At 63.1% G+C, this 55067-nt stretch carries 53 protein-coding genes (1 of these 53 running past the window's edge); 30 read left to right on the top strand and 23 right to left on the bottom strand.

What is annotated here, in order from left to right; genetic code table 11:
• The 5 genes from edd to AC3WS7_RS17575 form a co-directional block, all read left to right on the top strand.
• Nucleotides 1–124, top strand: the final stretch of a protein-coding gene (edd, locus tag AC3WS7_RS17595) for a phosphogluconate dehydratase (protein ID WP_296471406.1). Its footprint begins 1745 nt before the window's first position; the window shows 124 of its 1869 coding nt (coding positions 1746–1869); its start codon lies off the left edge, out of view; its stop codon occupies nucleotides 122–124.
• A gap of 33 nt (nucleotides 125–157) precedes the next feature.
• Entirely contained in the window at nucleotides 158–799 is a 642-nt protein-coding gene (gene eda, locus AC3WS7_RS17590; RefSeq protein ID WP_296471408.1) for a bifunctional 4-hydroxy-2-oxoglutarate aldolase/2-dehydro-3-deoxy-phosphogluconate aldolase, read from the top strand.
• 197 nt (nucleotides 800–996) lie between these two features.
• Entirely contained in the window at nucleotides 997–1800 is an 804-nt protein-coding gene (locus tag AC3WS7_RS17585; protein WP_492657261.1) for a hypothetical protein, read from the top strand.
• 78 nt (nucleotides 1801–1878) lie between these two features.
• Nucleotides 1879–2526 carry a dihydrofolate reductase family protein gene (locus tag AC3WS7_RS17580; RefSeq protein ID WP_492657260.1) on the top strand — a complete coding sequence of 216 codons (648 nt, stop codon included), beginning with the start codon at nucleotides 1879–1881 and terminating at the stop codon, nucleotides 2524–2526.
• 31 nt (nucleotides 2527–2557) lie between these two features.
• Nucleotides 2558–3037 (top strand): VOC family protein, encoded by a 480-nt coding sequence (locus tag AC3WS7_RS17575; RefSeq protein WP_492657259.1) that lies wholly within the window; start codon nucleotides 2558–2560, stop codon nucleotides 3035–3037.
• A 3-nt stretch (nucleotides 3038–3040) separates the two neighbouring features.
• Here the strand turns inward: AC3WS7_RS17575 and AC3WS7_RS17570 are convergent, their stop codons facing one another.
• The gene (locus AC3WS7_RS17570) at nucleotides 3041–3667 is read right to left on the bottom strand and encodes a LysE family translocator (RefSeq protein WP_492657258.1); all 627 of its coding nucleotides are present in this window, start codon (nucleotides 3665–3667) and stop codon (nucleotides 3041–3043) included.
• A 92-nt stretch (nucleotides 3668–3759) separates the two neighbouring features.
• Here AC3WS7_RS17570 and AC3WS7_RS17565 point away from each other — a divergent pair, with 92 nt between their 5' ends.
• The 3 genes from AC3WS7_RS17565 to AC3WS7_RS17555 all read left to right on the top strand — a co-directional run bounded on the left by AC3WS7_RS17565 (nucleotide 3760) and on the right by AC3WS7_RS17555 (nucleotide 8011).
• The gene (locus AC3WS7_RS17565) at nucleotides 3760–4731 is read left to right on the top strand and encodes a helix-turn-helix transcriptional regulator (RefSeq protein WP_492657257.1); all 972 of its coding nucleotides are present in this window, start codon (nucleotides 3760–3762) and stop codon (nucleotides 4729–4731) included.
• 90 nt (nucleotides 4732–4821) lie between these two features.
• The gene (locus tag AC3WS7_RS17560) at nucleotides 4822–5505 is read left to right on the top strand and encodes a hypothetical protein (RefSeq protein ID WP_296471418.1); all 684 of its coding nucleotides are present in this window, start codon (nucleotides 4822–4824) and stop codon (nucleotides 5503–5505) included.
• 16 nt (nucleotides 5506–5521) lie between these two features.
• Entirely contained in the window at nucleotides 5522–8011 is a 2490-nt protein-coding gene (locus tag AC3WS7_RS17555; protein WP_492657256.1) for a hypothetical protein, read from the top strand.
• A 45-nt stretch (nucleotides 8012–8056) separates the two neighbouring features.
• Here AC3WS7_RS17555 and gloA read toward each other — a convergent pair whose 3' ends face one another.
• The 3 genes from gloA to AC3WS7_RS17540 form a co-directional block, all read right to left on the bottom strand.
• On the bottom strand, nucleotides 8057–8470 hold the full coding sequence (gloA, locus tag AC3WS7_RS17550) for a lactoylglutathione lyase (RefSeq protein ID WP_492657255.1): 414 nt from the start codon (nucleotides 8468–8470) through the stop codon (nucleotides 8057–8059).
• A 70-nt stretch (nucleotides 8471–8540) separates the two neighbouring features.
• The gene (fabF, locus tag AC3WS7_RS17545; RefSeq protein WP_492657254.1) at nucleotides 8541–9785 is read right to left on the bottom strand and encodes a beta-ketoacyl-ACP synthase II; all 1245 of its coding nucleotides are present in this window, start codon (nucleotides 9783–9785) and stop codon (nucleotides 8541–8543) included.
• Entirely contained in the window at nucleotides 9782–10351 is a 570-nt protein-coding gene (locus AC3WS7_RS17540) for a PaaI family thioesterase (protein WP_492657253.1), read from the bottom strand. The genes fabF and AC3WS7_RS17540 overlap by 4 nt, the downstream gene beginning before the upstream one ends.
• A gap of 80 nt (nucleotides 10352–10431) precedes the next feature.
• Between AC3WS7_RS17540 and AC3WS7_RS17535 the strand changes: the two genes are divergently transcribed.
• From AC3WS7_RS17535 to AC3WS7_RS17525, 3 genes are read left to right on the top strand one after another with little or no spacing between them, the layout of a single operon-like run.
• Nucleotides 10432–10914, top strand: coding sequence for a MarR family winged helix-turn-helix transcriptional regulator (locus tag AC3WS7_RS17535; RefSeq protein ID WP_492657252.1), 483 nt, complete (start codon nucleotides 10432–10434; stop codon nucleotides 10912–10914).
• Entirely contained in the window at nucleotides 10907–12133 is a 1227-nt protein-coding gene (locus tag AC3WS7_RS17530) for an MFS transporter (RefSeq protein WP_492657251.1), read from the top strand. Before AC3WS7_RS17535 ends, AC3WS7_RS17530 begins: the two co-directional genes overlap by 8 nt.
• Before the next feature lie 55 nt (nucleotides 12134–12188).
• Nucleotides 12189–12569: a cupin domain-containing protein gene (locus AC3WS7_RS17525; protein ID WP_296471429.1), complete on the top strand. Its 381-nt coding sequence runs from the start codon at nucleotides 12189–12191 to the stop codon at nucleotides 12567–12569.
• On the opposite strand, the gene AC3WS7_RS17520 is transcribed toward AC3WS7_RS17525, so the two are convergent.
• Nucleotides 12566–13195 carry a Rossmann-fold NAD(P)-binding domain-containing protein gene (locus AC3WS7_RS17520; RefSeq protein ID WP_492657250.1) on the bottom strand — a complete coding sequence of 210 codons (630 nt, stop codon included), beginning with the start codon at nucleotides 13193–13195 and terminating at the stop codon, nucleotides 12566–12568. The genes AC3WS7_RS17525 and AC3WS7_RS17520 overlap by 4 nt on opposite strands.
• Nucleotides 13158–14915: a DEAD/DEAH box helicase gene (locus AC3WS7_RS17515; RefSeq protein WP_492657249.1), complete on the bottom strand. Its 1758-nt coding sequence runs from the start codon at nucleotides 14913–14915 to the stop codon at nucleotides 13158–13160. The genes AC3WS7_RS17520 and AC3WS7_RS17515 overlap by 38 nt, the downstream gene beginning before the upstream one ends.
• A gap of 292 nt (nucleotides 14916–15207) precedes the next feature.
• Between AC3WS7_RS17515 and AC3WS7_RS17510 the strand changes: the two genes are divergently transcribed.
• The 3 genes from AC3WS7_RS17510 to AC3WS7_RS17500 all read left to right on the top strand — a co-directional run bounded on the left by AC3WS7_RS17510 (nucleotide 15208) and on the right by AC3WS7_RS17500 (nucleotide 21546).
• Nucleotides 15208–17430, top strand: a complete 2223-nt coding sequence (locus AC3WS7_RS17510) for a DUF1631 family protein (RefSeq protein WP_492657248.1) — start codon at nucleotides 15208–15210, stop codon at nucleotides 17428–17430.
• Nucleotides 17431–17505: 75 nt separating this feature from the next.
• Nucleotides 17506–19167: an energy-dependent translational throttle protein EttA gene (gene ettA, locus AC3WS7_RS17505; protein ID WP_296471436.1), complete on the top strand. Its 1662-nt coding sequence runs from the start codon at nucleotides 17506–17508 to the stop codon at nucleotides 19165–19167.
• 36 nt (nucleotides 19168–19203) lie between these two features.
• A complete protein-coding gene (locus AC3WS7_RS17500; RefSeq protein WP_492657247.1) occupies nucleotides 19204–21546 on the top strand; it encodes a DUF1631 family protein in 2343 nt (780 codons plus the stop codon).
• Here AC3WS7_RS17500 and AC3WS7_RS17495 read toward each other — a convergent pair.
• Nucleotides 21536–22885, bottom strand: coding sequence for a TAXI family TRAP transporter solute-binding subunit (locus tag AC3WS7_RS17495; protein ID WP_492657246.1), 1350 nt, complete (start codon nucleotides 22883–22885; stop codon nucleotides 21536–21538). The two genes, AC3WS7_RS17500 and AC3WS7_RS17495, sit on opposite strands and share 11 nt — an antisense overlap.
• A 9-nt stretch (nucleotides 22886–22894) precedes the next feature.
• Nucleotides 22895–23338 carry a flavin reductase family protein gene (locus AC3WS7_RS17490; protein WP_492657245.1) on the bottom strand — a complete coding sequence of 148 codons (444 nt, stop codon included), beginning with the start codon at nucleotides 23336–23338 and terminating at the stop codon, nucleotides 22895–22897.
• 159 nt (nucleotides 23339–23497) lie between these two features.
• On the opposite strand from AC3WS7_RS17490, the gene AC3WS7_RS17485 reads away from it, so the two are divergent.
• A complete protein-coding gene (locus AC3WS7_RS17485; RefSeq protein ID WP_492657244.1) occupies nucleotides 23498–24340 on the top strand; it encodes a M14 family murein peptide amidase A in 843 nt (280 codons plus the stop codon).
• Nucleotides 24341–24397: 57 nt separating this feature from the next.
• On the opposite strand, the gene AC3WS7_RS17480 is transcribed toward AC3WS7_RS17485, so the two are convergent.
• From AC3WS7_RS17480 to AC3WS7_RS17460, 5 genes are all read right to left on the bottom strand, one after another.
• Nucleotides 24398–24685: a hypothetical protein gene (locus AC3WS7_RS17480; protein WP_492657243.1), complete on the bottom strand. Its 288-nt coding sequence runs from the start codon at nucleotides 24683–24685 to the stop codon at nucleotides 24398–24400.
• A 6-nt stretch (nucleotides 24686–24691) separates the two neighbouring features.
• On the bottom strand, nucleotides 24692–25435 hold the full coding sequence (locus tag AC3WS7_RS17475) for an amino acid ABC transporter ATP-binding protein (RefSeq protein ID WP_105262548.1): 744 nt from the start codon (nucleotides 25433–25435) through the stop codon (nucleotides 24692–24694).
• 9 nt (nucleotides 25436–25444) lie between these two features.
• On the bottom strand, nucleotides 25445–26548 hold the full coding sequence (locus AC3WS7_RS17470) for an amino acid ABC transporter permease (RefSeq protein ID WP_296471450.1): 1104 nt from the start codon (nucleotides 26546–26548) through the stop codon (nucleotides 25445–25447).
• 10 nt (nucleotides 26549–26558) lie between these two features.
• Nucleotides 26559–27734 (bottom strand): amino acid ABC transporter permease, encoded by a 1176-nt coding sequence (locus AC3WS7_RS17465; RefSeq protein WP_296471451.1) that lies wholly within the window; start codon nucleotides 27732–27734, stop codon nucleotides 26559–26561.
• A gap of 115 nt (nucleotides 27735–27849) precedes the next feature.
• The gene (locus AC3WS7_RS17460; RefSeq protein ID WP_492657242.1) at nucleotides 27850–28884 is read right to left on the bottom strand and encodes an amino acid ABC transporter substrate-binding protein; all 1035 of its coding nucleotides are present in this window, start codon (nucleotides 28882–28884) and stop codon (nucleotides 27850–27852) included.
• 297 nt (nucleotides 28885–29181) lie between these two features.
• Here AC3WS7_RS17460 and AC3WS7_RS17455 point away from each other — a divergent pair, with 297 nt between their 5' ends.
• Genes AC3WS7_RS17455 through AC3WS7_RS17445 form a run of 3 tightly spaced genes read left to right on the top strand, consistent with a single transcriptional unit; the run spans nucleotide 29182 to nucleotide 32312 of the window.
• Complete coding sequence (locus tag AC3WS7_RS17455) at nucleotides 29182–30042, top strand: ion transporter (protein WP_492657241.1); 861 nt, start codon at nucleotides 29182–29184, stop codon at nucleotides 30040–30042.
• A gap of 27 nt (nucleotides 30043–30069) precedes the next feature.
• Nucleotides 30070–31113 (top strand): methionine synthase, encoded by a 1044-nt coding sequence (locus tag AC3WS7_RS17450; RefSeq protein WP_492657240.1) that lies wholly within the window; start codon nucleotides 30070–30072, stop codon nucleotides 31111–31113.
• Nucleotides 31110–32312 (top strand): serine hydrolase domain-containing protein, encoded by a 1203-nt coding sequence (locus AC3WS7_RS17445; protein WP_492657239.1) that lies wholly within the window; start codon nucleotides 31110–31112, stop codon nucleotides 32310–32312. Before AC3WS7_RS17450 ends, AC3WS7_RS17445 begins: the two co-directional genes overlap by 4 nt.
• 23 nt (nucleotides 32313–32335) lie before the next feature.
• Here the strand turns inward: AC3WS7_RS17445 and AC3WS7_RS17440 are convergent, their stop codons facing one another.
• The 5 genes from AC3WS7_RS17440 to AC3WS7_RS17420 all read right to left on the bottom strand — a co-directional run bounded on the left by AC3WS7_RS17440 (nucleotide 32336) and on the right by AC3WS7_RS17420 (nucleotide 35894).
• Nucleotides 32336–32854 carry a type II secretion system protein gene (locus AC3WS7_RS17440; protein WP_492657238.1) on the bottom strand — a complete coding sequence of 173 codons (519 nt, stop codon included), beginning with the start codon at nucleotides 32852–32854 and terminating at the stop codon, nucleotides 32336–32338.
• A gap of 130 nt (nucleotides 32855–32984) precedes the next feature.
• The gene (locus AC3WS7_RS17435; protein WP_492657237.1) at nucleotides 32985–34025 is read right to left on the bottom strand and encodes an NADP-dependent oxidoreductase; all 1041 of its coding nucleotides are present in this window, start codon (nucleotides 34023–34025) and stop codon (nucleotides 32985–32987) included.
• A 143-nt stretch (nucleotides 34026–34168) separates the two neighbouring features.
• Nucleotides 34169–34708 (bottom strand): DUF1003 domain-containing protein, encoded by a 540-nt coding sequence (locus tag AC3WS7_RS17430; RefSeq protein ID WP_492657236.1) that lies wholly within the window; start codon nucleotides 34706–34708, stop codon nucleotides 34169–34171.
• 54 nt (nucleotides 34709–34762) lie between these two features.
• Nucleotides 34763–35377 carry a YitT family protein gene (locus AC3WS7_RS17425; RefSeq protein WP_492657235.1) on the bottom strand — a complete coding sequence of 205 codons (615 nt, stop codon included), beginning with the start codon at nucleotides 35375–35377 and terminating at the stop codon, nucleotides 34763–34765.
• Between the two features lie 13 nt (nucleotides 35378–35390).
• Nucleotides 35391–35894, bottom strand: a complete 504-nt coding sequence (locus AC3WS7_RS17420) for a hemerythrin domain-containing protein (RefSeq protein WP_296471466.1) — start codon at nucleotides 35892–35894, stop codon at nucleotides 35391–35393.
• 164 nt (nucleotides 35895–36058) lie between these two features.
• On the opposite strand from AC3WS7_RS17420, the gene AC3WS7_RS17415 reads away from it, so the two are divergent.
• On the top strand, nucleotides 36059–36805 hold the full coding sequence (locus tag AC3WS7_RS17415; protein WP_492657234.1) for a 2OG-Fe dioxygenase family protein: 747 nt from the start codon (nucleotides 36059–36061) through the stop codon (nucleotides 36803–36805).
• A gap of 16 nt (nucleotides 36806–36821) precedes the next feature.
• The gene (locus tag AC3WS7_RS17410) at nucleotides 36822–38468 is read left to right on the top strand and encodes a GGDEF domain-containing response regulator (RefSeq protein ID WP_492657233.1); all 1647 of its coding nucleotides are present in this window, start codon (nucleotides 36822–36824) and stop codon (nucleotides 38466–38468) included.
• Between the two features lie 63 nt (nucleotides 38469–38531).
• On the opposite strand, the gene AC3WS7_RS17405 is transcribed toward AC3WS7_RS17410, so the two are convergent.
• Nucleotides 38532–39767 (bottom strand): NAD(P)H-dependent flavin oxidoreductase, encoded by a 1236-nt coding sequence (locus AC3WS7_RS17405; protein ID WP_492657232.1) that lies wholly within the window; start codon nucleotides 39765–39767, stop codon nucleotides 38532–38534.
• A gap of 137 nt (nucleotides 39768–39904) precedes the next feature.
• Here AC3WS7_RS17405 and AC3WS7_RS17400 point away from each other — a divergent pair, with 137 nt between their 5' ends.
• Nucleotides 39905–40942 carry a GGDEF domain-containing protein gene (locus AC3WS7_RS17400; RefSeq protein WP_492657231.1) on the top strand — a complete coding sequence of 346 codons (1038 nt, stop codon included), beginning with the start codon at nucleotides 39905–39907 and terminating at the stop codon, nucleotides 40940–40942.
• 20 nt (nucleotides 40943–40962) lie between these two features.
• Here the strand turns inward: AC3WS7_RS17400 and bktB are convergent, their stop codons facing one another.
• Nucleotides 40963–42150: a beta-ketothiolase BktB gene (gene bktB / locus AC3WS7_RS17395; protein ID WP_492657230.1), complete on the bottom strand. Its 1188-nt coding sequence runs from the start codon at nucleotides 42148–42150 to the stop codon at nucleotides 40963–40965.
• A gap of 177 nt (nucleotides 42151–42327) precedes the next feature.
• Here bktB and ppk2 point away from each other — a divergent pair, with 177 nt between their 5' ends.
• Entirely contained in the window at nucleotides 42328–43194 is an 867-nt protein-coding gene (ppk2, locus tag AC3WS7_RS17390; RefSeq protein ID WP_492657273.1) for a polyphosphate kinase 2, read from the top strand.
• Nucleotides 43195–43641: 447 nt separating this feature from the next.
• Here the strand turns inward: ppk2 and AC3WS7_RS17385 are convergent, their stop codons facing one another.
• Nucleotides 43642–44394, bottom strand: coding sequence for an SDR family NAD(P)-dependent oxidoreductase (locus tag AC3WS7_RS17385; RefSeq protein ID WP_492657229.1), 753 nt, complete (start codon nucleotides 44392–44394; stop codon nucleotides 43642–43644).
• Between the two features lie 79 nt (nucleotides 44395–44473).
• Between AC3WS7_RS17385 and AC3WS7_RS17380 the strand changes: the two genes are divergently transcribed.
• Nucleotides 44474–45250, top strand: a complete 777-nt coding sequence (locus AC3WS7_RS17380) for a substrate-binding periplasmic protein (protein WP_492657228.1) — start codon at nucleotides 44474–44476, stop codon at nucleotides 45248–45250.
• 56 nt (nucleotides 45251–45306) lie between these two features.
• On the opposite strand, the gene recJ is transcribed toward AC3WS7_RS17380, so the two are convergent.
• Together recJ and AC3WS7_RS17370 are read right to left on the bottom strand one after the other, a co-directional pair.
• The gene (gene recJ, locus AC3WS7_RS17375) at nucleotides 45307–47016 is read right to left on the bottom strand and encodes a single-stranded-DNA-specific exonuclease RecJ (RefSeq protein WP_492657227.1); all 1710 of its coding nucleotides are present in this window, start codon (nucleotides 47014–47016) and stop codon (nucleotides 45307–45309) included.
• The gene (locus AC3WS7_RS17370) at nucleotides 47013–47960 is read right to left on the bottom strand and encodes a hypothetical protein (RefSeq protein ID WP_492657226.1); all 948 of its coding nucleotides are present in this window, start codon (nucleotides 47958–47960) and stop codon (nucleotides 47013–47015) included. Before AC3WS7_RS17370 ends, recJ begins: the two co-directional genes overlap by 4 nt.
• A 59-nt stretch (nucleotides 47961–48019) precedes the next feature.
• Here AC3WS7_RS17370 and AC3WS7_RS17365 point away from each other — a divergent pair, with 59 nt between their 5' ends.
• The 7 genes from AC3WS7_RS17365 to AC3WS7_RS17335 form a co-directional block, all read left to right on the top strand.
• Nucleotides 48020–49276 (top strand): lipoprotein-releasing ABC transporter permease subunit, encoded by a 1257-nt coding sequence (locus AC3WS7_RS17365; protein WP_492657225.1) that lies wholly within the window; start codon nucleotides 48020–48022, stop codon nucleotides 49274–49276.
• A gap of 94 nt (nucleotides 49277–49370) precedes the next feature.
• Entirely contained in the window at nucleotides 49371–50039 is a 669-nt protein-coding gene (gene lolD / locus AC3WS7_RS17360; RefSeq protein WP_492657272.1) for a lipoprotein-releasing ABC transporter ATP-binding protein LolD, read from the top strand.
• Between the two features lie 150 nt (nucleotides 50040–50189).
• Nucleotides 50190–51389: an ABC transporter substrate-binding protein gene (locus AC3WS7_RS17355; RefSeq protein WP_492657224.1), complete on the top strand. Its 1200-nt coding sequence runs from the start codon at nucleotides 50190–50192 to the stop codon at nucleotides 51387–51389.
• Nucleotides 51390–51402: 13 nt separating this feature from the next.
• On the top strand, nucleotides 51403–52248 hold the full coding sequence (locus AC3WS7_RS17350) for a TatD family hydrolase (RefSeq protein WP_492657223.1): 846 nt from the start codon (nucleotides 51403–51405) through the stop codon (nucleotides 52246–52248).
• 6 nt (nucleotides 52249–52254) lie between these two features.
• Entirely contained in the window at nucleotides 52255–53013 is a 759-nt protein-coding gene (locus AC3WS7_RS17345; protein ID WP_296471489.1) for a class I SAM-dependent methyltransferase, read from the top strand.
• A complete protein-coding gene (gene tfpB, locus AC3WS7_RS17340; protein ID WP_296471491.1) occupies nucleotides 53010–54800 on the top strand; it encodes a type IV pilus assembly ATPase TfpB in 1791 nt (596 codons plus the stop codon). The genes AC3WS7_RS17345 and tfpB overlap by 4 nt, the downstream gene beginning before the upstream one ends.
• Nucleotides 54801–54870: 70 nt before the next feature.
• A partial coding sequence (locus AC3WS7_RS17335; RefSeq protein ID WP_492657222.1) for a tripartite tricarboxylate transporter TctB family protein occupies nucleotides 54871–55067 on the top strand: 197 nt, incomplete at its 3' end.

Here is a 55067-nt window from a genome sequence, read left to right as displayed (position 1 = left end):
CCCGCTGGACACCATGCCCGAAGAGCTGCGCGCTGCCAACGGCATCGGCATGGGCCGCGAACTGTTTGCCAACTTCCGCCGCAACGCACTGGCCGCTGAAGAAGGCGCCTGCACCTGGTTCTGAACCAACAACCTACAACGTCGATCTGGAATTACTATGTCTCAAGCCCCCGCCTTTACCGCCCTGCAAGTGATGCAGGACGCCCCCGTCATCCCCGTCATCGTGTTGAACGACGTGGCCCATGCCGTGCCCATGGCCCGCGCCCTGGTGGCTGGTGGTGTGCGCATGCTGGAGGTGACGCTGCGCACCCCCCAGGCCCTGGCCTGCATGGAAGCCATTGCCCGTGACGTGCCCGAAGCCGTGGTCGGCGCCGGCACCGTGCGCAGCAAGGCCGATGCACAAGCCGCCGCCAACGCGGGTGCACGTTTTGCCGTGAGCCCTGGCTACACCAGCGCCGTAGGCCAAGCCTGCCGCGACCTGGGCTTGTCCTTGTTGCCCGGTGTGGCCACCGGCAGCGAAATCATGATGGCGCAGGAAGACGGTTTCACCCAGCTCAAGTTCTTCCCCGCCATGCAGGCTGGCGGCCCCGCCATGCTCAAGGCCTGGAGCGGCCCGTTTTTTGACGTGAAGTTCTGCCCGACCGGCGGCGTGACGCTGCAAAACGCGCCTGAGTTTTTGGCCCTGCCCAACGTGGTGTGCGTGGGCGGTTCGTGGATCGTGCCGGCCGATGCGATGCTGAAGGGCGAGTGGGACAAGATCACCCAGCTGGCCAAGGATACGCAGGCGCTGCGGAAGTAAGCTGTGTTGGTGGATGCAAGTAGAAGAGGGCTGAGGCCCTCTTTTTTATTGCGCGAGTAGCTATGAACTTGGTAGCAAGTATGGCGTTTTTTGGCCTCAAGAGTTGTGGTGTCGCACGCCGCAACACTGCTTTCCATGTATTCTGAGCCCAGAAGGCATTGAGCAGTCAGGTCAAAACTGAACTATTGGCGAAGGCTATGGCGAAACCACTTGCAAGTTGTTGGGCAAAACTGGATAGGGCGGAAGAGACACTTCAGTCACTGACCGCTGAGATTGAAGCATTCAACGTAATCGCCGCCCAGCAGATCGAGTTGAAGCATGACTTGACGCCAGACGGTATGGAATATGTGATCTCTGCGCATGGCAGTGTTGCTATTCCTGCACGCTTTGCTGTGATTGTTGGAGAAATAGTGCATCACATGCGATCTGCACTCGATCACTTAATCTGTGACTTGGTGGCGGCTAATGGTGGTCAAGTGACCAACCGACATCAATACCCAGTCTGCTCAACACCAGATCTGTACAAAGAAGCCGTTAAAAAAGGGAATGTGCGTGGATTAAAAAAATCTACCTGCGCGATCATTGAGGCTCAGCAGCCATACACACAGAATAATCCAGCAGATACAGTTCTTGCCGTTGTGCAAGATTTCAGCAATCAAGACAAGCATCGACTGCTTTTGGTCACTAGCTCAGTTGCTGCCTTGCATGAAGAAATCACGATTGGTGGTGCATCAAACAATACAACGGATGGTTCACAGAAAGTTCCAAATATCGTCGGATTTAAAGACTTTGAACCAGTTGCTTTGAATGCCAGTGGGGTACGTATCTTCTCGATTCAGTTTGCAGAACGCGTGGCTAGCTTTCATGTTCAGGCGCAACCAAAGTTCCATGTGGCATTGAAGCAGTGTGGTGCGGTTAGGAATGCAGTATTGCCTTTCACAATGAAGCACATTCTGGCGGGAGTGCGTGGCACTATCAAATTATTTGAGAATGAGTTTTGAGCGAATCAGATATGAATTCTTGACGCGCACTGCATTGCAATCTAATGTTCTCAATCCGCTCCAACTCAACGAATTCTCATGTCCAAACTTCGCGTAGAAAGTTTCACCATCTCGCTGGACGGCTTCGGTGCCGGGCCTGACCAAGACCTGAGCAATCCGCTGGGCGTGGGCGGGACCTCGTTGCATGGTTGGGCGATGTCCACGCGCACGTTTCAGAAGCATGTGTTTGGCAACGACAGCGGCGCAACGGGCATCGACGATGACTTTGCCCAGCGCGGCTTTCAGAACATGGGGGCCTGGATTTTGGGGCGCAACATGTTTGGCCCCGTGCGCGGGCCTTGGCCCGATGAGAGCTGGCGCGGCTGGTGGGGCGACAACCCGGTGTACCACGTGCCGGTGTTTGTGCTGACCCACCATGCGCGCCCGCCGTTGGTCATGGAGGGCGGCACCACCTTCCACTTTGTCACCGAGGGGCCGGTGGTTGCGCTGGAGCGCGCCCGCGCAGCGGCTGGGGGCAAGGACGTGCGGGTGGGCGGTGGCGTGGTCACCATCCAGCAGTACCTGCGCCTGCGCCTGATTGACGAAATGCACATCGCCATCTCGCCGGTGTTGCTGGGCGCGGGGGAGCGGCTGTTTGACGGCATCAACCTGCCGGCCTTGGGCTACGCCTGCACCCGGCACGAAAACTCGCCATTGGCCACCCACGTGGTTTTGACGCGGCAGTGAGCACGGCAACGCTTACCCAAGGAGAACACCCATGACCCCCAAGAACACGATTTGCATCTGGTACGACGGCGGCGCGCTGGAGGCGGCAGAGTTCTACGCCAAGACCTTCCCCGACAGCACGGTGGGTGCGGCGCATTACGCCCCCGGCGATTACCCCATGGGCAAGGAAGGCAATGTGCTGACGGTGGAGTTCACCGTGATGGGCATCCCCTGCCTGGGCTTGAATGGCGGGCCGATGTTCAAACACACCGAAGCCTTCTCCTTCCAGGTGGCGACCGACGACCAGGCGGAGACGGACCGCCTGTGGAACGCCATCGTGGGCAATGGTGGCCAGGCCAGCCAGTGCGGCTGGTGCAAAGACAAGTGGGGCCTGTCGTGGCAGATCACGCCGCGCGCGCTGACGAATGCCATGGCGGACCCGGACCGCGCCGCCGCCAAGCGCGTGTTCGAGGCGATGATGGAGATGGGAAAAATCGACATCGCCAAGATTGAAGCCGCCCGGCGCGGCTAGTGTTCAGACGGCCCGCCAGCCCATCCACAAGGTCCACACGGCGGTCAGCACCAGCAAGCCGCCCAGCCAATGGCTGAAGGTGGTTTGGCTTTTCGAACTTCCACGTAACCACACGCGCAGCTGCGCGGCCACCAGCACCACCGCGCCATACACCGCTATCTGCGCCGCAGCGGTGATGGCACCCAGCGCAATGGACTGCGCGGCAATGTTGCCCAGCTGCGGGCGGATGAACTGCGGGAACACGGCCAGCATGAAGATGTAGGCCTTGGGGTTCATCAGGCAGGTGAGGGTGGCGCGCACAAAGGTGCTGTGCAGCGCGCGCGAGGGCTGGTCCTGCACATCCGACAGCGCCTGCGTGTTGCGCAGCAGGCCATAGCCCATCCACGCCACATACAGGCTGCCGGCCAGCAGCAGCGCGTTGAACGCCACAGGAACGTGCTGCAACAGCAGGCCCACACCCAGCGCACCCATGGCCACATGCACCATGCCGCCCAGCACGATGCCTGCCACCGCAGCCGCGCCGGAGCGCCGGCCGTCCACCAGCGTGCTGGCCAGCACAAAGGCCATATCCATGCCCGGCAGCACCACGATGCCCGCCACCAAAACTGCGTAGAACCAGAGGTGTTCCATGGCGAATCCTTTTCTCAATTAGTGAAGATGGGAGCGAGTATGTGCGGCAATAGCTGCCACCGAATGTCAGCTTTTACCGATACCATGCAAACATGCGTGCCAGCCGCCTTTTGACCATCCAGATGCTCTTGCAAACCCGCGGGCGCATGAGCGCGCAGGCGCTGGCCCAGCTGCTGGAGGTGTCCGTGCGCACGCTGTACCGCGATGTGGACCAGCTCACCGCGGCGGGTGTGCCCATTTATGCGGAGAAGGGGCGCAACGGTGGCTTTCAGCTGGTGGAGGGCTGGAAGACGACGTTGACCGGCTTCACGGCGTCGGAGTCGCAGGCGGTGTTCATGAGCGGCTTGGCCGGCCCTGCGGCCGAACTGGGCCTGGGCCAGCAGGTGGTGGACGCGCAGCTCAAGCTCATGACTGCGCTGCCCGCTCACCAGCGCGACGACGCGCAGCGTGTGCAGGCCCGCTTTCACCTGGACCCGGCCGATTGGTACCGCGAGGCCGACCCGGTGCCGCACCTGGCCACGGTGGCCGCGGCCGTGTGGCAAGACCGCCAGCTCAGCCTGCACTACGACAGCTGGAAGGCCGAGGTGCAGCGCACGGTGCACCCGCTGGGCTTGGTGCTGAAAGCGGGTGTGTGGTACCTGGTGGCCAGCAGCGACGCCAAGCCGCGCACTTACCGCATCTCCAACATCCTGGGTGCCGAACTGCTGGACAAGGCCAGCACGCGCCCCAAGCGTTTTGACCTGCCGGCCTATTGGACCGACTCCATCCAGCGCTTTGAGTCCGAGCTGGTCCAGGGGCAGGCGGTGGTGCAGGCCACAGCCCAAGGGGTGAAGCAGTTGCGCCAGCTCAGCAGTGCGGTGGCCAAGGCCGTGGCGGCGCAGGCACCGTCAGTGCCTGCGGGCGAGATGGTGCGCCTCAAGATTCCGATAGAGACGCTGGACAACGCCAGCTACCAGCTGCTGCGTATGGCGCCCGATGTGGTGGTGGTGTCGCCCGCCACTTTGCGCACGGCCATTGCGCGCAGACTGCAGGCCATTCAGGTTAGCTATGGGGCGAAAATATGAACGGAATTTGCATGTAGCCCCGGTGGGTGCTGCGCGAGCAGCTATTATTTTTATAGTTATTTTTTTTGTGTGCTGCAGAGAGGCTGAGGTATGAGTATTTCCCAATTGAATGCGGCAGAGGGGCCGCCAGATTCAGCGGTACAAAACCGCTTGACGGCGGCGGGCTTGGTGCTGGCAACCTTGTTCTTTTCGGGCTCGTTTGCCTTGCAGCTGCACGCCCAGTCCAAGACGTCTCGCACCTTTGCCGAGACCTTTGGCTACCTGGAAGTGACCTTGGTGGTGGGCGCCCTGATGGCCATCGTGTCGATCACCGGCCTGTTGGCCTGCCAGCAGTGCCTGGCCACGGATCGCGCCTGGTACAAGTCCAAGCGGGTCTGGTTCATCGTGGCGACGGTGGCACAGTATTTGTCGATCTCCCAGGCCATGAGCGCGGGACTGACGGAACTGGTGTTTGGCGTGAAGCACACCTTCGAGGCAGGGTTTCTCGCGCAGATGCTGGCAGTGGCGGCCTCGCTCCTGTGGGTGCTTTTGCTGTGGGTGGCGCCGCTGCATGCCCTGCGCAGCTGGTGGCCCCATCTTTGGCGCGGGGAGCGTGTGGCGGTCACCGTCACCTACCTGGTGTTGCTGGTCTTTGTGCTGCTGAGCAACGCCATGATCTATGTGATTCAGGACGGTGCGCAGAGCACGTTCTGGTCGGTGTTGCGTGCGGTGTTTCGGCAGTTGCTGCAGCCCATGCTGTGGCTGAACCCGTGGACGCAGCCTGCCTTGACCTGATGATGAAGCGATTGATATGCAAAAAGTAAAACGCATATTGCAGTGGGCCGCTTGGTCGGGGTTGGCACTGGTGCTGGTGGCGTGTGGCAACGGGGGCAAAGGCATTCCGCCGGAAGAGAAAAACGTGGTCATTGGCACCCCAGCCCATATCACGGCCAAACGGGAAAGCACCCACCGCTTGAAGAAAGCATTGCCCATCGGCGTGACCCACCAACGGTTCAAAGACGGCAAGCTGTTGGCAGACGATGCACCGCACCCCTACACCCTATCCAGTGGCACGGTGTTGGTGAACAGCCGGGACAATGCCTTGGTTCGGGTGGCCTACCACGAGGACACCGCGGGAACCCTTTCTGCCGTAGTACCCAGCAGTTTTATTGTCAGTGACCCGTCCGTCGTGTCCGCGGCTGTTGTTGACCGGCAGCTCCCCAATGCTGCCTTGCTGACACTCACGGGGAAAAAAGGTAACAGCTACATCACGGGGCTGGATGCGCGTGGCGATGCGATTTCCAAGTTCATGGTCTTGTCGGCCCAGCCCGAGGAAGACGTGCTGGTTGTTAGTGATCCGGACATACACCCTATGTTGTGTACGGGACTGTCCGTTGCGTTCGAGCCCCTGGCCTGTTACACCGCGACGGCCACCAGCTTTGATCGTGGCCATGTGGGCGATCAATTCTTCATGGACAACTATTTAAAGAGCGGCACTCCCGCCAAGAAATTCATCCTTTTCGATGATGCTTCGCTCGCGAAGCTAAAGGCTTTGAATGCCAATGGATCCAATGACTTCAACAAAAGAGCCATCTATTTCGAAAAAATAGACACGCTGTTTGTCATGAATGACGGTGTTTCAAAAATAAGCAGCATGCGGGTGAACGGCAATAGTTCGGAGGGGGTGCTGCCCAATCTCAATGCACTTGAAATTCATCACGTCGCCACGCAGGAAGAATTTAATACCTACATTGATTTCGGCGGGAAGTTATCTTCCAGCCCGATTCGAGATTTCGAGCAGGTGGACAAGCTGGTGCACGAAATCACCCCTGGATCCAATCCCACGTTAGAACTGGTGGGTGTTCAGTACAGCGATGGCAGTGAACAAGCGGTGTCTATGGATACGGTGGCTTACCTGACAAATGCGGTACGGCAACCTGTGACGAAGCATATCTTTGCATTTACGTCCTTGGAGGGCGATCGCCAGGGCTTGGATTCGGGCGTTCAGTGCTATGTGGCCGCCGAGTTCGGCTTGAGTCCAAAAATTTCACTCAATTCATTCAAATCCACGGCTATTGTGTCTATTGGAGGCGACTTCAAATGGAATGACGGCAAGGCCGAATTCGGTGTTCATCTGAAGCCCGCAGTGGAGGTCGGTGGGCAAATTGGAGTTCAAATGACAAAAGGCGTTGCATTTGAATGCTCATTTGAGATCAAGGAGTTTCTCGTCTCTGAAATTGGTATCCCGATCTTCGGCAATGCAAAGATCATTATTCCTATCGAAGCAAAAACAAGAATTGCGGTGGGGTCGACCGCCAAAGGCGACGTGGTATTGGTGACACCCAAATTCACTCTCGGCAGGGCGGGTGACTATTTGGAACCTGGTGAAACGGGCTTTACGTATTCACCCAATGCAGGTATCAATTCCCAGTATTCGATGGAAGCTACGCTTGCCAAAAGGCACCTGGGCTTGGCGCAAGGTACAAATCTGCAGTCCATGCAGTCGAATGGTAAAAACTCTATCAACATGGTCCACTTGGCAGGTGTGAGCGCTGGACTGGCGATGCGCGCTGAGGTGAAGGCCTGGATTTTCAGCGGTGAGGTGGAGGCTGATTTGGCGGAGGCCATGATCGGCTTTAAAACCGACGCAGGGTATGACATTGATGCCGACACCGAGACCTATAGCAGTGCTGTCTTGGAGGCCAAATCAGGGATCGGGTTGTTTCTGGAGTCCAACCCCTCCATCACAGTGAAAACCAAGTTCTTCAGCTTCAGCTTCAACCTGATCACATTTGGCGGTCAGGATATTTTCTTCTGGCCCATGAAGTATGCAGAGCCTACCGAGGAAGCATTTGAACCTGCAGACTCCAAATCAAACATCACGTTTTTGCAATGCGTCTCGGAGAGGTATGGGAAGTCTGTGTCGACAAACTGCGATGCACCCAGCCCTCACAGCGATACGCGCGAGTATGTGTACAGCAGCCAGCAAATTTCGTTCGATCGTTTGCCTGCCTTGCCCGGTCAGACATCGTTTACGGGGTCCGACTACCTGTACCAATATGTGTACCTGGATAAAGGCACCGGCAAGCCTGTGACGGTTTCCATCCCTTCCATCACTGAAGGAGCAGGCAAGGATGCTGAGATCAAAATCAACAAATACGGAGTGACGAATATCGTGGCTGAGTCCATCCGCAGCATTCCGACCCAGATGGGGCCGGATGGGCGCGCCCAAAGTCCCACGTGTTGGATTTGGTTCAAGGGTGAGGAGCAGTACCGAGACCTGCTCCGGTCGTGCATTTAAGCCCCGACTTGGTGTCTGGGCTCCGCATGGCGGCGTCGTCGGGGTTCAGCGCAATCCGCTGCCAGCTGCACCGTGTTGGCGTTGGATCAGCTCAATCTTGTACCCATCCGGATCCGTCACAAACGCAATCACCGTGCTGCCGCCCTTCACAGGCCCGGCCTCGCGCGTCACGTTGCCGCCGGCGGCCTTGATCTTCTCGCAGGCCGCATACGCATCGGGCACGCCCAGCGCAATGTGACCATAGGCGGTTCCGATGTCGTAGCTCTCCACGCCCCAGTTGTAGGTCAGCTCGATCTCGGCCTGGCCGGGGTTGCCGCCGTCGAAACCGAGGAAGGCGAGGCTGTATTTGTACTCGGGGTTGTCGGACTGGCGCAGCAGCTGCATGCCCAGCACCTGGGTGTAGAAATCGATGGAGCGTTGAAGGTTGCCAACGCGCAGCATGGTGTGGAGGAATTGCACGGGAGTTTCTTTCGGGAAAGGAAGCGGCGAGCATAGCGCGCCCGCCTTTTCCGTGGCCGCATCTCAGGTATCAGTGGCGGCGGAACACCAGCGTGCCGTTGGTACCGCCAAAGCCGAAGTTGTTTTTCACGGCGATGTCGATCCGCAGGTCACGCGCCGTGTGGGCACAGTAGTCCAGATCGCACTCGGCATCCGGGTTGTCCAGGTTGAGCGTAGGCGGCACGGTCTGGTGGTGCAGCGCCAGCACAGTGAACACCGACTCCACGCCGCCTGCGCCGCCCAGCAGGTGGCCGGTCATGGACTTGGTGGAGCTGACCACGAACCGGTGCGCGTGTTCGCCAAACACCTGCTTGATGGCCCGTGTCTCGTTGAGGTCGCCCGGTGGCGTGGAGGTGCCGTGGGCGTTGAGGTACTGCACATCGGCGGGGTTGATCTGTGCATTGCGCAGCGCGGCGCGCATGGAGCGGCTGGGGCCGGCCACATTGGGCATCGTAATGTGGTGCGCGTCGCTGGACATGCCAAAGCCCGCCAGTTCGGCGTAGATCCTGGCGCCGCGCCGTTTGGCATGTTCATATTCCTCCAGCACCAGCACACCGGCACCTTCGCCCAGCACAAAACCATCGCGGTCCCGGTCCCAGGGGCGGGAGGCTGCGCTGGGGTCATCATTGCGGGTAGACAGGGCCCGTGCCGAGGCAAAACCGCCCACCCCCAACGGCGTGATCTGGCTCTCCGAACTCCCGGCCACCATCACATCCACATCGCCGTACTCGATGAGGCGGCCGGCATCGCCGATGCAATGCAGGCCCGTCGTGCAGGCGGTGGCGATGGCGAGGTTGGGTCCGGTGAAGCCGAAGCGGATCGACACATGGCCCGAGACCATGTTGATGATGGACGCGGGCACGAAGAAGGGCGAGATGCGGCGTGCGCCGCGTTCCAGGTACTCCTGGTGTGTGGCCTCGATGACGGGTAGGCCGCCGATGCCGGAGCCGATCAGCGTGCCGATGCGCTCTGCTTGCTCTTCACTCAGCGCATCGCCCGTGTCCAGCCCCGCATCCTGCACCGCCTGGATGGCGGCGGCCATGCCGTAATGGATGAAGCGGTCCATGTGGCGCGCTTCCTTGGCCGAGACGTAAGGCTCGATGTTGAAGTTCTTCACTTCCCCGGCAAAGCGTGTTGTCAGGGCCGAGGCATCAAAGTGCGTGATGGGCGCAATGCCCGATCGGCCTGCCGTCAGATTGGCCCAGGCCTCCGGCACGGTGTTGCCCACCGGGCTGACCAGGCCCAGGCCGGTGACGACGACGCGGCGCCGACTCATTGGCCGCCTTTCGCATCCGCTGCAGGCAGCTTGAGGTCGAACACCATGCAGGTGGTGGTGGCATGGGCGTAGAGCGTGCCGTCGGGCCCGATGATGCGCGCTTCGGCGGTGGCGAGCTGGCGGCCGCAGTGAATGACCTTGCCTTCGGCGCGCACGCGTGGTGTCTTGGCGGGGTTGATGGCCTTGACCAGATTCACGCCCAGCTCTGCCGTGGTGTAGCCGCGCCCGGCGGGCATCAGCGTGTGCACGGCACAACCCAGGGCCGAGTCCAGCATCGTGGCGTACCAGCCACCGTGAATGCTACCCATGGGGTTGAGGTGGGCGGGCCCGGGGCTGCCCTGAAACACGGCACGCCCCTCGGACACTTCAATGATGGTGAAGTCCAGTGTTTTGGCAATGGCGGCGTAGGGCAGCTCGCCGCGCAGCATGGCCTGCAGCAGCTCCATTCCGGTCAGGTGGGCCACCTGGTCCGGGCGGGCCACGCCAGGGCCGGGGCCTGCGTTCAGGCGGGCGAGAACGGCGGTCTCGTCAGACAGCCAGGTGTCCAGGGTAGAGGGTGTGGTCATGGGGGGCATCCAAATCGTGTGAGTAGGGCTATTGATGACGTATTGTTGCATATACAACTGATGCAACTACAATCATCGGCATGAAAACCCTAGTCAAGCCCGCCGCCACTGCGGACATTCTCAAACCGCAGGGCTGCACCAACCTCAAGCTGCGCCAGCTCACGCGCCGCGTGACCCAACATTACGACGCGGAGTTGGCCAAGATGGGTTTGAAGACCACGCAGTATTCGCTGCTGTCCCACGTGGTGAAGCTGGGGCCGTTGCGCGCGGTGGACCTGGCGGCCGCCATGCGCATGAGTACCTCCACGCTGTCACGCAACCTGCAGCCCCTTATTGCCAGCGACTGGGTTGCGGTGAATGCGGGTGACGACGCACGCAGCCGCCTGATCAGCGCCACCGAGGCCGGCCACACCAAGCGCACCGAGGCTCAGCGCAAGTGGCGTGTGGCGCAAGAAAGCATCAACGCCACCTTGGGCCTTGGGCGTGTGCTGGCCCTGCATGCGCTGATTGACGAATCCCTGGAGCTGTTGTCCCCCCTGGAATCTGGAGAAGACGATGTCTGAGTCCCCCACCGTGACGAGTACCCCGCGCACCTTTGCGGTATGGGTAATCTTGGCCGCCGCAGCAGGCGCCTTTGCCCTGACCATGGGGGTACGCCAGACCATGGGTCTGTTTCTCAGTTCCTTGAACACGGCCACCGGCCTGGGTGTGGGCAGCATCAGCCTGGCGTTTGCATTTGGGCAGCTGTGGTGGGGGCTCACGCAGCCTTTTGCCGGTGCCTTTGCTGACCGTGTGGGTGCTGGGCGCGTGCTGCTGCTGGGTGTGGCGCTGGTGGCGCTGGGTACCTTCATCACGCCGTTCATGACGACGACTGCAGGCTTGATCTTTGCGATTGGCGTGCTGGCTGCCGGCGGCGCCGGCATGGCGGGGCCTGCGGTGCTGATGGCGGCTACCACGCGCCTGCTGCCCGCCAACAAGCGTGGCATGGCCACCGGCATTGTGAATGCGGGCGGCTCCTTCGGCCAGTTCATCATGGCGCCTATTGCTGGCGCGCTGATGGTCAGCGTGGGCTGGGGCAATGCCATGCAGGTGATGGCCGGCCTGGTGCTGTTGGCGCTGCCTGCGGCCTACTTTTTGCAGGGCAACAACGTGCTGGCAGTGGCACCCGGCGTCAAGACCATGGGTACCGGTGAGGCCGTGCGTCTGGCGCTGCGTACCCCCAGCTTCCTGCTGTTGGCGGCGGGCTTCTTTGTGTGCGGATTTCATGTGGCGTTTCTGGCCACGCACTTGCCGGGTGTGGTTGCTGCGTGCGGTTTGCCGACGCAATGGGGCGCCTGGGCGCTCGGTATCTTGGGCCTGTTCAACATCGTTGGCAGCGTCGCCATGGGCTGGGCCGTGGGCCGCTGGCGCATGAAGTCGTTGCTGTCGCTGGTTTACGCCGTGCGTGCCGTGGCTGTGCTGGTATTTCTCTTGGCCCCCAAAACGGGTCCGGTGGTGCTGGTGTTTGCCGCAGTCATGGGCGTGAGTTTTTTGTCCACCGTGCCGCCCACAGCGGGCCTGGTGGCCAAGTTTTTTGGCACGGCGCACATGGCCACACTGTTTGGCCTGGTGATGCTGACGCACCAGGTGGGCGGCTTTCTGGGTGCATTTTTGGGCGGCAAGATCTTCGATGCGACCGGCAGCTACAACTGGGTCTGGTACATCGACATCGTGCTGGCCGTGGGGGCAGCGCTGATCCACCTCCCGATCAAAGAGGCCAAGCTGGTGCGCCAGCCCGCGTGAGCAGGGGACAGCCTTGGGGAATAATGGTCGGCATTGTTTCCCTACTCTGCACACCATGGCCAGCTTCACCCAAGTCATCCTGTTCACCGACACCGACGGTTTTGCCAAGTTTCGCGAGGAGGCGATTCCCTTGAACGAGGGCAACCCGCAGTCCATGCTCTCCGAGGTGTTTGCCTCGGGTGGCTACCAGCTGCGCACCAGCCCGGTGGGTTTTCGCAGCCAGTTCCATTGCTCGGGGCACACGCAGTGGTGCTTTATCTTGCAGGGGCAGATGGAGATCGGGGTACACGGCAGCTCGCGCGTGTTCGGGCCGGGCCAGCACTTTTACTCGGCCGACCTGTTGCCAGACGGCGCCACGTTCGACCCGGCCATTCACGGCCACTGGAGCCGTCAGGTGGGTGAGCAGCCCCTGGTGACTTTGTTTGTGCGGGGCTAGGTCCCGGCCAGACGCTGTGCGGCGCCTTGCAGCGCGCCCGACAGCACACGCTGCACGCCAGGCTGCCCGGCCTTGACCGCTCGCACCAGGCCCGCTGCCACATCGGCTGCCTGCACGGGCAGGTAGTTGGCGGGTACCAGGGGTTTGAGTCGCTGGCTGATCCACAGACCGATGCGTTCGCCCGGTCGCTCGGGTTGGGCCAGCGCTGTCCGGTCCCCCACCAGCAGCGAGGGGCGAACGATGCTGACGCTGGCGTAGCCCAGGGTGGCAATGGCGTCTTCCGCCTCGCCTTTGACCCGGTTGTAGAAAACGCGGGATCTGGCGTCCGCGCCCATGGCGCTGATAACTCCTAATTTAGTAGCGCCTCGCGCAATACCCATGCGGGCCACGGCCATATAAGCTTCGTAATCCACGGCCCTGAAGGCCGCTTGGCTGCCTGCCACCTTGATGGTGGTGCCCAGGCAAATAAAAACATCGTCGATCTGCGGCAGCTCAGGGAGCGCCGCAAAGTCGACGATGTGTTGGATCAGCTTGGCGTGGGTAAGGGGCAGCGTACGCCGCCCCAGACTGTGCACCGCGCGGTAGTGCTTATCGGCTAGAAGAGCCGCCAGAACCTCGTGGCCCACGAGACCCGTTGCCCCCGCCACCAAAGCCACCCGAGCGGCCTCCGCCGCCGTAGCCTCCGCCACCACCACCGTATCCGCCGCCATTGCCACCTCCGCTGCGGCCTCCGCCGCCATAGCCACCGCCACCACCACCGCGGCGTGCGCCGCGACCGGCCATCATATCGACGCTGGTACGCATGGGGTCAGGTTGTGCTGTCGATGGGCGCGGGGCGCGACCTTCGTGGGTGAAGCCTGCTGGCGGCTGGTACTCCGCATTGCCACCGCCTTGGGGACGGCCGCGGCCATGGCCTTGGGGGGGGCGTGCACCTTGGGGGCGGGCGGGCTGTTCGCCACGTCCGCCGGCACCACGTCCGCCGCCATTGCCACCACCGTTTCCGCCACCACCTGCGCGGGGGCCGCGTCCGCCGCCACCGCCGCCGTTGCCACCCTGGCTGGCCTTGCTGTCACGCACACGTTGCAGCATTTCGGTACGGGCCGCTTTGGCAGCGGCTTGCATTACATCGCGGCTGGGCGGCTTGCCCGCGCCGCCCCAGATGGTCTGGCGACCCATGGCGATAGGCTCTCCCTTTTCGCCGGGTTCGGGGCCAAAGCCCTCGATCACCTTGACCTCGATCTTTTGCTTGGTGAAGCGCTCGATGTCCTGCATGAAGCCTTCTTCGTCCAGGCACACCAGGTTCACGGCAGCGCCATCGGCGCCGGCACGACCCGTGCGGCCAATGCGGTGCACGTAGTCTTCGCTCACGTTCGGAATTTCGTAGTTCACCACGTGTGGCAGGTCGTCGATGTCAATGCCGCGGGCCGCGATGTCGGTGGCCACCAGGGCACGCACATCACCGCTCTTGAAGCCGGACAGCGCCTGGGTACGGGCGGCCTGGCTCTTGTTGCCGTGCAGCGCCATGGCGCTGATGCCGTTCTTTTCCAGAAACTCGGCCACGTTGTTGGCGCCAAACTTGGTGCGCGTGAACACCAGCACCTGGCTCCAGTTTTGTTCGTTGATGATGTGGGCGAGCAGGGCTTTTTTCTTGCCACGGCCTACCGGGTGGATCACCTGGGTGATGCGCTGCACCGTGGTGTTGCGCGGCGTCACTTGCACGCTTTGCGGGTTCTTCAGCAGGCCGTTGGCCAGTTCGCGGATTTCATCGCTGAAGGTGGCGGAGAACAGCAGGCTCTGCTTTTCCTTGGGCACCAGGGCCAGCACTTTCTTCACGTCGTGGATGAAGCCCATGTCCAGCATGCGGTCGGCTTCGTCCAGCACCAGCATTTGCACCTGGCCGAGGTCCAGCATGCCTTGTTGGGCCAGATCCAGCAGACGACCGGGGGTGGCCACCAGAATGTCCACGCCTTTTTTGACCTTGGAGATTTGGGGGTTCATGCCCACGCCGCCAAAGATGACGGTGGAGGACAGTTGCAGGTACTTGCCGTACTGGCGCACGGACTCTTCCACCTGGGCGGCGAGTTCGCGGGTGGGGGTCAGCACCAGGGCACGGATGCCGGTGCCGCCAAATTTGTTTTGTGCACTGCGGCTCATGGAGAGGCGGTGCAGCAGGGGCAGGGTGAAGGCGGCCGTCTTGCCGGTACCGGTCTGGGCGCCGCCCAGCAGGTCGTGGCCTTCCAGCACCAGCGGAATCGCCTGGGCCTGGATCGCGGTGGGGGTCTCGTAACCCTGCTCGCGCACGGCTTTGACAATGGCAGGGGCCAGTTTCAGATCTTCGAAGTTCATGGATAGATGCGTCCGTCCGGGACGCTTGGGAATCGGCCGTTCTGCAGGCACAAAGGCCGACAGTCAGTCAAAGGCAGATGGATTCAAAAGTGGGACGCCCTGTGTCGTGGGGTCCCCAGCAAGGTGCTGGTATCGCGGGCAACTGAAGCGCCGCAATGGGCCGTATTGTCGCATGCCTTGCCCTACAGGCCGAAATGAGGTGTTGCAGGTAGGTCCAAACCTGGGCGGGGCGCCGTAACAATCTGTCACGATACTGGTGCAAATGGTCAGGGTTGTGGAGAATGGGCGCACGATGAAAAAATACCTGTTGCGGCGCCTCGGTGTGGCCCAAGATCCGGGAGCGACCAAGCCCTCGCTGCAGGCCTGCATCGAAGCGGTGCTGGAACAAGGCGACGCGGTGGTCGACGACATCATCGCCGGGTTGCAGCTGGCTACGTCCGAGGCCAGCAACAAGGGCTTGCATGCCCGCCAGAACCCCCAGCGCCGCGCTGTGGTGGCGGCTTTGGTGCTGCAAAAGGACGAATTCCAACAGGCTTTTGCAACGGCCCTGCGGGCTGCCGTGTACGGTGGCACTTCGCAACGCAAGACCGCCCCTGCCCGGGTGCGCTTTGATGATTTCCAGTTTCTGGAAGAAGAACAGATCGACGCCAATATCGAACTGGCCATGACCGAGCAGGAGGTGCTGCTGTCGGTGGACACCGTGCTGCCGGTTTTCAATGGGTTGGTCAGCAGCCTGATGGGCTGGAGCAGTGTGCAGGCGCATCTGAACCCGCTCAAGCCCGAGAATTTTGTCTACGCGCTGCGCGAATCCTTGACCCGGTGCATCCCGGCGGATGAAGCCCGTGCGGGCGTGATGGGGCCCGCCGCCAGTCTGCTCGGCGTAGCGCTGGCCCAGCTCTACCGCGAGGTGGTGGACTGGTTGCGCTCCCAGGGTGTGGAGCCCGTGGTGCCATTGACGGGTGGCACGGGCCCGTTTGGTGTGCCCCTGAAAGGAGCCGAGAACTCAGTTACCCGCACCTTGCTGACACTGGACAAGCTGCGCCGCCTGCTGTCTGGGGAGCTGGACCCCAGTGGTGCCGCAGGAGGAGTCAAGGATTTCACCCACACCGTGCCCGCCTCGTTCGAGGCGTTGGAGGACATGAAACTGGTCGAGCCCATGATGAAGCGGCTGGCGGAGCGCGCGCGCCTGGCCAATCCGGCGCGCATGCCCGGGGCGCCATTGGGCATGGCGTCGCGTGCGGCCAAAGAGGCGGTGCGCAGCAAGGCCCTGGGCCAACAGTTGGGCGAAGAGGTGGTGCGCCTGATGCTGGACAACCTGATGCTCGATCGGCGGATGCTGCCGGGCATCCGCCAAAACCTCAAGGCCATGGAGCCAGTATTGCTGCGCTTGTCGCACACCGACCCGCGGTTCTTCAGCGAAAAGAAACACCCGGCGCGCCATTTCCTGGACAAGATCACCAGCCGTAGCCTAGCCTTCACCTCGGTTGACGAGCCGGGGTTTGCACGGTTCCAGAAGACCTTGGACAACGCGGTGAGTGTGCTGGCAGGGGGGGAGGGTGATGCCAACGCTTTTTCACGCCTGTTGCGCAAGCTCGAAGACGGCTGGGCGCAAGAGGAGCAACAGCACCGCCAGCGCGCAGAAGAAGCGGCACGCAGCCTGCTGCATGCCGAACAGCGCAATATGCTTGCCCAGCGCCTGTCGGAGGAGTTCATGGAGCGAGTGGGTAGCAAGCGGGTGCCGGAGCTGGTGGTGAGTTTTCTGCGCGGTCCCTGGGCCCAGGTGGTGGCGGAGTCGCAACTTCGCTGTGCCGATGGCTCCCAGGACGCCGATGGTTACCTCGCCCTGGTGGATGACCTGATCTGGAGCGTTCAGCTGCGCCTGACCAGCCGCAACCGCGCACGCCTGGTAGATCTGGTGCCGCAAATGCTGGTGAAGTTGCGCCAGGGCTTGCAGCGCATCGATTACCCCGAAGACCGCATTCCTCCATTTTTTGATGGCCTGATTAGTATCCATGAGCAGGCTTTTGAAGCCGGTCGGACAGCCGCCAATGAGGAGGGCAGTGTGCCTGCCCGGGTGCCTCGGGTTGCGCTTGCAGAGGGGCGGGCGCTTGTGGATGACGCATTGTGGATGGTTGACGAGGAGGTGACGGACTCGGGCTTCATGCGCGACAGCGAAGAGCCGCCGCCCATGCCCGACATTCCCGAGGCTGCCGACCCGGCCCTGCAAGACACCTGGGCGGCGGAGAGTCTGGGCACTGGCTCGTGGGTGGATCTGGCTCTGGACGGGGTCTGGGTGCGTGCGCAGCTGACCTGGGCCAGCCCGCACCGCACCCTGTTTATGTTCACCTCGTCGGGAGGTTTGGCGCATTCCATGTCCCGTCGCACCATGGACCGCTTGCGCGACATGGGCCTGATCCATCTGGTATCCGATGGCCACGTGATGGACAACGCCCTCGATGCCGTGGCCCAGGCCGCCTTGCGCAATGACCTGGAAAAGGGCGGGGACGGCGCCTGAAACGGGGGGATGTGGAGGTCGGAAGGTGAGGCAGTCGATAATGGCGGTTTTACGCCTCCCGAAATAGATACCGCAATGGCCCAATACGTTTTTTCCATGAACCGCGTCGGCAAGATCGTGCCGCCTAAGCGGCACATTCTCAAAGACATCTCCCTGAGCTTCTTCCCCGGCGCCAAAATCGGCGTGCTGGGTACCAACGGCTCCGGCAAGTCCACCCTGTTGAAGATCATGGCCGGTGTGGACAAGGAAATTGAAGGCGAAGCCATCCCCATGGCTGGCTTGAACATCGGCTACTTGCCCCAGGAACCCCAGTTGGATCCCACGCAAACCGTGCGCGAAAGCGTGGAAGCGGGTATGGGCAAGGTGTTTGCGGCCAAGGCACGTCTGGAGGAGGTGTACACCGCCTATGGTGCAGAAGATGCTGACTTTGACGCGCTAGCTGCCGAACAGGCCGAGCTGGAAGCCATCATTGCCACCGCCGGTACCGACTCCGAGCACCAACTGGAAATCGCTGCTGATGCGCTGCGTTTGCCCCCGTGGGATGCCAACATCGGCGTGTTGTCCGGTGGTGAAAAACGCCGTGTGGCCTTGTGCCGCCTGCTGCTGTCCAAACCCGACATGCTGCTGCTCGACGAACCCACCAACCACTTGGACGCCGAATCGGTGGACTGGCTGGAGCAGTTCTTGCAACGCTACTCTGGTACTGTGGTGGCCATCACCCACGACCGCTATTTCCTGGACAACGCGGCCGAGTGGATTCTGGAACTGGACCGTGGTTCCGGCATTCCGTACAAGGGCAATTACTCCGACTGGCTGACGCAAAAGGGCGCCCGCCTGGAAGCTGAGCAAAAAGGTGAAGAAGCCCGTGCCAAGGCCTTGAAGAAGGAGTTGGAGTGGTCACGCCAGAACCCCAAGGCCCGCCAGGCCAAGAGCAAGGCCCGCTTGGCCCGCTTTGAAGAATTGAGCGACTTCGAATACCAGAAGCGCAACGAAACCAACGAAATCTTCATCCCCGTGGCCGACCGCCTGGGTAGCCAGGTGATCGAGTTCAAGGGCGTGAGCAAGTCCTTTGGCGACCGCCTGCTGATCGACAATTTGAGTTTCAACATCCCTGCCGGCGCCATCGTCGGCATCATTGGCCCCAACGGTGCCGGTAAGTCGACGCTGTTCAAGCTGATTGCGGGTCGCGAGAAACCTGACTCCGGTGAAGTCGTGATCGGTTCCACCGTGAAGATGGCCTTTGTGGACCAGCACCGCGATGACCTGTCCAACGACAAGACGGTGTGGGAAGACGTGTCCGGTGGGCTCGATATTTTGAACGTCGGCAAGTTCCAGATGGCAAGCCGTGCCTACTGTGGTCGCTTCAACTTCAACGGTGCGGACCAACAGAAAAAGGTTGGCATGTTGTCCGGTGGTGAGCGTGGTCGCCTGCACTTGGCCAAGACGCTGATTGCCGGTGGCAACGTGCTGATGCTGGATGAACCCTCCAACGATTTGGACGTGGAAACCTTGCGAGCGCTGGAAGACGCGCTGCTGGAGTTTGCGGGCACCATGCTGGTGATCTCCCATGACCGCTGGTTCCTGGACCGTATCGCCACCCACATTCTGGCCGCCGAGGGCGACAGCCAATGGACGTTCTTTGACGGCAACTACCAGGAGTACGAAGCTGACAAGAAGAAACGCCTGGGTGAAGAGGGTGCCAAGCCGAAGCGCGTGCGCTACAAGGCGCTGAAGTAAACAACTGTTGTTCGCCGTCCAACCAGGGCCCTTGTTATGACCGTGCCTTCTCCCCAATACGCTGCGCTCTACCAAGCCACCATTGAGGAGGCTGCCTTCGGTGGGCAGGCCATCATGGGCAAGCTGGTAGCGGCGGTGCGCAAATCGGTACTGGCGCGTCTGGGAAGCACACGTGACTACCGCGAGCGCCAAGTGCACGAGGAGTCCTTGACGCTGTTGCAAGCGCAAGAGCCGGAGCTGCTGCGGCAGTACCCACAGGCCTTGTTGGCCGCGTTCAGTGGGCCCGTGCTGTCACCCAAAGCCTCTGTGCGCAACATGGCGGACGTACAGTTTGACCAGCTTGAGCTCATGGACGAGGTGCAGGTCCAGGAGAGTGTGAACATGGCGCGCGCACAACAGATGGCTCTGTTGGCGGCCGAAGCCAGCCTGACCGAGCTCAACACCTTGATTTGCGCGACTTTGGGACTGACGACGGTGCGCCCCGAGCGCAACCCCCTGCGCCCGGACGTGTATTTGCAAGCCTTGAAACTGGTGGTGGAACGCGCGCCCGTGTCAGCTGCCTTGCGCCTGGACTGGCTCACTACCATGGGTGTGGCCCTGGGGGCCGAGTTGCGTGAGTTGTACACCCGCTTGGCTGCGCGCATGCGCGCCGAGGGGGTGGTGGCTGCGGGCTATGCCGTGGTGCCCACGCCGGGCGGCGGTGGCGGGCTTGGAAAAACCGTTTCGTCCGACTCGCAAGGCGGCATGCCGGGCAGCACCGAGCGTGAGGCACACATTGCCGCAGAGCTGCGCACACGCCGTGCGGCCGACCCGGCGCTGCTGACCCTGGACCGTTTGCGACAGCTGCTGTCGGGGGAACTTGATGGACAAGGTACGCCCCCCCGGGTGGCGGTTTTTGCAAAGCAGTTTGCCCGCGAGTTTGAAGGGGAAGCGCTGCTGACCCCCCAGCCAGCCCCCCACGATGGCGGCTTTGCCGCCACGGTGCCAGCCGCCTTCGAGGCCCTGACCGAAATGAAGCAGGTGGACCGCGTAGTACAGCGCTTGGAGCAGCGCCGCAGTGCGCCCGTGCGCATGGCACAGGCGGGTGCGGCGCAACTGGCCTGCGAGGCGATTCGTCGCAGTGCCTCCGGTGTGGCCCAGGCCCTGAGCCTGGAGGTGGTAAACCTGATGGTGGACAACATCGCGCACGACCCGCGCCTGCTGGCGCCCGTGCAGGAGCTGGTGCGCAGCCTGGAGCCTGCATTGATGCGCCTGGCGCTGGCAGACCCTCGCATATTTACAGACAAAGAGCATGCCGCTCGCTGTCTGGTGCAGGAAATTACTCACCGTAGCCTGGCCTTTGCAACTGAGCAGACAACCGGGTTTGCCGCTTTTTTCCAAGAGGTCCGCGATGCTGTGGCCCCTCTGACCGACATGGAGGTCCAAGGCCCCGAGCCGTTTGCAATCGTGTTGCTCCAGTTGCGTGCCTCCTGGGATGTGGCAGCCAAGGCCCAGGAGGCCTCGCGCGTCCAGGCCGTGCAAGCCCTGCAAAAGGCTGAGCAGCGCAATCTGCTGGCAGAAAAAATTGCCCGCGAAATTGACTCCCATCCCGATGCGGCACAGGTGCCCGAGGTGGTGATTGCCTTTTTGTGTGGCCCCTGGGCGCAGGTGGTGGCCAACGCACGCTTGCAGGCCGGCGCAGGCTCCAGTGCTGCGGACAAATACCAGGCCCTGATCTCGGCGATGTTGTGGAGTGCCCATCCCGAGCTGGCACGCACCAATGTTGCCAAACTCACGCGTCTGGTGCCTCTGCTCATCAGCACCTTGCGCGAGGGGCTGGAGAGCATCCGCTACCCCGCAACCAAGACCAGTGTTTTTCTGGAAGCCTTGATGGGCTTGCACCAACAGGTGTTTCGTTCTGCGGCCAAGCCTGCCGCTGCACAGGGGGCGGTGGAGGCTGGCGCGCATGTCCACAAGATGCGCCTGGTCGAAGACGGTGACCCCTGGGTGGCCCCCGAAGAGGCGCGTGACTCCAATTTCATCGAATTGCCGGAGACGCAAGAGGTCCCGGCCTCGCAAGTCGTATCCGCTGTAGTGGCACCGGCGGTGCCACTGGTGGCAAGTGCCGTGTCGGGCGGTGCGCTGCCTTTGGGCTCTTGGGTGGAACTGATGGCCAACGGCGAATGGGTGCGTACCCAGCTCACCTGGGCCAGCCCGCATGGCACCTTGTTCCTTTTTACCAGCGCGTACGGCACCACCCAGTCGATGACGCGCCGCACCCACGACAAGCTGGTGGCTGCGGGGCAGCTGCGCCTGGTCTCAGGTCAGCCTGTGGTGGACGGTGCGTTGGATGCCGTGGCCCAGCAAGCCATGCGCAACAGCATGGACTCTACGCTGTAAGCAGGCGCTGGCGCACCAGACCAATGTGGTTGCGCAGCGTGTAGAGCTCGTCGGTGTAAGAGAGCGGAACGATGATTTTTTCGACCTTGCTTTCAAGTGCGTTGAGCTCGGAGATCAGTTCGGGCGCACGGGCTGGCGACTCTTCCAGCCGCTCCTCAATCTCCCGCAGCTGACCGTACCAGCGGAACACGCGCGAGCGCACCCGGAAGGCATACAGCGGTGGCGCGATCTTGCCCAAGGGCAGCAACACTGCAATGATCAGGCCCAGCGCCAACCACATCCGCTCGATCAGGTTGGCCAGGGTAAACGGGATGTAGCGCTGGAGCGAAGGCACGCCGGTGCGCATGGTGCGTTCGGCCTCTGGGGCCAGCGGGTATTCCGCATTGCCTGCATTGGGGAACTCGCGTGCCCGGTTAAACCAGCCTGCCTGTCCATGGATTTGCATGGCCGCTTGTGCCAATAGTTGGCGCAGTGCAGGGTGCACGCCTTCGCGGGCCAGCATGCTGGTGGTGGTAGCGATCAGGTGCACGTCTTGACTGGGGAGTTTGCGTGCCAGATCCACAATGCCGTTGGGCAGTGTGGCGGGTGTGACAAAAGGCAGTCGGCGCGCGTAGGCTTCATTCTGGTGAAAGTCCATCAACCGGATGCCTGGTGTTTGCAGCAGCATCTGCACAATCGGCGCCTCGGGGGCGGAGGCAAACACCACGGCGTCGAGCTGCCCTTGCAACAGTTTGACCGTGGCGGGGGTTTGGTCCAGCTGCGATAATGTGATGTTTTTGGGGGCCACGCGGTTCATGTCCAACAGGGTCTGCATCAGTGTGGGCACGCCACTGCCAGAGGCCCCCACATTCACCCGCATATGGGCCAGCTGCGTGAGCGAGCTGAGTTGCCCGCTAGGCGTGACAGCCTGCGCAGATGCGCTGCGGTAGAACAACCAGATCGGTTCGACAAACAGATTGCCCAGCGTCAACAGAGACTCCGCTTCAGGTTCGTCTGGCTGGGGCTGGGCGGAGGCTGTTCCTCCCTGTACAAATCCCGCGTCTGCCTTGCCGCTGCGCAACAGTTCCAGATTCGCCGAAGACCCATCGGTGGGCAACAGCACCACCTCGATACCGCTTGCCTGCAGGGCCTTGGCATAGCGCTGGCCGAATTCGGCGTAGGCGCTTTGTGCGGGGCCCGTGGCGAGCGTGATGGTCTTCGGCGGCATCGGGTCCAACCACCAGTAGGCCAGCCACAGCAAGCCTGCGGCGGCAATCACAAAAGGGCTGGCAGAGGTCAGCAGGTCGCGCAGCGACAAGAGCACGTAACGCACGGACTTGGGCAATCGGGGCGGCGTCATGGCAATAGCTTAGAGCGGGTGCTCGGTGTAAAAACGGCCGCCATGGAAGAGCAGGGGTGCTGCGCCGACCCGATGCGCACAGCGTTCCACCTCGCCCACAAAAATGACATGGTCACCTTCTTCATAGCGGCTGCGGTTAAAACATTCGAAGGTGGCGGCCGCATCCTCCAGCAACGGTGCACCACTGGCACCCAGCGTGAAGGCCACGCCTTGGTAGCGGTCCACATCCTTGGCGGCAAACTGGCGGGCCAGTTCTTGCTGGTCAGCGCTCAGGATGTTGATGGCGTAGTGCGATCCGGTACTGAATGCAGCCATGGCGCCTGCGCTGCGGGCCAGGCTCCACAGCACCAAAGGCGGCGCCAGCGATACCGAGTTGAAGGAGTTGGCGGTCAAGCCCACCAATTCACCTGCGGGGGTGCGGGTCGTGACAATGGTGACGCCAGTGGCGAACATGCCCAAGGCCTGGCGAAACTGGGACGTCGAAAAATCTGGGGAGCGCGCTTGCGGCGGCGTATTAGGGGGGCGCATCCCCGCAATTTAACTGGTTTTGGGCCGCACCACGTTCAGTCAGCGGGCAAAAGCGCTTGCAGGTCGGCACCCTACAATGGCGCCATGCGCTTTTTACCCTGCTTTCCTTTGGTGTTTGCTATGTTTTTTGTAGCTGCTAACGCAAATACTACAAGGGCTTGCGTCGATTATGCTTCGAAAATACCGAATGTCACGCCCGCCCAGTGCGAGGCCGCGGGCATGCGGGATATGCAGGGCCGATCAGCCCGGGGGCGCACCTTGTGGGGTACGGATATCCAACCCGCGGACGCCAACTTCCGGGTTTTGGTGGTCGGGGGCATCCATGGCGATGAAATGTCCTCCAGCTCGCTGGTGTTCCATTGGATCGGGCTGGCTCACAAGCCGCCGGCCGACATGTCCTTGTCTATCCATTGGCGCTTTATTCCTTCCTTGAATCCAGACGGTTTGTTTGCCAAGCCGTCCCGGCGCACCAATGCCAATGGCGTGGACCTGAACCGAAACTTCCCCACGCCCAACTGGGCGCGCGATGCACGTGTGTACTGGGAGTCGCGGACCAAACGCGATCCGCGTCGCTGGCCCGGAAACAGGCCCCTGTCGGAGCCGGAGTCGCGCTTTCTGCTGGAGCAGATGGACAGTTTCAAGCCCAACTTGATCGTGAGTGTGCACGCGCCTTACGGGGTGTTGGACTTTGATGGCCCGTCGGTTCCCCCCAGTAAACTCGGGCGCCTCTATCTGGACCAGGTCGGCATCTTCCCGGGGTCGCTGGGCAACTACGGTGGCATCCACAAGCGGGTTCCCGTCGTCACCATTGAACTGCCCAGCGCCTCGCGCATGACGCAAGATGCCGAGACACGGCAGATGTGGATGGACCTGTTGCGTTGGACTTCCGAGCGCCTGGGCCCCGCCCAGGTGGCCAAGACCCCCTGAAAATTCCCCCGCTGTGTGCAAGACACGATGCGGGGTACGGTGTACGGCTCTTTGTGCTTACCCGGCCGGGTTGAGCTGGCTGTGCGCTTTGTCTAGCCAGACCTGCAGGTTGTCCAGCAGGCCCTGCTGGCTGAAGGAGCAACTCTCCTCACTGAACAGGGCGCTGGACTCCAGCCGGTCCAGCAGCTGCAGCAAGACCTCGCGGTAACGGGGTCCCAACGCCTCGAGCAAGGCCTCCTGGGTACGCGCTAGCGCTGACAAACCGTGGGCACCCAGTGCGCCGGAGCGCAGCTGGGTCAACCCCGCCTGCAAGGCCTGCCATTGCACAAGTGCGTTGGAAGGCATGGCCGCTTAGTGGCCCAGGATCTTGGACAGGAAGTCCTTGCTGCGCTCGCTCTGCGGGTTGTTGAAGAACTCGTGCGGCGTGTTTTGTTCCACGATCTGGCCCTGGTCCATGAAGATCACGCGGTCGGCCACGGCCTTGGCAAAGCCCATTTCGTGGGTCACGCAGATCATGGTGATGCCCTGGTTGGCCATCTCGATCATCACGTCCAGCACTTCCTTGATCATCTCGGGGTCGAGTGCTGAGGTGGGCTCGTCGAACAGCATGATCTTGGGCTTGAGGCACAGGGCGCGGGCAATCGCCACGCGCTGTTGCTGACCACCGGAGAGCTGCAAGGGGTACTTGCTCGCCTGCTCGGCAATACGCACGCGCTTGAGCTGCTCCATGGCCTTTTCTTCGGCTTCCTTCTTGGGCATCTTGCCCACCCACATGGGCGACAGCGTCAGGTTTTCCAGCACGGTGAGGTGGGGGAATAGGTTGAACTGCTGGAACACCATGCCGACTTTCTTGCGCACGTCGTCAATGGCTTTCACATCGTCGGTCAGCTCCACGCCGTCCACGGTCAGGTTGCCCTGCTGGTGTTCTTCGAGGCGGTTGATACAGCGGATCAGGGTGGACTTGCCGGAGCCGGAGGGGCCGCAAATCACGATGCGTTCACCCTTGGTGACGGTCAGGTCGATATCGCGCAGCACGTGGTAGTTGTTGCCGTACCACTTGTTGACTTTGTTGAAGGTGATGATGGGTTCAGACATATTCGTTCCTTAGCGGAGTTTGCTTTTGTTGACTTGCTTTTCGATCCACAGGCTGTAGCGGGACATGGCAAAGCAGAAGCCAAAATAAATCAGGGCGATGAACAGGTAGCCTTCAATCTTGAAGGGGCGCCAGTCGGCATCCGAGTTCAGGGCCAGGCTCATGGCACCGGTGAGCTCGTAGAGGCTCACGATGGTGACCAAAGAGGTGTCCTTGAAGGTGGAGATGAAGTTGTTCATGATGCCGGGCACCACCATGGCCAAGGCCTGGGGCAGCACGATCTTGCGCTGGGTCTGCCAGTAGCTCAGCCCCAGCGTGGCGGCGGCTTCAATCTGGCCCTTGGGCACGGCTTGCAGGCCACCGCGAATCACCTCGGCCATGTAGGCTGCGGCAAACAGGGTGATACCAGCCAGCACACGCACCAGCACGTCGATGTTGAAGCCCTGGGGCATCAGCAGCGGGAACATGAAGGAGGCCATGAACAGCACGGAAATCAGCGGCACACCGCGGATCAGCTCCACATAAATGGTGCAAAAGGTCTTGATGGCCGGCAGCTTGGAGCGGCGGCCCAGGGCGATCAGCAAGGCAATGGGGAAGGCCATGGCCATGGACAGCGAGGCCAGCAGAATGGTCAGTGGCAAGCCACCCCAGCGGTCGGTCTCCACGCGACTCAGGCCCAGCACGCCGCCATACATCACCACAAAGAAGAAAGCCAGCACGGCGATCCACAAAGGTACCAGCCAGGCTTTCCAGAAGGAACGCATGCAACTGCCGGCGAGCAACGCACACAGCAGCAGGGTGGAGATCAGCGGGCGCCATTGCTCTTCAAAGGGGTAGCGACCGAAGATGATGATGCGGAATTTTTCCGACACCACACCCCAGCAGGCGCCTGCACCTTCGGCATTGCACAGCTCGAACTTGGCTGTCCAGACGGCATTGAACAAAGCCCATTGCAGAAAGGGCGGCAGCACTTTCAGCAGCACCGCAGCCACCAGCAAGGTGCCCACGGTGGTCTTCCAGTCGCCAAACAGGTTGCTGCGGATCCAGGCCACCAGCCCTTCCGTTTTCACGGGGGCGGGGCGCGCAGCGATAGGTTCAAAAGTAGTTGCGCTCATGGTCAGGTCTTTAGCGTTCTTTGATGGCAGAGCGGGTGTTGTACCAATTCATCGTCACCGAGGTGAACAGTGAGGTGCTCAGGTACACCAGCATGATGATGGCAATACATTCCACGGCGCGGCCGGTCTGGTTGATGGCCGTGTTGGCAATCGACACCACGTCGGGGTAACCAATGGCGACCGCCAGTGAGGAGTTTTTGGTCAGGTTGAGGTACTGGTTGGTCACGGGCGGAATGATCACGCGCAACGCTTGTGGCAGCATCACCAGGCGCATGGTCTGGCCACGGCTCAGACCCAGGGCTGCGGCGGCTTCGGACTGACCCAGGGCCACGGACTGGATACCGCCACGCACCACCTCGGAGACAAAGGCCGCGGTGTACACGGTCAGGCCCAACAGGACGGACAAATACTCCGGCGTCAGCGCACCACCGTTTTCCACGGCAAAGTCACCTTGCACCGGCATGTTCAGGGCCGTGGGTGCACCGCCCAGAACCCAGCCCAGCACGCCACAGGCCAGCACAATGGCCACTGGCACCCAGAACATGCTCTTGACCTTGCCGCTCGCTTCAAACGCGCGGTAAGCCCATTGGCGGTACAGGTAGGCTGCCACCACACCGGCCAGCAAACCCCAGGCACCCCACACATGGCCGCTGGCCCATTCGGGAATCGGGAAGTTCAGGCCGCCCTTGCTCAGGAACAGCGGGCCCAGCGTCAGCGGTTCGTTGGAGGCGGGCAGCACCTCGGTGAACAGCAGGTACCACATCAGCAGTTGCAGCAGCACCGGGATATTGCGGAAGAATTCCACATACACCGCACACATGCCGCGGATCAAGGCGTTGCGCGAAAAGCGCCCCACGCCAATCAACACGCCCAGGATGGTGGTGAGGATGATGCCCACCACGGCCACGCGCAGCGTGTTGACAAAACCGACCAGGTAGGCGCGCCAGTAGGACTCACCCGAGTCGAAGACAAACAGGCTCTCGCCGATGTCAAAGCCGGCGGGGCTGGACAAAAAGTCAAAGCCACTCTGGATGCCACGCAACTTCATGTTGGTGGTGGTGTTGTGGGCCAGGTACAGCACGGTGACCAGGACCACCACGATGGCGATCACCTGGTACAGCAGGCCGCGGAATGCCTGGCTGCGCCAGGACCACGATTTCTTGGGAGGAGAGGAGGGGGTGGACATAGCAGCCCTTAGATGAACGAGAGAATCACGTAACCATTTGAAAAGGGCAGCGCATGGTGTTTGCAGCTGCCCTTTTTCAGAACGAAGCCAGTGTTAACCGCTTCGCAATACCGACTTAGCGGACGGGAGGAGCGTATTGCACGCCGCCCTTGTTCCACAGGTTGTTCAGACCACGTGGCAGTTGCAGCGAGGATTTGGGTCCGACGTTGCGTTCGAAGATTTCACCGTAGTTGCCGGTGGTCTTCACAGCACGTGCCAGCCATTCCTTGTCCAGGCCCAACAGCTTGCCAGTGTCTTCGGTAGAGCCCAGCAGACGGCCGATCACGGGGTCTTTGCTGCTGGCCTTCAGTTCGTCGACGTTGGCAGAGGTTACGCCCGCTTCTTCGGCTTCCAGCAGGCCGTAGATGGTCCACTTCACGATGGTGGTCCACTCGTCGTCACCACGGCGCACCATGGGGCCCAGGGGTTCCTTGGAGATCAGCTCGGGCAGGATGATGTGGTCGGCGGGGTTCTTGGCCACTTTGTTGCGGGTGGATGCCAGACCAGACGCGTCAGTGGTGTACGCCACGCAACGGCCTGCGAAGTACGCACCTTCAGCGGCTTCCAGCTTTTCAAACACGATGGGCTTGATGTTCAGGCCGTTGGCTTTGGAGTAGTCGGTCAGGTTCTTTTCGGTCGTGGTGCCGGATTGCACGCACACGGTCTGGCCCTTGAGCTGCTTGGCGCTCTTGAGTTTGCTCTTCAAGGGAACCATGAAGCCTTGGCCGTCGTAGTACGTCACGGCGGTTTGGGTCAGGCCCAGGGAGGCATCACGGGTCAGGGTGAAGGTGGTGTTGCGCGACAGCACATCAATTTCGCCAGACTGCAACGCGGTGAAACGGGCTTGGGCATTCAGGGGAACGTACTTCACCTTCTCACCATCACCCAGCACGGCGGCGGCCACGGCACGGCACACGTCCACGTCCAGACCGGTCCACTTGCCGTTGGAATCGGCCGCACCGAAACCGGCCAAGCCCGTGTTCACACCGCAAACCACTTGACCACGCGCCTTGATGGCGTCCACGGTTTTGCCGGCGTGTGCGGGTGCTGCCAACACGGCGCCCAACGCGGCGACCATGGTGGCCAGGGTTTTCAGTTTATTGATGCTCATAAGTAGTTTCTCCAAATAAATGAATCAGCAGGGTGCACCACATTGGTGTCTGCCACCCGATTCTGACGCTGAACTGTAGCGCCGGTGGGCAAGTGCCCTCATCCGGGTTTACCATCGAGGCGGATGCAAAAAAATCATAACCTGATTCTTTGGCATCCCAACTCTCCGTGTCTGATGGTTAGCAGAAACCATGCCACGACGGCCTGTTTCCGGCGGCCGGCCATGGTTCTTTCGCATAAGGTTATGCGCTTTGTGTTGGGGTGTGGTGTCCGCGCCGCACCGGGCAGAATCAAGACCATGCGCACCTCAGTCGATCTCACCTTGGGCAAACCCCTGCAGGGCTGGCGCCTGCGCCTCTACACCATCATTTTTGAGGCCGACACCCGTGCCGGTCGCCTGTTTGACCAGTGGCTGATTGCCGTCATCCTTATTAGTGTTGCCGTGGTGGTGGTCAGCAGCGTCCAAGGGGTCGACACCCGCTACCACAGCGGGCTCACTGCGTTGGAGTGGCTGTTTACCGTGGCCTTCACGATCGAATACCTGGCGCGCCTGGCTTGCGTGCGCCACCCCATGCGCTACGCGCTGAGCTTTTATGGCGTGATTGACTTGCTGGCCCTGCTTCCCACCTATGTGGCCCTGCTGGTGCCCGAGGTGCACGCACTGATCGATGTGCGCATCCTGCGCTTGCTGCGTGTGTTTCGCGTGTTCAAGCTCACGGCCTATGTGTCGGAATACCAGTCGCTCGGGCGCGCTTTGGCCGCCAGTCGGCGCAAGATCTTGGTGTTTTTGTCGGCGGTGCTGATGATTGTGCTGGTCATGGGCACGCTGATGTATGTGGTGGAAGGTCCGGGCAACGGCTTCACCAGCATCCCCACATCGGTGTACTGGGCGATCACCACCATGACCACCGTGGGTTTTGGGGACATCACCCCCAAGACAGACTTGGGCAGGCTGATCTCTTCGGCCATGATGCTGCTGGGCTGGGGCACACTGGCCGTGCCCACCGGCATCGTCACCGCCGAGATGACGGCCCGCCGCGCCGCCGAACCCACCACCCGCACCTGCCACGAATGCCTGACCGAAGGCCACTTGCCCGAGGCGCGCTACTGTCTGCACTGCGGCGCCCATTTGCCAAGCTACCTGCGCGAAACCCCCTGACCGACATCACTACAAGGAGACAAAACCATGTTTGAAACCGCGATTGCAGGCAGCCTGCCCAAACCCGCTTGGCTGTCGGAGACCGAAAAGCTCTGGCCCCAGTGGAAGCTGGCCGGCCCCGAGCTGCAACAGGCCAAGGCCGATGCCACACTTTTGTGGATCAAGGCGCAAGAAGACGCCGGCTTGGACGTGGTGGGTGATGGCGAGCAAAGCCGCCAGCACTTTGTGCACGGCTTCCTGGAGCAGGTGGAGGGCATCGACTTTGAGAACAAGGTCACCATGGGCATCCGCAACAACCGCTACGACGCCCAGGTGCCCCAGGTCATCGCGGCGTTGCGCCTCAAGGGCCGGGTGCACGCCTTCGAGGCCCAACTGGCACGCGCCCACACCAAGAAGAAGCTCAAATTCACCTTGCCCGGTCCGCTGACCATTGTGGACACCGTGGCCGACCGTTTTTATGGCGACAAGAAAAAAATGGCGTTTGCGTTTGCCGAGCTGCTGAACCAGGAAGCCCTGGCGCTGCAGGCCGATGGTGTGGACATCATCCAGTTCGACGAGCCGGGCTTCAACGTCTACATGCAAGACGCGGTGGACTGGGGCGTGCAGGCCCTGGAGATTGCCGCACGCGGCCTGACCTGCACCACGGCCGTGCATATTTGTTATGGCTACGGCATCAAGGCCAACAACGACTGGAAAGAAACGCTGGGCCAGGAATGGCGCCAGTACGCGCAGGTGTTCCCTGCGCTGGCGGCGAGCAGCATCCGGCAGGTGAGCCTGGAGTGTTTCCACTCGCACGTGCCGCCCGACCTGATGGCGCTGCTCAAAGACAAGGACGTGATGGTCGGCGTGATCGATGTGGCCAGTGACGTGATTGAAACGCCCGAGCAGGTGGCGGACACCATCGGCATGGCCCTGCAGCATGTGCCGCGCAATCGCATCTTCCCCTGCACCAACTGCGGCCTGGCCCCCATGAGCCGTGAGGTGGCGGTGAAGAAGCTGGAGGCCCTGGCCCAAGGCGCCGCTCTGGCGCGCCAGCGTTATGGCCAGGTCGCTGGCGGTGTGACTGCATGAACCCGCGCACCCTGCCCGAAGGGCGCCCGCAAGACCTGGGCTTTGCGCCCGATGCCACCAAGGCCATCATCGGCGTGCTGCAGGCCGAAGTGGCCCGCCAGCGCTTGCCTGGTGGCGTGGCGCTGGTGGCCCGCGCGGGCAAGGTGCTGCTGCACAGCGCCTTTGGCCAACAAGACCCGCAGCGCGGCGTGCCCATGGCGCGCGACTCCCTCTTCCGCATCTACTCCATGACCAAACCCATGGTCTCGGTGGCGGTGCTGCAGCTCATGGAGCGCGGCAAGCTCTTGCTCAGCGACCCGGTGTCCAAACACCTGCCCGAGTTTGCCGGGGTGCTCGTGGCGCACGACGTGTTCGGCACCATGGCGCTGCAGCCCCCGCTGCGTGAACCCACGGTGCACGACCTGCTGCGTCACACCTCGGGCCTGACCTACGAAATTCTGGGCAACGACCCCATCCAGCTCCAGTACGCCAAGGCCCGCCTGGGCATGCGCGACATGCCCAACCGCGCCTTTGCGCAGACGCTGGCGCGTATTCCCTACCGCTTCGAGCCCGGCACCGTGTGGGAGTACAGCCGCGCCACCGACCTGCTGGGTGCATTGGTGGAAGTGGTCAGCGGCCAAACGCTGGGCGCGTTTTTGCACGACAACATCATCAGCCCGCTGGGCATGGTGGACACCGGCTTTGCCGTGCCCCCCGAGCAGCACCACCGCATTGCCGAACCCTTCGAGAAGGACCCCGATGGCGCCATCCCCATGCGCCTGCTGGACCCGCGCAAGCCCGCGGTCATGGAGGCCGGGGGGGCGGGCTTGGTCTCCACCGCGGCCGACTACGCCCTCTTTCTGCAAGCCCTGCTGGATGGCGGCACGCTGGGCAGTGCCCGTCTGCTCAGCCCCGCCACCGTGCGCAGCATGACGGCCGACCACCTGGGTGACATCGCCCCCTACCGCGCCGGCCGCTCTGGTGAACTGCTGCCACCAGGCCATGGCTTCGGGTTGGGTGTTGCCGTGCGGTTGGAAGACGGGCTGTCGCCCGTCAGCGGCAGCAAGGGGCTGTATTACTGGGGCGGCATTGCGGGTACCACCTTTTTTGTGGACCCCGCCAAAGACTTCTTCGCCATCCTCATGGTCCAGGCGCCCAACCAGCGCGACTACTACCGCCCGCTGTTTCGCAACCTGGTCTACGCCGCCCTCGACGATTAGGCCGGCCTGGTTGGGGGCGTCCCTCAGCAGCCGGTGGTGCGCAAAATCAGCTGGGGCTGACCGGTGCCGCCGTAGTTGTAGGCCAGCGAGCAATGGGTGGGCGTGGGCGCGTCGGCCAGCACCCAGCCCGCGTCGCCGCCGGGCAGCGTGCTGTTGCCGTAGCCATAAAACGTGAACCGGTTGAACACAATGGGTGTGGTGGACAGATACCCGCCGCCGGCAATGGCCGAGGCGCCCTGCAGCGTCATGCCGATGCCATCCCACCAGCGGTCCGGGTAGCCGTTCCACAGGCGGATGGTGCTGCCCTGCATGTTCAAAAAATTGAGCTGGGGGTTGGCACTGGTGGCGCTGCCGCGCAGGGCCGTGGTCACCTTCACCGTCTCCATGGTGGTGCGCACCGCGCCCAGCAGGCCATTGAGGGTCGCCACCCGGGCGTCACTGCCCAGGTTGACAAACTGGGGCAGGGCCAACGCCGCCAGCACCCCCAGGATAAGCACCACCATCACCAACTCAATCAACGTAAAACCCCGACTCGCCCGCATAGTGCTCCTGTGCAATTAAGAGCATTTTAGGCATGTAGCCCGCGTTGGATATGCGCGAATAGCTATGAAAACCATAGCAAATTGGCGCGATGCGCCAGGCGGACTTGCCCCCGGCACCTCTTGGCAGTACTCAGCCCTTGGCCACTTCCAGCACCAGCTTGCCAAAGTTCTCGCCATTGAAGAGCTTGAGCAGCGTGTCGGGGAAAGTCTGCAGGCCCACCACCACGTCTTCCTTGCTCTTCATGCGGCCGTCCTTCAGGTAGCCGGCCATCTCGGCCACGGCCAGGTGGTAGCGGTCGGCGTAGTCGAAGACGACAATGCCTTCCATGCGGGCACGGTTCACCAGCAGGCTCAAATAGTTCTTGGGGCCTTGCACGGCGGTGGTGTTGTTGTACTGGCTGATGGCGCCGCAGATGATGATGCGGGCCTTGCGGTTGATGCGGGCCAGCACATCGTCGAGGATCTCGCCGCCCACGTTGTCAAAGTAGATGTCCACCCCCTTGGGGCAATGTTCTTTCAGACCCGCACGCACGGCGCCGGGGCCGGCTTTGTAGTCGATGCAGGCGTCAAAGCCCAGTTCCTTCACCACCCATTCGCATTTGGCCGCACCGCCGGCAATGCCCACCACGCGGCAGCCCTTGATCTTGGCCATCTGGCCCACGGTCTGGCCCACGGCACCGGCCGCGCCGGACACCACCACGGTCTCGCCCGCTTGCGGCATGCCCACGTCCATCAGGCCGAAGTAGCCGGTCATGCCGGGCATGCCCAGCACGTTGAGCCACTGGGTGAGCGTGCCTGCGCGCAGGTCGATCTTGACCAGGCCGTTGCGCTTCATCTCGTCCTGGGCCAGGGTGATGTACTCCTGCACCCCGAAACCTGCGCTCACGTAGTCGCCCACGGCGTACTTGGCATTTTTACTGGCCACCACCACACCCACGCCACCGGCGCGCATTACTTCGCCAATGCCCACGGGCGGGATGTAGCTCTTGCCTTCGTTCATCCAGCCGCGCATGGCCGGATCCAGGCTCAGCGCCAGGGTCTTGAGGGTCACACCCCCCTCGGCGGGTTCGGCCACCGCCTCGGTGGTGTGGCTCCAGTTCGCAGCGGTGGGCATGCCCACGGGGCGGGCAGCCAGGCGGATTTGGTGGTTGACGAGGTTGGCGAGGGACATGATGGACTCCTGAACATGGGGGCGGCACGCAAGGCACCAGCCGGGGAGCGCATGGTAGCGCCGCCCCCAGAACTCAGGGGTAGCCTAGGCGACAAGTGGCTGGAGTGGGGGCTCTAAACCGTTGCCCGGGCCGCTGGTGGCGGCTACCGGGTTTGCAGCGCCTGCAGCTGGGTGGACAGCTCGCGCACCGCCTGGGTGAGGGCTTGCAGTTCCTGCTCCTTGAGCAGGTCAATCTTCTCGTGCAGCAGCTCAATCTCCAGCTCGGCCTTCACATTGACCTCGTAGTCGCTCTCGGCGTGTTTGCGGTCCAGCTCACTCTGCCGGTTCTGGCTCATCATGATGGCCGGTGCGGTGTAGGCCGCCTGGAAGGACAGCAGCAGGTTCAGCAAGATGAAGGGGTAGGGGTCCCAGGCGTTGTGGCCGGCCAGCACATTGCCTCCTATCCACAGCACGATGGCGCTGCTTTGTAGCAGGATGAAGCGCCAGGACCCAATGGTGCGCGCCACCAGATCGGCCAGGCGCTGCCCCCGCGTGGGCGGCGGCAGGTCGAAGTGCTCTGCCGCGGCGATGACCCGGGGTGGGTGCTTGCGCCGGTGGGTACGCCGGTGTTCGCGCAGCAGCGCGAGCTGGTGCAGGTCCACCGCCAAGGGAGGGGGGGTGGCTGGGGCCGTGTGTGGGGGCATGGCGGGCTTTGCGGTGGAGGAAGGCCCCAGTGTGCGCCTTCTGTGGTTGGCCGCTCAGTGCGCCATGTAGCGCCCGGCGCGGTGGTTGGTGGCCAGGGTCTGGTTCAAGGCTATAGCGCCCAGCACGCTGAGCAGCACGTGTTGCCAGTCGGTCACGGCAAAGGCCAGCAGCACGATGGTGCAGTCCAGCGCCATCTGGATGCGCCCGGCGCGCCAGCCGCGTGTTTCTTGCAGGTAAAGCACCAGCACATTAAAACCACCCAGGCTGGCCCGGTGGCGAAACAAAATCAGCATGCCTGTGCCCATGAGCACGCCGCCAATCAGGGCGGTGGCCACCGGGTGCAGGTGCGCAAAGCCCAGCCACTGGGGCAGCAGATTGGTCAGGGCGGCCAGCAGGGCCACCGCGGCAAAGGTTTTGAGCGTGAACGTGCGCCCCATGCGCCGCCAGGCCAGTGCGTAAAACGGCAGGTTGATGGCAAAAAACACCAGCCCGAAGTTCCAGCCGGTTGCGTAGTGCAGCCAGAAGGCCACGCCTGCCGTGCCTCCGGTCAGCAAGCCCAACTGCTTGAACATCAGCACGCCCAGCGCCACAAATGTGGTGCCGGTCAGCAGGGCCTGGAGGTCTTCAAGAGGGCCGTGGCGCAGATCGGGTGGGGTGGTTTCGGGCATAGGTGTGGCAGTGTCAGGCGGTGGCCGTGTCCCCGCAACTGCCGCCACAACCGTGGATGGCTTGCGCAGGCAGGCGCTCGGGCTGGCTCAGCGCGCCGGTGCGGGGGTCGTAGCCGGCCGAACGCAAGTGCAATGCCAGGGATGCGTCCATGCTTTGCGCGTGCTGCGGGAACCACAGGCCCAGCTCGCGCGCCATCTGGCGCACCACGGCCAGGTCGCCACCGTGGCCGCGCGCCTCGCCTTCGCGCATCACCTGCAGAATGACTTTGTGCTGGGTGGCGTGGCAGTTGCCGGCGGCAAAGCCGGTGTCTTGCATCCACTGGTCTTCCCGGTCAAAGTGGTCTTGCGTGTGGGCAATCAGGGCGGACCAGCGCGGCAGCAGCACGTCGTCCGCGGCCTGCACCACCTCGGCCAGCAGCTCCACAAACTCCTGGTGGGTTTCGTCCATCACTGGCATGTCCAGGGCGAGTGCGTCGCTCCATTGCAGGGTGTCGGGGTGTGGTGCGGTGGGGGTCATGCGGGCGTCTCCAAAAAGTGGACACCAGATTAGCCAACTGGGCTGCGGGGCGTCTTGACCCACATCAGCGGGGGTGCACTCTTCTGGGTTGATAATGCCGCGCAGCCCACCGGTGGCTGCCCATTGGTGCCTTGTTCCCGGCTTTATCCCGCTTCACGCCTGCCATGACCCTTTCTTTTGCGCCCCCCGCCATTGCCGCTCCCCAGGACCTGGACGCCACCCTGCGCAGCCAGGGTTATGCCGTGGTGAGGCCGCAGCAGGTGGCGGCGCTGGCCGGGCTGGACCTGGCGGCCCTGCTGGCCTGGCGCCCCCTGTGGGACGACCTGCCACCCGACGCCTACCTGCGCGATGGTGGCCGCTACCGGCGCCGCCGCCACGCCTGCTTTGTGGTGGAAGGCGCCGCCGTGACGCTGGCCCCACACCGCCCGCACTGGCAGCCGGTGGAATACAACGCCTTGCACGGTGGCATGCAGCGCCACTTCGATCCCATGTCGGCGGCCCTGGTGGCGCAGCCCGTCTGGCAGCACCTGCTGGCCTGGCTGGGCCAGGTGTGCAGCCAGCTCAAGGGCGCGCAACCCTGGTACACCGAGGCACACCAGTTCCGCATCGACACCACGGACGGCATTGGCCGCCCCACGCCCGAGGGCGCACACCGTGACGGTGTGGACCTGGTGGCCGTGTTTCTGGTGGCGCGCGAGGGTGTGAAGGGCGGTGAAACCCGCGTGTTTGACGCTACTGGCCCCAATGGCCAGCGCTTCACCCTGTCCGAACCCTGGTCCCTCTTGTTGCTGGACGATCCGCGCGTGATCCACGAGTCCACGCCCATCCAGCCGGTGGCCGACGGTGGCCACCGCGACACCCTGGTGGTGACCCTGAGGGCGGGCAACTTCCAGGGCGAGCCCGCGCGCTGAGCCCCCGGGGTTTCCCATGTCCTGTACCCCCGAAGAGCTCAACAAGCGCTGCCAGGAGCTGGCCGCCAAGTGGCTGGCCTGCAGCCAGCAAGCCGGGCTCGACAGCTTTGTCGAGTTTGCCGTGTCAGCTTCCAGCCTGACGGAATTTCTGGAAAGCCACGGCCTCTCGGGCCTGCACCAGAGCGCGCACTCGCTGGAGCAAAAAGTGCTCTCGCTCATGGATCAACTGATGGACCCGTCTGCCGGCGGCACCCTGCCAGTCGGTGCCAGCATGCAGCTCGGTGTGCAGGTGCAGGAGTTTGGCGCGCGTGCGCAGGGCTTCATCCAGGGCCATTCGTCTCACCTGACCGAGCGCCGCCAGACGCAGGACACCAGCCAAGACGCGGCGCCGGTGAGCACCCTGGTGCCGCCCAAGACCATTGCCTTTGTGACCGACACCCCCGCCGCCTGGAAAGACCTGGTGGCCCAAGTCGGCTTTTTCCATGTGCAGGTGGCGCTGCTGGGCACGGCGCAGGCCTTGCCTTCGATGCCCGAGCCGGCCATGGTGCTGGTGGACGCGGCCAGCCGCCCGCTGGCGGCCTTTGTGGCGCAGGTGCAGACGCTGCGTGGCCAGTTCTCGGCCAGCCACATCGTGGGTCTGAACGTGGGGGTGGACTTTGAGAGCCAGCAGCAGGCGCTGAGCGCCGGCTGCGACGCCTGCTTTGCCACCGGCACCCAGCACGCAGCCATCATGGCGCGCATCGTCAAGCTCTGCAGCAACGAGGAAGAGCCACCCTACCGCGTGCTGGTGGTGGAAGACTCCAAGACGGCCGGCGCGATGATCCGCCGCACCCTGTCCGAGGCCGGCATGGAGTCGCTGGCCATCACGCGCCCGCAGGACGTGCTGACCGCGCTGGCCTCCTTCCAGCCCGATCTGGTTCTGATGGACATGTACATGCCCGGCTGCACCGGCGTGGAGGTGACGCGGGTGATCCGCCAGCACGCCGAGTTTTTGTCCACACCCGTGGTCTACCTCTCGGGTGACAGCAATGTGGCGCTGCAGGTGGACGCGCTGCGCCTGGGCGGTGACCACTTCCTCACCAAACCCTTCAACCCGGTGATCCTCAACGCCGTGGTCAAGAGCAAGATCGACCGCTACCGCACCCTGCGCCGCACCATGCTGCATGACAGCCTGACCGGCCTGCTCAACCACACCACCTCCAAGCAACAGTTGCAAAGCGCCATCAACGCCGCGCGCCTGGACGGCAGCGGCCTGTGTGTGGCGATGGTGGACATCGACCATTTCAAATCGGTCAACGACACCTACGGCCACCCCATGGGGGACCATGTGATCCGCAGCCTGTCGTGGTTGCTCAAGCAGCGCGTGCGCAAGAGCGATGCCGTGGGCCGCTATGGTGGGGAAGAGTTTGTGGTGATCCTGCCGGGCTCACAGGCCGAGCAGGCGCACACCGTGCTGGACCGCATCCGCGTGGACTTTTCGCGCATCCACCACCCCGTGGACGACGGCTGGTTCAGCTCCAATTTCTCGGGTGGCATTGCGCAGTGGAATGCCGATCTGGATTCCGAGACCCTGCTCAAGCGTGCCGACGAAGCGCTTTACCAGGCCAAGCGGGCAGGGCGCAATCAGGTGCACGTGCTGCAGCCTGTTTTTCAAGTCAAATAGGCATCTAGCCCGCGTGGATATTGCGCAGGCAGCTCCTGAATTAATAGCGTTTCTGGCTGTGGATCAAGCCGCCGCCAGCCCGCCGGTGGCTACGCCGGGCGTCAGCAGGCGCTGCACCAACTCGCGCACCGTCTTGATCTGGCTGCCAAACGGCAGTTCACCCGCACCGCGGAAGAACAGGCCTTTTTTGGTGTCGCCACGCAGTGCGGCGGCCAACTGGTTGTCGATGCAAAACTGGCCCCAGCCCGGCAGGCCATCGCGCAGGCCGCACTGGGCCAGGCAGTCAAAACTTTTGGTGCAGCGCGCCTTCACATGGGCCACCGCCTGCAGCTTGGGCTCGATCTTCATGTAGGCGCGCAGCCAGGGCGTGCCCACGGCACGTGCCGGCAGTCCGGCCACGCTGGTGAATTCCACCATGTCTTCCTCGCGGGCCTCTGCCAGTACACGTTTGAATTCGGCGTGGGCGTCACTCTCCTCGGTCACCGCAAATGCGGTGCCCAATTGCACCGCGTCTGCGCCCAAGGCTTGCAGGCGGGCAATGTCTTCGTGGGTTCGGATGCCACCGGCCGCAATCAGCGGGATGTGCTGCTCGTAGCCCGCGTCCTTGAAAAACTGGCGCACCTGCGGAATCACGTTCTCAAAGTCAAAGCGCGGGTCCTGCAGGTCGGCAATCTTGGCCGCACCCAGGTGGCCCCCGGCCAGGCGCGGGTGCTCGATGACGATGGCGTCGGGCAGGCGTTTTTTGCGTTCCCACTTCTTCACCAGCAACTGCACGCCACGCGCGTCCGACAAGATCGGGATCAGCGCCGCTTTGGGGTGGTCTTTGGCCAGATCGGGCAAGTCCAGCGGCAGGCCGGCGCCCACCACCACGGCATCGATGCCGCATTCCAGGGCGCGGGTCACGTTGGCGGCGTACTCGCTCACCGCACGCATCACGTTGATGGCCAGCAGCCCTTTGCCCCCGGTGCGGGCGCGGGCCGCCGTGATTTCCCGGCCAATGGCGATCAGGTTGGCGCGGTTGATGCCTTCCTTGGCCGCGTCGCCAGGTGCCAGCTCGCGGGTCTCGTCCATCAGGTCGGGGTGGTGGCGGCGCAGATCCACGCTGGAGAGGGTGCCCACCCCGCCCAAGGCCGCCACACTGCCTGCCAGGCGGTTGCCCGAAATGCCAATGCCCATGCCACCCTGCACGATGGGCAGCAGCGTGCGCCCGGCCAGGCGCAAGGCACCCAATCCGCTATCGCGCAGCCAATCGCCGGATTCACTGGCTAAAAATGGCCATTTGGTACTTGCTTGGGTCATGGTGTGCTCTAAGATAGCAGGCGTTGGACAGTCGCACAGCTTAGGGCGAGGCTCGCGGTCTGGCTTTGAGGTGGGTCAAGTTGCTGCGAAATTGGGCAGCACTCCCGGTTCATGACACAAAAAGGTATACCCCAAGAATGAACGCGCTTGTGCAAAGTCTGGCGGCCATGAGCGGCCTGCGTGACCGCGATGCCCTGGATGCTGCGCTGGTGCGCCTGGTGATCGACAGCAGCGAAGGTGCGGTGCGCAGCGCCACGCTGATCCGTGTGGTGGGCGAGGGTGATGACCGGCGCTGCCTGTTGCAGGCTCATCTGGAGGCTGGTCAAACCCAGGTCAGCCGCGACCTGCTGTGGACCGACTGGACCACCTTGCCCCATGTGTCCGATTTCCCTCTGCGCCAGCTGGCTGTGGAGCGGGCCCGTGCGGTGCACAGCGACACCGCCCCCCATGCCGCCGTGGTTCCGTTGCTCACGTCGCAAGGCACTTGGGGCCTGCTGGATCTGGGGGCTGCCCATGCCCTGACCACCCACACGCTGGACCTGGTGGAAGGCATCTTGTTGACCTACAACAACCTGCTGGGTCTGCTGGACTATGGCGAAAAAGATGCGCTGACCGAACTGCTGAACCGCAAGACCTTTGATGGCGCCTTTTTCAAGGCCACCGCAGAACAGCACGGGGATGAGTTGCCCGAGGGCGGCGAGCGCCGCCACGCCGACCCCGACGCGGGAGTGTGGCTGGCCGTGCTGGACATTGACCACTTCAAGCGGGTCAACGACACCTATGGCCACCTGATTGGTGACGAGGTGCTGTTGCTGCTGGCGCGTCTGATGCGCAGCAGCTTCCGCTTCCATGACCAGCTCTACCGCTTTGGTGGTGAAGAATTTGTTGTGCTGATGCGCTGCGACAGCGTGGGCCACGCCCAGACGGCGCTGGAGCGCCTGCGCGAGCGGGTGCAGGCCTATGTGTTCCCGCAGGTGGGCACCATCACCGTGAGCATCGGATTTTCGGTGCTGCTGCCGCACGACACGCCCAGCGGCGCCTTTGGCCGCGCCGACAAGGCGGTCTACCACGCCAAGGAACATGGCCGCAACCAGGTCTGCAGCTACCAGGCGCTGGTCGCCTCGGGTGAGCTGGTGGACCAGGTGGCCGAAGGCATGGACGTGGACCTGTTCTAGCCAGGCCCACGGCGCGTGCCTTAGCGTGCGCGCTCAAAAATGGCGGCAATGCCCTGGCCGCCGCCAATACACATGGTCACCAGCGCGTAGCGGCCGTTGATACGCTCCAGCTCGTAGAGTGCCTTCACGGTAATCAGGGCGCCGGTCGCACCGATGGGGTGGCCCAGCGAAATGCCCGAGCCATTGGGGTTGACCTTGGCCGGGTCCAGGCCCAAGTCCCTGCTGACCGCACAGGCTTGCGCGGCAAAGGCTTCGTTGGCTTCAATCACGTCCAGGTCGTTCACGGTCAGGCCGGCTTTTTGCAGCGCCAGTTTGGACGCAGGCACCGGGCCGATGCCCATGTACTTGGGGTCGACGCCCGCGTGGGCATAGGCCACCAGGCGGGCCAGGGGCTTCAGCCCGCGCGCCTTGGCGGTGGCGGCTTCCATCAGCACCACGGCGGCGGCGGCATCGTTGATGCCCGAGGCATTGCCGGCGGTGACGGTGCCGTTTTCTTTCAGGAACGCGGGTTTGAGCTTGGTCATGTCAGCCAGCGTTGCGTTGGGGCGGAAGTGCTCATCCACGGCGTAAGCCACATCGCCCTTTTTGCTTTTCAGCATGACGGGCAGAATCTGGCTGGTGAAATAGCCCGCCTCGGTGGCCTTCTGCGCGCGGTTGTGGCTTTCCACGGCCAGCGCGTCCTGCTCTTCACGGCTGATGCCCCACTTGGCAGCAATGTTTTCGGCTGTCACGCCCATATGGATGGTGTGGAAAGGGTCGTGCAGTGCGCCAATCACCATGTCCACCATCTTGGTGTCGCCCATGCGGGCGCCCCAGCGCATGTTGAGGCTGGCAAAGGGCGCGCGGCTCATGTTCTCGGCCCCGCCACCAATGGCAATGTCGGCGTCGCCCAGCAGGATGCTCTGGCTGGCGTTGACGATGGCCTGCAGGCCCGAGCCGCACAGGCGGTTGACGTTGTAGGCCGGAGTGCCTTCGCCACAGCCCCCGTGGATGGCCGCCACGCGGCTGAGGTACATGTCCTTGGGCTCGGTGTTGACCACGTGGCCGAAGACCACATGGCCCACATCCTTGCCGTCCACGCTGGCGCGCGCCAGCGACTCGCGCACCACCTGGGCGGCCAGTTCGGTGGGGGGAATATCTTTGAGGCTGCCGCCAAAGGTGCCAATGGCGGTGCGCACAGCGCTGACGACGACGACTTCACGGGTCATGGGAATCTCCTGGATGGATGGGAAGAGCGGGTTTCAGACATCTTACGGCCGCTCTGCGTCATGCATTCTTCACCAATTTGTCACAACACTTCCCTAGGCTTGCAGGGGTAAACCAGCCACCAGGAGTTGCCCGTGAGCGCCAGCGAAGACGAATTGATCCGCCGTATCCAGAATGACATGCTCGACAGCTATGACGAGGAACTGGAAATGGAGCTGGACGATCAGCACCTGGAGCGCCTGGCCGGCGGCCAGGTCCCTGACGCCGATGCCCGCGCCGCGCGCCGCCAGTACTTCAAGGAGCTGTTCCGCATGCAGGGCGAACTCGTCAAGCTGCAGGATTGGGTGGTGGCCACCGGCCACAAGGTGGTGGTGATTTTTGAGGGGCGTGATGCGGCCGGCAAGGGCGGCGCCATCAAACGCATCACCCAGCGCCTGAACCCGCGCGTGTGCCGCGTGGCAGCGCTGCCCGCCCCCAATGACCGCGAGCGCACGCAGTGGTACTTCCAGCGCTATGTGAGCCATCTGCCGGCGGCTGGCGAGATCGTGCTGTTTGACCGCAGCTGGTACAACCGCGCCGGTGTGGAGCGCGTGATGGGCTTTTGCAATGACGAGCAGTTGGAAGAGTTCTTCCGGACTGTGCCCGAGTTCGAGAAGATGCTGGTGCGTTCGGGCATCCAGGTCATCAAGTACTGGTTCTCGATCTCTGACGAAGAGCAGCACAGCCGCTTTCTGGGCCGTATCCACGACCCGCTCAAGCAGTGGAAGCTCAGCCCCATGGACCTGGAGTCCCGCAGCCGCTGGGAGGACTACACCCGCGCCAAGGAAGTGATGCTGGAGCGTACCCACATTGCCGAGGCGCCATGGTGGGTGGTGCAGGCGGTGGACAAAAAGAAGGCCCGTCTCAATTGCATTCACCATTTGTTGCAGCAGATGCCGTATGAGGAGACCGAGCATCCGCCGGTGGTGTTGCCGTCGCGGGTGCGGCATGAGGACTATGAGCGGCAGCCGGTGCCGCAGGACATCATGGTGCCTGAGGTTTACTGACCTCTTTTTAATGGGTCTTTTGCAGGCCTAGACCGCTTTTTTGAACACCCACTCCCCCAGCCCCTCGCCCCGTCGGCGAGGGGAGCTTTTAACAGCCGATTTGGGGGCGTCACTCCGGCTATGGCACTACATAAGTACCGCTGCCAACAGATGGGCATGCCACGGCCAGGGCCAACGGTTGTGGTGAATGCACACATGCTGGTGCGGAGCCACTGGCGGGCGTAGCCGCCAGCCTTGCCCAACAGATCTTTCCGAAGCCCCACAACCGCAGGCGCGGGCCGTGGAGCGCACAAGCAGTGGCAACCTCACCCTTGTGACCGGCGTTCGGCGCGCAACACCCAAATATGGCTGTTAAAAGACTCCCCTCGCCGACGGGGCGAGGGGCTGGGGGAGTGGGTGTCAAAAAAAACGGTGCAACCCCAAAAACAGCAAAGCCCGGAAAGAAGATCAGCCCCGCACATCCACCACAGCGTCCTTCCCAAAATCCGCTCGCGCCAAATACGCCAACACCCGTCGCGCCGCATCGGCAGGGCTGGTGAGTTGTCCCTGTGCGTGCAGACCCGCAAAGCTGCCGAGATCCGGAAACTGCGCGGCATCTGCGCTGCGCAGCTGCCGCTGCATATCGGTGTCAATCACCCCAGGTGCCAGCGAACACACCTTGGCGCCATTGGCCTGCAAGGCCTCGTCCAACGCCACACAGCGTGTGAAATGGTCCATGCCGGCCTTGGCTGCGCAGTAGGCCGCTTGCGAGGCCATGGCGCGCCGCCCCAAGCCGGACGAAATATTCAGCACCTTGCGTGGCAGCGCCCAACTGCGCGTGGCCCCCAGAAAGGCGGCGCTGAGCTGCATGGGGGCTTCCAGACCAACACGCAGGGCCTGGGCCAGTGCGGCGGGCTCGCACTCGGACAAGGGCACCAGGGGCGGAATGACGCCAGCGTTGTTGATCAGTGTGGCACTGGCCAGCGTGGCCGGGTCTTGCTGCATCAACCAGCCATGCAAGCGCGCCGCAGCGGCCGCGCCCTCGGCCAAGTCCAGCGGCCACTGCAGCAGCATGGCGCCCACGTTGTGCGCCTGCTGTTCCAGAGTGGCATTTGTCTGCCGCGAGATGCACAGCAGCAGGGCGCCGGGTTGCAGCAGTTGCTGGGCCATGGCCAGGCCCATGCCGCGCGAGGCGCCGGTGAGGATGGTGAGGTGGTGCATAAGAGGGCGGTGGCAAAGAAAACAATGGGTTGGACTGTAGCGCCTTGCTGCAGGGCAGAGGGCGGCGTACCATGCGTCCATGCTTGCTTTCATGCGTTTCCGAACGGTGCAAATACTGGGTTTGCTGGTGTTGTGGAGCGCCGCATGTGCTGCCGCTGCCGCACCCGCCGACAACGTGCGCATCGGTGTCGGCGAGTACCCGCCGTTCAAGCTGGAGAGCGAGCCTGGTGGTGGGCCGCTGACAGAAATTGTGGTCGAAGCGTTCAAGGCCAGCGGGGTGCGCTCCGCCATTGAGTGGGTGCCCAACAACCGCGCCATCGCGGGCGTCATGTCGGGCCGCTACGACGGCAGCTTTGGCTGGGCACGCAGTGCCGAACGGGAAGAGGCGCTGCTGTTTTCCAGCAAGCCCATCCATACCTATCGGATGGTGTTTGTGCAACGCGCGGGCGAGGTGCGCGACTGGACCAACCTGTCGGACCTGGGGCCATGGCGCATTGGTGTGACCCGCGGCAACTTCTACTCACAAGCCTTTGCCGATCTGCAGGCGCAGGGCGTGCTGGCGGTGGATGAAGCGGCGGATGACGTGAACAACCTCCGGAAGCTGGTCTTCAAACGCATCGACGTGTTCCCCTTGGAGGAGTCCGTTGCGCGTTACCTCATTGCCACCAAGCTGGAGGCCGACGAAGGCCTGCAGCTGGCCGTCCAGAACAAGGCGTTCTGGATGGTGCCCATCCACTTTGTCGTGTCCAAGAAGGTGGCCAATGCGCAGGCCATCATGGACGCCTTTGACGCGGGCTACCGGGAGCTGCAGCGCAGCAAGCGGCTTGAGGTACTGGAGCGCAAGTTGCGAAAGTAGCTATATTTTTAATAGCTGCTTGCGCAATATCCATAAGGGCTAGAGGCCTAAAAGGCTTAAATTTCGGCCCCTTCGACCAGAAAGCGCACACGCCGCACGCCGTTCCATTCGTCTGCATCCAGCCGGAACGCCAGCGTCACCTTGGGCGGTAGCGGCTCGGTGTGGCCGAACCAGATGCCGTCCACCGGCTGGCCCTGGTGCTTGAGTTTGAGTGCCAGGTGTTTCTCACCCACCAGGCGCTGCGACACCACTTCCACCTCTTCGCTGAAAGTGGGGGGTGCAAAGCCCTGGCCCCAGACCTCTTTGTGCAGCGTGTCCACCAGCTCCACGCGGCGGTATTCGGGATTGAGTGGGCCGTCGGTGTCCATGCGGCGCGTCAGGGTGGCGGCATCCAGCCACTCCTGGGCCACCTCGTTCAGGCCATTTTCAAAGTCGTCAAAAAACTCTTCCGCCACGGTACAGCCCGCGGCCATGGCGTGGCCGCCAAAACGCAGGATGACGCCGGGGTAACGTTTGGCCACCAGGTCCAGTGCGTCGCGCAAATGGAAGCCGGGGATGCTGCGGCCCGAGCCCTTGAGCTCGTGCTCTTTGCCTTCGGCTGCGCTGGCGGCAAACACAAAGGTGGGGCGGTGCAGCTTGTCCTTGATGCGGCTGGCCACGATGCCCACCACACCTTCGTGGAAGTCGGGGTCGAACACACAGATGGCGGGCGGCGGCTCATCACCTTCGTCAAACAGGCTCTCGGCAATCATCATGGCCTGCTCGCGCATGTCGCCCTCGATCTCGCGGCGCTCGCGGTTGATGCCGTCCAGCGTCTTGGCCAGTTCGTCGGCGCGGCCGGGGTCGTCGGTCAACAGGCATTCGATGCCCAGCGTCATGTCGGAGAGGCGGCCTGCCGCGTTGATGCGCGGCCCCAGGGCAAAGCCAAAATCAAAGGTGGTGGCGACCTCCGCCTTGCGCCCGGCTGCTGCAAAAAGACTAGCTAGTCCCGCAGGCATGGCAAGGGCCCGAACCCGTTTGAGACCTTGGGCGACGAGGCGGCGGTTGTTCGCGTCCAGCTTCACCACATCGGCCACGGTGCCCAGTGCCACCAAGGGCAGTAGTACATCGAGTTTGGGCTGGCTGGCCGCGTCAAACACACCGCGCTTGCGCAGCTCGCCACGCAGCGCCAGCAGGGTGTAGAACATCACGCCCACACCGGCGATGGATTTGCTCTCAAACGTGCAGCCGGGCTGGTTGGGGTTGACGATGACGTCGGCGTTGGGCAACTCGTTGCCGGGCAGGTGGTGGTCGGTCACCAGCACCTGCAGGCCCAGGGCCTTGGCGCGTGCCACGCCGTCCACGCTGGCAATGCCGTTGTCCACGGTGATCAGCACATCGGCGCCAGACTTCTTGACCCGCTCGCTGATCGGGGCGGTCAGGCCATAGCCGTCCACCACGCGGTCGGGTACCAGGTAGTCCACGTGTGGTGCGCCCAGCAGGCGCAGGCCGCGCACGGCCACGGCGCAGGCGGTGGCGCCATCGCAGTCGTAGTCGGCCACCACACAGAGTTTTTTGGCCTGCGCGATGGCGTCGGCCAGCAGCACGGCGGCGCGGTCCACACCCAGCAGGGTGCTGGGGGGCAGCAGCTTGGCCAGTGCATCGTCGAGTTCATCGGGGCCGTGCACGCCGCGGGCGGCGTACAGGCGTGCCAGCAGGGGGTGCACGCCGGCCTGTTCCAGGGCCCACACCGAGCGGGGAGGGATGTCGCGGGGGACGATGTTCATAAGGTGAGCAGCAATTCGTGCGGGGGCGGCGCAGTAAAGCGGCGTTGCAGGCGGTTCCACCAGGGACTGCTTTGCAGCACAAAGGTGGGGGCCAGGCGCTCGCCGCAGAGGGTGATTTCCATGGCTTCGTTGGCCTTGGCATGGGTCAGCAGTTTGGCAATCAGGCCAGCATCCAGTGCCTGCCAGGCTTTGGCCCACGCCTGGCCGTCGTCGCGCAGGGCGGCCTCGGCCAGGCTGTTTTCCATCTCCACACGCGGGGCTGGCGCACTGCGTGGCGCGGTGGGCTGGGTGCCGGTGCCGCTGATCCAGAAGGAGTTGACCGGTGGCAAAAATTGCGCCTTGCGTGCGTCATTGACCGGGTGGGTGTAGAGCAGCATTTGCATTTCATTTTGCAAACGGCGCAGTGGCTGGGCTTGGGGCTGGCGTGGCATCCAGCCATCCACCCGTGCGCCGCGTGTGCGCGCCAGCGAGGCCGTGGGCAGATCAGCCAGCACGTCACCCTGGGCCAGCCAGGTGGTGCTGTTGAGCGGGTGCAGCGTGATGCCGTCCTCGACAAAATAGGGCTGCATGGCGGCGCGCAGGGCGTCCGAGTCGTGGGCGCTGAGGGCGAGCTTGTACGGGTCTTCCATGGTCACATGGTCGGCGTTCACGCGCCAGTGGCAGGGGGTGATCCAGGCCCAACCGCTGGCGCCATGCAGCTTGGTCAGGCCCAGGTGCTCGGCGTCCAGTGCCGCCCAAGGCACTAGGCCGTCTGCGCCCTGCAGGCCCAGGCTCTTGGCGTGCACGCGCTCACTCAGGGGGGTTAGCGACTCGGCCGAGCCCAGCAATGGCGGGGTCGGGTTCAGCAAGCTGAGCAGTTGGGCCAGGTTGGGCAGCGAGAGCTGGGCCATGGCTGCCTGGCAGTGGAGGCCCGCCGGTGCAGCGTAGGGAATAACGGTGTGCATGGAAGGATTGTCCCGCATGGATGCCACAATCCGCCCACCTCTGCATTTTGTAACTTTTGATGCGACTTCCCTACGAGCTCACCATCGGCTGGCGCTACACGCGCGCAGGCCGGGCCACACGGCGCAACGGCTTCATCTCCTTTATCTCGGGCGTGTCCATGCTGGGCATTGCGCTGGGTGTGGCGGCGCTCATCATTGTGCTGAGTGTGATGAACGGCTTCCAGAAGGAAGTGCGCGACCGCATGCTGGGCGTGGTCTCCCACATCGAGGTGTTTGCCCCTGGCGGCCAGGCGCTGCCCGATGTGGACCGCACCCTGCGCGAAGCCCGTGAGAACGCGCAGGTGGTGGGCGCGGCGCCCTTTGTGGCCGCGCAGGCCCTGGTGGCGCGGGGCGAAGAGATGAAAGGCGCCATGGTGCGCGGCATTGACCCCGCGCGCGAGCCCGAGGTGTCCGACGTGGCCACCGGCGCGCAGGCCGCGGTACTGGCCCAGCTGGTGCCGGGCGAGTTTGGTGTGGTGTTGGGCGGCGAGCTGGCACGCAGCATGGGCGTGGTCAAAGGCGACCGCGTGACGCTGATAGCGCCCAGCGGACAGGTCACGCCCGCAGGGGTGGTGCCCCGCCTCAAGCAAATGACGGTGGTGGGTACTTTTGATTCCGGCCACTACGAATACGACTCGGCCCTGGTGTTTGTGCACTGGGAAGACGCGGCCAAGATTTTCCGCCTGGAAGGACCCACCGGCGTGCGCCTCAAGCTCAAGGACTTGCACCAGGCGCGCGAGGTGGCCCAAGAGCTGAGCCACACCCTGAGTGGCGATCTGCTGTTGCGCGACTGGACACGCCAGAACCGTACCTGGTTTGCCGCGGTGCAAGTCGAGAAACGCATGATGTTCATCATCCTCACACTCATCGTGGCCGTGGCGGCCTTCAATCTGGTCAGCACGCTGGTCATGACCGTGACCGACAAACGTGCTGACATCGCCATCCTGCGCACGCTGGGTGCCAGCCCGGGCAGCATCATGGGCATTTTTGTGGTGCAGGGCGCCATGGTGGGGGTGATCGGCACGCTGGCCGGCCTGTTGCTGGGGCTGGGCGTGGCCTTCAACATCGACGTGATCGTGCCAGCGCTGGAGCGCCTGCTGGGTGCCAGCTTTTTGCCGCAAGACATCTACCTGATCAGCCGCATGCCCAGCGATCCGCAGCAAAGTGACATAGTGCCGGTGGCGGTGATCGCCTTGCTCATGGCCTTTGTCGCCACCCTGTACCCCAGCTGGCGCGCCAGCCAGGTGAACCCCGCCGAGGCCTTGCGTTATGAATGAGCATTTGTCCCCCGTAGAGCAGGCGCTGGCCGCCGCCCAGTACCAACAGGTGGCGGATCTGGCCCGCCCGGCCGCTGCCACCCCGCCGGGAGAGGTGGTGCTGCAAGTGCGTGGCCTGACCAAGCGTTTTCAGGAAGGGCGCCTGGACGTGACGGTGCTGCAGGGCGTGGACCTGCAGGTGCACCGGGGCGAGACCCTGGCCATCGTGGGGGCCTCGGGGTCTGGCAAAAGCACGCTGCTGCACCTGATGGGCGGGCTGGATGCGCCCAGCAGCGGCCATGTGGACCTGCTGGGCCACCCCCTGGCCGAACTGTCCCCCGCGGCCCAGGGCCGCTTGCGCAACCAGCACCTGGGTTTTGTCTACCAGTTTCACCACCTGTTGCCCGAGTTCAGTGCGCTCGACAACGTAGCCATGCCATTGACAATTCGGCGTGTAGACCCCGTGGATGCTGCGCAAGCAGCTATGAAAATGCTAGCGATTGTGGGGCTGGAGCACCGCATGCACCACCGCCCGGCCGAGCTCTCTGGTGGCGAGCGCCAGCGTGTGGCGATTGCGCGCGCGCTGGTCACCCAACCCGACTGCGTGCTGGCGGACGAGCCCACCGGCAACCTGGACCGCAGCACCGCCGATGGGGTGTTCGACCTGATGCTGACGCTGGCGCGCGACCAGGGCACCGCTTTTGTGCTGGTGACCCACGACGCCACGCTGGCCGCGCGCTGCAGCCGCCAGCTGCAGCTGGTGTCGGGGCGTTTCGCGGGTTAAGGCGCAGCCCCAGGAGCCTGCCGCCGAAGCGCGGGTGGCTTGCGATTTGCTGACGGGACGGACGGGCAAGGCCCGCGTCCAAGGGTTCTCGCGGATGACGGCGGGGTGGGGGGCTCCTATCCTGCCCCATCCAATTTCTAGAGAATCACTATGAACCGTCGTTGGCATTCCTGGTTGAGCGTGGTGGTGGGGGCGGGGCTGGCCATGGGGGCTGCCGCGCAGACCGCCAAGCCTTTGCGCATCGGACTCATCGGTCCTTTCTCTGGCCCCTCTGCCGACTTTGGCATCCCCATGCTCAATGGCGCCAAACTGGCGGTGGACGAGATCAATGCCGCGGGCGGCTACCTGGGGCGGCCGCTGGAGCTGGTAGTGAAGGACGACACTGCCAACCCCGACGTGGGCCTGAAAAACGCGCAGGACATGCTCAAGGAGGACGTGGTGGGCACCCTTGGCTTCTGCAATACGGGCGTGGCCATGAAGTCCCTGGACGTATTCCAGACCGCCAAGCTCCCGCTCATCGTGCCCTGTGCCACGGGCACGCCGATCACCGCCAAATACCCCGCTGCGGAGAGCTATATCTTCCGTACCTCCGCGCGCGACGCCATCCAGGCCCCGTTTGTGGTGGATGACATCGTGAGCCGCGGCTGGACCAAGGTGGCGATCTTTGCCGACAAGACGCCATACGGCGAGGGTGGCATGAACGATGTGGTCAAGGCATTGGCCAGCAAGAACCTGCAGCCCGTGTTTGTGGCGCGCTTCGACCTGGGGGTGAAAGACCTGCAGGCCGAGCTCAAGGCCGCCCAGGCCGCCGGGGCCAACGTGGTGTTCAGCTACACCGTGGGGCCCGAAAACGCGGTGATCGCCAAGGGGCGTCAGGCCCTCAAGTGGACGGTGCCCCAGGTGGGGGCCTGGCCACTGTCCTTTCCCTTCTTCATCGATGGCGCCAAGGACGCCGCCGAAGGCGCGCTGATGGCACAAACCTTCATCGCCGAGCCCAGCAACGAGCGGCGCATCTCTTTCCTGAGTGCCTACGCCCGCAAATTCAACACCAAAAAGATCACCGTGCCCATGGCCGCTGCCCAGGCCTACGACACGGTGTACCTGCTGACCTACGCGATCTTGTCCATCCGCGATGGCAACCTCTCGGGCCCCAGCATCAAGGCTGCGCTGGAAAACATGCCCCGTGTGTACTACGGTGTCACAGCCACACATGAGCGGCCCTTCAGCAAGGACGACAAAGACGCCATCACCAGCAATATGTTGGTGATGGGCTTGGTGAAAAACGGTGCGGTAACCTTCGCCTATCCCGAAGACCGTACCCGCAACCTGTTTGTGCAGCGCAAACGCTGACGCCACCACCACCATGCGCTGGATAGACACCCACTGCCATCTGGACGCCTTTGAGGCGGACCAGCAGGTGGACGCCGTCTGCCTTGCTGCCCGGCAAGCGGGGGTGGTGCACTGTGTCATTCCGGCGGTGGAGGTGGCCAATCTGGCAGTGGTGCGCCAGCTGGCCCACCACCAGAACCACAGCTACTGTCTGGGTATTCACCCCCTGTATGTGCCCACGGCGCAAGAGGACGCGCTGGCGGTGCTGGCCCAACAGCTGCAAGCCCACCAGGCCGACCCGCGCCTGGTGGCGGTGGGGGAGATCGGGCTGGACTATTTTGTGCCGCAGCTCAGCCAAAGCCCCTGGCGCGAGACACAAGAGGCCATCTACCGCGCCCAACTCAAGCTGGCCCGCCAGTTTGAGTTGCCCGTGGTGCTGCATGTGCGGCGCTCGGCCGACCGCCTGCTCAAACACCTGCGCGAGGTGGCTGGCCCCGGCGGACGCTGGCAGGGCATTGCCCATGCCTTCAATGGCAGCGCGGTGCAAGCACAGGAATTCATCAAGCTGGGTTTCAAGCTGGGTTTTGGGGGCGCCGTCACGTTTGAACGCGCCCACCAACTGCGCCACCTGGCCCAAACCCTGCCGCTGGACGCGCTGGTGCTGGAGACGGATGCCCCCGACATTCCACCGCATTGGCTCTACACCACGGCGGCCGAGCGTTCCGCGGGTGCACCCCAGGGACGCAACACACCGGCCGAACTGCCGCGCATTGCCCAGACGATCGCCCAGCTGCGCGGCATGGCGCTGGAGGATCTGGCCGTAGCCACGACGGACAACGCCTGTAAAGCCCTGCCGAAACTGGCCGCGCTGCTGGTATAAATCCCCATGGCACGAAAAGCACCTCTCTCTCTCCCCGAAGTCAATTTTTCCGAAGAAGGCCCCATCCGCCACCTGCACCTGGGCAGCGAATGGATCCAGGGCTCCATGCTGGTGGACGCACCCACCGTGTTGGTGCACGAATACATCCAGCGCATGATGGCCTGGCTGCTGTTTGTCGACCCCATCACCGTGCCCAAGCGGCAGGCGCTGCAGTTGGGTCTGGGGGCGGGGTCGCTCACCAAGTTCTGCCACAAAGAACTCAAGATGAAGACCACCGCCATCGAACTCAACCCGCAGGTGTTGCACGCCTGCCGCGGCTGGTTCAAGCTACCGGCCGACAACAGCCGCATGCAGGTGGTGCTGGCCGATGCATCCGAAGAAATCAAGAAGGACGCGTGGCTGGGCGCCGTGGATGCGCTGCAGGTGGACCTGTACGACGAAGAGGCCGCCGCGCCCGTGCTCGACAGTGCCGACTTTTATGCCGACTGCCGTGCCACCCTGACGGAAGAGGGCTGCATGACTGTGAACCTGTTTGGCCGCAGCTCCAGCTTCCAGGCCAGTGTGGACAAAATTGCACAGGCCTTTGGTGCAGATGCCATCTGGGCCTTCAAGGCCACGCGGGAAGGCAACACAGTGGTGCTGGCCCAGCGCACCCCCAGCCGCCCCAAGCGTGCGCTGCTCATGGAGCGCGCCGAGTTCATCCAGTCCCATTGGGGGTTGCCTGCCGATAAATGGGTGCGTGTTTTTAAACCGGTGCAGGCATGAGCACGGCCGCCAAGAAATCCGCACCTGGTGTTGCATCGCACCTCGGTCCGGTGGACTGGCGCCGACTTGTGGAGTGGCTGCAGCACGACAAGGTGATTGCCGAGGACGAGGCCCAGCGCACCATCAGCCGCTGCGCACAGGCCGAAAGTTCGCAGCACCCGTTGGTCCGCCTGGCCAGCGTGTCCATGCGCCGCGCGTCGGACCAGAAACCGCTCGACATCGAGATGTTGACCCAGTGGCTGGCGCTGCGCGCCGGGTTGGATTACCTGCGCATTGACCCGCTCAAGGTGGATGTGGGCAAGGTGGCCGACGCCATGAGTGCGGCCTATGCCGAGCGCCACCGCATCCTGCCGGTGGTGGTCACGCCCAGCGAGATCACCGTGGCCACGGCCGAACCCTTTATTACCGACTGGGTGGCCGAGGTGGAGCGCCAGAGCCGCCGCAGCGTCAAACGCGTGGTGGCCAGTCCGCAAGAAATTACCCGCTACACCGCCGAGTTTTATGCGCTGGCCAAAAGCGTGCGCGCTGCCAGCAAAAACGGAGCGAACAATGGCGCCAGCTTTGAACAGCTGGTGGAGCTGGGCAAGAGCAACAAACAGCTCGATGCCAACGACCAGGGCGTGGTGCAGGTGGTGGACTGGCTGTGGCAATACGCCTTTGACCAGCGCGCCAGCGACATCCACCTGGAGCCACGGCGCGAGCAGGGCGTGATCCGCTTTCGCATCGATGGCGTGTTGCACCCGGTCTACCAGATGCCCATGGGCGTGCTCAACGCCATGACCGCGCGCATCAAGCTGCTGGGCCGCATGGATGTGATCGAAAAGCGCCGCCCGCAGGACGGCCGCATCAAGACCCGCAACCCGCGTGGCGATGAAATTGAAATGCGTATCTCCACCTTGCCTACGGCCTTTGGCGAGAAGATGGTGATGCGCATTTTTGACCCCGACAACGCGGTGAAAGATTTGGACGCGCTGGGCTTCACCAGCCACGACGCCACGCGCTGGGAGCAACTGGTGCAGCGGCCACACGGCATCATTCTGGTCACCGGCCCCACGGGTTCTGGCAAGACCACCACGCTGTACTCCACGCTCAAGCGGGTGGCCACCGAAGAGGTGAACGTGAGCACGGTGGAGGACCCGATCGAAATGATCGAGCCGTCTTTCAACCAGACCCAGGTGCAGCCGCAGCTGGACTTCGGCTTTCCGCAGGGCCTGCGTGCCCTCATGCGGCAGGACCCGGACATCATCATGGTGGGCGAAATCCGTGACCTGGAAACCGCCGAGATGGCGGTGCAGGCCGCGCTCACCGGCCACTTGGTGTTTTCCACCCTGCACACCAACGACGCACCCTCCGCCGTCACCCGCTTGATGGAGCTGGGCATTCCGCCCTATCTGATCAACGCCACCTTGCTGGGTGTGCTGGCGCAGCGCTTGGTGCGCACGCTATGCAAGCAATGCAAGGTGCGTGACGATGAGGCCAGCCGCGAAGCACTGAGCGAGATGGTCAAACCCTGGCAGATCAATGGCGGCTACAAGCCGTTCAAGCCGGTGGGGTGTGTGGACTGCCGCATGACCGGGTTTATGGGGCGCATGGGCTTGTATGAACTGCTGGTGGTCACCGAGGGCTTCAAGTCGCGCGTGAGTTCCGACGCCAACATAGACGCCCTGCGCCGCCAGGCTGTGAGCGACGGCATGCGCCCACTGCGGCTGGCCGGCGCCTTGCGCGTGGCAGAGGGCCAAACGGTGATGGAGGAAGTGCTGACCTCCACGCCCCCGCTGCACGGGTGAGTCAGGCGGAAAACAAAGCCCCTAAAAATGCAGGCAGAATGCGTGACCGTTTAGTTGTAGGAGACAGACAGTGAATATAAAAAGCCAAAAAGATTTTTTCTCCGGCCTGATGTTCATGGGCGTAGGCGTTGCCTTTGCCTGGGGCGCCACGGGGTACACACTGGGAGACGGAGCCCGCATGGGGCCTGGCTACTTCCCGCTGGCCCTGGGCGTGCTGCTGGCCTTTCTGGGCAGCATCATCACCTTCAAGGCCCTGGTGGTGGAAAC

The sequence above is a fragment of the Rhodoferax sp. EU05-FHT12H12 genome (assembly GCF_058791215.1).
Note: the sequence above shows the minus strand (reverse complement) of the source record. Positions and strands in the feature narration are given on the sequence as shown.

Excerpts from the sequence above, each read along its gene's own strand:
- eda (WP_296471408.1), top strand. The coding sequence starts at position 158 with ATGTCTCAAGCCCCCGCCTTTACCGCCCTGCAAGTGATGCAGGACGCC.
- AC3WS7_RS17585 (WP_492657261.1), top strand. The coding sequence starts at position 997 with ATGGCGAAACCACTTGCAAGTTGTTGGGCAAAACTGGATAGGGCGGAA.
- AC3WS7_RS17580 (WP_492657260.1), top strand. The coding sequence starts at position 1,879 with ATGTCCAAACTTCGCGTAGAAAGTTTCACCATCTCGCTGGACGGCTTC.
- AC3WS7_RS17575 (WP_492657259.1), top strand. The coding sequence starts at position 2,558 with ATGACCCCCAAGAACACGATTTGCATCTGGTACGACGGCGGCGCGCTG.
- AC3WS7_RS17570 (WP_492657258.1), bottom strand. The coding sequence starts at position 3,667 with ATGGAACACCTCTGGTTCTACGCAGTTTTGGTGGCGGGCATCGTGGTG.
- AC3WS7_RS17565 (WP_492657257.1), top strand. The coding sequence starts at position 3,760 with ATGCGTGCCAGCCGCCTTTTGACCATCCAGATGCTCTTGCAAACCCGC.
- AC3WS7_RS17560 (WP_296471418.1), top strand. The coding sequence starts at position 4,822 with ATGAGTATTTCCCAATTGAATGCGGCAGAGGGGCCGCCAGATTCAGCG.
- AC3WS7_RS17555 (WP_492657256.1), top strand. The coding sequence starts at position 5,522 with ATGCAAAAAGTAAAACGCATATTGCAGTGGGCCGCTTGGTCGGGGTTG.
- fabF (WP_492657254.1), bottom strand. The coding sequence starts at position 9,785 with ATGAGTCGGCGCCGCGTCGTCGTCACCGGCCTGGGCCTGGTCAGCCCG.
- AC3WS7_RS17540 (WP_492657253.1), bottom strand. The coding sequence starts at position 10,351 with ATGACCACACCCTCTACCCTGGACACCTGGCTGTCTGACGAGACCGCC.
- AC3WS7_RS17535 (WP_492657252.1), top strand. The coding sequence starts at position 10,432 with ATGAAAACCCTAGTCAAGCCCGCCGCCACTGCGGACATTCTCAAACCG.
- AC3WS7_RS17530 (WP_492657251.1), top strand. The coding sequence starts at position 10,907 with ATGTCTGAGTCCCCCACCGTGACGAGTACCCCGCGCACCTTTGCGGTA.
- AC3WS7_RS17525 (WP_296471429.1), top strand. The coding sequence starts at position 12,189 with ATGGCCAGCTTCACCCAAGTCATCCTGTTCACCGACACCGACGGTTTT.
- AC3WS7_RS17515 (WP_492657249.1), bottom strand. The coding sequence starts at position 14,915 with ATGAACTTCGAAGATCTGAAACTGGCCCCTGCCATTGTCAAAGCCGTG.
- AC3WS7_RS17510 (WP_492657248.1), top strand. The coding sequence starts at position 15,208 with ATGAAAAAATACCTGTTGCGGCGCCTCGGTGTGGCCCAAGATCCGGGA.
- ettA (WP_296471436.1), top strand. The coding sequence starts at position 17,506 with ATGGCCCAATACGTTTTTTCCATGAACCGCGTCGGCAAGATCGTGCCG.
- AC3WS7_RS17500 (WP_492657247.1), top strand. The coding sequence starts at position 19,204 with ATGACCGTGCCTTCTCCCCAATACGCTGCGCTCTACCAAGCCACCATT.
- AC3WS7_RS17495 (WP_492657246.1), bottom strand. The coding sequence starts at position 22,885 with ATGACGCCGCCCCGATTGCCCAAGTCCGTGCGTTACGTGCTCTTGTCG.
- AC3WS7_RS17490 (WP_492657245.1), bottom strand. The coding sequence starts at position 23,338 with ATGTTCGCCACTGGCGTCACCATTGTCACGACCCGCACCCCCGCAGGT.
- AC3WS7_RS17485 (WP_492657244.1), top strand. The coding sequence starts at position 23,498 with ATGCGCTTTTTACCCTGCTTTCCTTTGGTGTTTGCTATGTTTTTTGTA.
- AC3WS7_RS17480 (WP_492657243.1), bottom strand. The coding sequence starts at position 24,685 with ATGCCTTCCAACGCACTTGTGCAATGGCAGGCCTTGCAGGCGGGGTTG.
- AC3WS7_RS17475 (WP_105262548.1), bottom strand. The coding sequence starts at position 25,435 with ATGTCTGAACCCATCATCACCTTCAACAAAGTCAACAAGTGGTACGGC.
- AC3WS7_RS17470 (WP_296471450.1), bottom strand. The coding sequence starts at position 26,548 with ATGAGCGCAACTACTTTTGAACCTATCGCTGCGCGCCCCGCCCCCGTG.
- AC3WS7_RS17465 (WP_296471451.1), bottom strand. The coding sequence starts at position 27,734 with ATGTCCACCCCCTCCTCTCCTCCCAAGAAATCGTGGTCCTGGCGCAGC.
- AC3WS7_RS17460 (WP_492657242.1), bottom strand. The coding sequence starts at position 28,884 with ATGAGCATCAATAAACTGAAAACCCTGGCCACCATGGTCGCCGCGTTG.
- AC3WS7_RS17455 (WP_492657241.1), top strand. The coding sequence starts at position 29,182 with ATGCGCACCTCAGTCGATCTCACCTTGGGCAAACCCCTGCAGGGCTGG.
- AC3WS7_RS17450 (WP_492657240.1), top strand. The coding sequence starts at position 30,070 with ATGTTTGAAACCGCGATTGCAGGCAGCCTGCCCAAACCCGCTTGGCTG.
- AC3WS7_RS17445 (WP_492657239.1), top strand. The coding sequence starts at position 31,110 with ATGAACCCGCGCACCCTGCCCGAAGGGCGCCCGCAAGACCTGGGCTTT.
- AC3WS7_RS17440 (WP_492657238.1), bottom strand. The coding sequence starts at position 32,854 with ATGCGGGCGAGTCGGGGTTTTACGTTGATTGAGTTGGTGATGGTGGTG.
- AC3WS7_RS17435 (WP_492657237.1), bottom strand. The coding sequence starts at position 34,025 with ATGTCCCTCGCCAACCTCGTCAACCACCAAATCCGCCTGGCTGCCCGC.
- AC3WS7_RS17430 (WP_492657236.1), bottom strand. The coding sequence starts at position 34,708 with ATGCCCCCACACACGGCCCCAGCCACCCCCCCTCCCTTGGCGGTGGAC.
- AC3WS7_RS17425 (WP_492657235.1), bottom strand. The coding sequence starts at position 35,377 with ATGCCCGAAACCACCCCACCCGATCTGCGCCACGGCCCTCTTGAAGAC.
- AC3WS7_RS17420 (WP_296471466.1), bottom strand. The coding sequence starts at position 35,894 with ATGACCCCCACCGCACCACACCCCGACACCCTGCAATGGAGCGACGCA.
- AC3WS7_RS17415 (WP_492657234.1), top strand. The coding sequence starts at position 36,059 with ATGACCCTTTCTTTTGCGCCCCCCGCCATTGCCGCTCCCCAGGACCTG.
- AC3WS7_RS17410 (WP_492657233.1), top strand. The coding sequence starts at position 36,822 with ATGTCCTGTACCCCCGAAGAGCTCAACAAGCGCTGCCAGGAGCTGGCC.
- AC3WS7_RS17405 (WP_492657232.1), bottom strand. The coding sequence starts at position 39,767 with ATGACCCAAGCAAGTACCAAATGGCCATTTTTAGCCAGTGAATCCGGC.
- AC3WS7_RS17400 (WP_492657231.1), top strand. The coding sequence starts at position 39,905 with ATGAACGCGCTTGTGCAAAGTCTGGCGGCCATGAGCGGCCTGCGTGAC.
- bktB (WP_492657230.1), bottom strand. The coding sequence starts at position 42,150 with ATGACCCGTGAAGTCGTCGTCGTCAGCGCTGTGCGCACCGCCATTGGC.
- ppk2 (WP_492657273.1), top strand. The coding sequence starts at position 42,328 with ATGCTCGACAGCTATGACGAGGAACTGGAAATGGAGCTGGACGATCAG.
- AC3WS7_RS17385 (WP_492657229.1), bottom strand. The coding sequence starts at position 44,394 with ATGCACCACCTCACCATCCTCACCGGCGCCTCGCGCGGCATGGGCCTG.
- AC3WS7_RS17380 (WP_492657228.1), top strand. The coding sequence starts at position 44,474 with ATGCTTGCTTTCATGCGTTTCCGAACGGTGCAAATACTGGGTTTGCTG.
- recJ (WP_492657227.1), bottom strand. The coding sequence starts at position 47,016 with ATGAACATCGTCCCCCGCGACATCCCTCCCCGCTCGGTGTGGGCCCTG.
- AC3WS7_RS17370 (WP_492657226.1), bottom strand. The coding sequence starts at position 47,960 with ATGCACACCGTTATTCCCTACGCTGCACCGGCGGGCCTCCACTGCCAG.
- AC3WS7_RS17365 (WP_492657225.1), top strand. The coding sequence starts at position 48,020 with ATGCGACTTCCCTACGAGCTCACCATCGGCTGGCGCTACACGCGCGCA.
- AC3WS7_RS17355 (WP_492657224.1), top strand. The coding sequence starts at position 50,190 with ATGAACCGTCGTTGGCATTCCTGGTTGAGCGTGGTGGTGGGGGCGGGG.
- AC3WS7_RS17350 (WP_492657223.1), top strand. The coding sequence starts at position 51,403 with ATGCGCTGGATAGACACCCACTGCCATCTGGACGCCTTTGAGGCGGAC.
- AC3WS7_RS17345 (WP_296471489.1), top strand. The coding sequence starts at position 52,255 with ATGGCACGAAAAGCACCTCTCTCTCTCCCCGAAGTCAATTTTTCCGAA.
- tfpB (WP_296471491.1), top strand. The coding sequence starts at position 53,010 with ATGAGCACGGCCGCCAAGAAATCCGCACCTGGTGTTGCATCGCACCTC.